Origin of the sequence: Comamonas sp. wu1-DMT (assembly GCF_040187805.1) — a bacterium.
GTDB lineage: Bacteria > Pseudomonadota > Gammaproteobacteria > Burkholderiales > Burkholderiaceae_C > Comamonas > Comamonas thiooxydans.
In genome coordinates this window covers 1-42,212 of the sequence record NZ_JBANEM010000033.1, presented here as the reverse complement: position 1 = coordinate 42,212, position 42,212 = coordinate 1, and the positions used below count along the sequence as shown (strand labels likewise).

Genomic DNA, 42,212 nt, shown 5'->3' with positions numbered 1-42,212 from the left:
CAACACCACGGGCGTGATGGTTGCGGTCGATGGGACTGAAATGCCTTTGGTCGAAGGCTACTGATCAAGCACCAGACGCAAAGACGGATATCGCCTTCTGCGGCCAAGATGGCTTCCTGGCCAGCAGTGATATCCGAGCCGCGAACCGGGATGGAGCTGTCCGCCCCGCCCTTGACGCCGAACTTGCCCGCATCGTTGCCCACGCTGGCATTGACCCCCACGGCCTGGCCTTCATAGTGGGTGCTGTTGTGCCGGTCCCCTGCGGTGCTAACCTGCTCCAGCGCCGTCTGGTTACTGGCGATGGCGGCGCTCTTGAAGTCGGGCTTGTGTACTTCGGGCCGGGCCCGACAAGCGTGGTTCGCTCCCCTACTCCTTCCTGAGCGAAGAGCACAGGACTGCTAGCGACCCAAAGCGGAATTTCACATAGGCATGCCAAGAATCGCCAAATGTGCTGCCAACGAATAGACTATTGACCGAAATATTGCATGCCAATACATGTCTTTCAGTTCTCATCGACGCAAGCTTTTAGACGAATCTGAACCCTTGAGTACCGGGTGTCCCATGCTCGCTCATGTGCTCTACATGTTGCAAACAAGCTGGGGGTAGATCGAGAGTACGTAATTGAGCTTGTGAAGCAGAAGACGGGCATCAGTCTTCATGCATTGAATAATGTCGAGCACCTCGTTGCGGCCTATGAAGAACTTGAAAGCCTTCGTCGGTCTGCGGGATAGTTTTGATGGAAGTAGCACTGCGACCCATGCAGTCGCAAGACTTGCTTCATCGCTAAAGCTCAAAACATGCGCGCACTAGATACGTAAACTGCAGGTAGCTGAGTCGGACTCATTCAATCCAAAAGCCTTCGCGGCCACCGAGGGCTAATAAGGGTCTACCCAATCGGGTCTTAGGCCAAGGGCAAATTCAGCGCGGACTTTTTCTAGTGATGTTTCGAGGCCAAGGTTAGCTTCGACCTCACCAACACAGCCCCAACAGTCGCCTCCGCAATCCTGCGACAAAGGGTCATTCTTTTGATTGAGTTCTCGTCCACAAATTTGGCAATTCATCCGTAGATCCTGCCACAAGGATAAAGGTCCGCTCATGGCCGTTCCCAGTCATACGCACCGGAGCAGCACCCTCCTCTGAGTAAATCGCGTGATGGCCGATGGATCCCCGATCCATACAGTCCACAAGCGCGTCTGCCACACGTTCCTGAGGCACTGGAAGGCCCACAACAACGCCTACCGTTGTGCGCTTCCCAGCACCCTTTTGACTTCCGAGCACAGGTCCGCTAACAAACTCGGCTTTGGGTCCGTGGTGAGAGTCACCCAACCACTTCTCTCGAATGGAGTCCTGCTGAGCGGTTCGTATCTGGGGGCCTCGGTGAACACCACCGAAACAAGCCCGCCTGTAGATGTGCAGTCTGTCCTTACCTGGTGAATGCTTCAAGGTTCGCGCCCACCAATCGATGGTTACACAACGACGGAGGCAGAGATATGCAAGGTCAACGGTTGACTTGCCGGAAAGTCCCTGTAGACCCAAAGCAGACAGCCAAATTACTAACGCGAAATTAAGGGGCCGGCGGTACGACGGTCCCAGTGAGCGTAGCGAACGGTTTAAACCGATTGTTAGACATTAGACAATGCGGACATAGCGTTACGTACCTCCTTATTTTTGTTGAGGCATGCACGCTTGATGAATGCATCAGAATTTTTAACTAGGCTGTTTTTGGGTACGCTTTTGGCTAAATCTGACATTTTTTGTTTTGATGTTTTTTGAAAGTCATAGCCATAGTCATTTAAGAATGCCATGAGTATGAAGTGAAAGCTGTTTAGTGCTTGCCAGCGAAGGCAACTTTGGTTTGCTGAAATTCCTGAAAAGTAAGTGATTAGATGTGTGAATTCTTTTTCTTCGACTTTTTTCCTAAACTCGGAGTAGCTCAACAATTTTTCACCGTTACTCATTTTGCTGACAAATTCTCGGAATTCATCACTAAAAAAATGATCCGTGTCTACTGACTGGTTGTAGCCGGTACCTTCGAATATTTCGATGTCGCTAAATATTTGTGGAAAGAGCTTTAAGTACTTAAGAAAGTCGAGGTCTTTCTTTGTGCTGACTGTGCTGTCAAGGTATATAAGCTCTAGGTCGATCTTTCGACAAAGTGAGAAAAATATTAAGAACCTATAGCAAAATGATAATAGGTAATACTTTTCTGAGATACTTTCTCCTTCTCTCTGATTGTGCCATGCCTCTGGTGCATTTCTAGAGAAGTTCCATAGTCGATGATTGAGTGATTCCGCAGAATTTAGCAGTGGTACTTTGTACGTTGAAATGGCTTCTCTTACTTTTTTGCGCTGATCGTATTTGTAGTCATTTTCTAGTTTGAACTTATAAAAATTACGCTCCCATATCGGCTTGGTTATGGCGCGTAAGAGAAGTGTGGCAATTGTGACTGCTGCCGCGATCAGTGCCGATTGAACTTTTGGGTCAGTTAATTCCATTTTATGGCTCTGATGTCTAACTTGATTTAGAAGACATGCGATGTGCATGTCTAGTTCAGCTAATACTGTATGAGTGTGCAAATCGACAGGCAGATTCGCTGTTGTAGTGTTTGGACACACCTAAAAATTTTGATCTCAGTCTTTGGAGGTGCCTGAAGATCAGAGTCCGAAAGACTGCTTCTGGCCGAAAGCGCCAGTTTGCGAGATGGGCAAGGACCGCAGCGACCGCATTGCCGACACCGCGCCCAAGGCACTGAGGGAGCAGATGCGAAGGCAAGTTGAGAAATTGCAATGAACGGCATCCATAGCCCCTCGATTATGCTAAAAAGTCGTTGAATTTCACGATTTAAAAGGCTACTTCATGGCGAATGGGTGTTGAGATTGCCTTCGGGACCATTTCCCCAAGTGACTAAATCCTTAATGCGTTGCCTGAACTGTTCTGTGAAATGCATTAACCCCAGTGGGCTGCCAAAACGACGCACCTCTTTAACTCTTGGCAGCATTTCGTCCCAGCAAGCCACAACTGGCTGGAAGTATTCCAAAAGGACGGGGTTGCTCAGGAGACCCTTGAGTAAGAAGCGTTCGTCGAACGCGTGCTTGTCTGTTTGAGTCATAGACCAATAAATGGTGGCGGAAAGTGCGGCCTTCCCGCAGATACTGACGAGTTGTTTGCGATCAAGATCGTGAGGCGTTATAGCTCTAGCGACTTTTCCGTCCAAGGCCTCGAAAATTTGAGGTATGTTGATCTCCAATCGAATTAAGGGATTCGGATGAGAGCCTTCAATATCTGATGTAGGCAGAAGTGGCAGACTTCCGTTGAAGCGAAAGAATAGCAACGACATTCCACAAACCATGAGGTACAGTAAACCGGATAAAACCTCAGTTCGCTTTTCGTCCTTGACGAATTGTGGACTACGGATGTGTCGCAGTAATTCGAACACATAAGAGTTGTTTGCTTCAAAGTCTGCAGCTAGTTCTGTGACATGAGAAACCAGTGCCTCTCTGCCCACAATGCGATTGTGCGCAGAGGCTTCGAAATCTTGGACGTCAATCGTTGAAGAACAGTTGCCTTGATCTGGCCCGAACTCTTTACGAATAACGCCATGCTCCTGCATGAGGTGACCAATTTCGTGAAAAAATACCCATGTTATTGCAGCGACAAACATATTCCTGACGAGCTCCTCCTCATTGAAGCATGTCGGAAGCTTAACCCTATCACCAAAAATGTCATAAAGTTTATCAACATCAGAATCTGCGGGAATTATTCTCAAAAACTTGCAAATTCCCTCAGCATCACGCCAAACCTGCCTCACTAGCTCGTAGTGAATTGTGATGCAATGTCGGGGAGGCTCACTTGCATCACTGAGCGTAGAAGCGTAAGCACCAAATTTTTTCCCCCCGTGCCAAGTAAGTGTCAACTGTCCACCTAGTTTGGCATATCTCCCATTATTCATATCTTTGGTGATATCACCCAAAACTTGGCTTGCTAATTCATATATCTCAATATCTTCCAAAGGAACCCTCCATATTTTTCTGTTTACCCTGCATAGGGATTTTTTGCCACTATTGTCGGTCAATTAGATCAAAAAATTAGCGTCGCGAGTTTTTTTTGTGACGTAGTTGTAGAAGAAAATCAACGCTTGACCGTTCTCCTGCTGCAGTCCAGCGCGTCATCGTCGGGCTGAGAACTGGATACATAGTCGGTGACTCTTCCTTAACACTATCTAGAGTGACAGTCTGCTTCTGGCCGTTCCCAGTCATACGCGCCGGAGCTGCACCCTCCTCTGAGACAATCGCGCGATGACCGATGAATCACCGATCCACACAGTCCACAAGCGCGTTTGCCACACGTTCCTGAGGCACTGGAAGGCCCATAACAACGCCTACCCCAAGCTGATCAAGATGCCGCCCGAAGAGCTGCGGCAGTTCAACATCGTCAACTCCTTCGGTAAGCCTGATGAACTCTGGGGCGTCCCAATAGAAGTCGACCCCAACACCACGGGCGTGATGATTGCGGTCGATGGGATGGAAATGCCTTTGGTTGAAGGCTACTGATCGAGCTCCAAACGCAAAAATCGCCCCGACACCAATCAAGGCATCGGGGCGATTTTAGGTTAGTTATGAATTTTTGTTTTTCTCATTCAAATTGGAAAGAGAAGCATTTATTTCATCTCCCGTAATGACTTCATCTGTCTCCTCATATCCATCCGGCTTGTTGTAGTCATACTCTATTTTGAATTTTCCGTCTGGGAAAAGCGTGAACGTCAATCCCCAGATTCGTTGACCTGTCGCTCTTTGTAAATCATCACGAATAAATAGTGCCGCCCCACCCTTATCAATTGATCTATCGGGCCAATCAATACTCGATGTTTGAATTTCGGAGTTAAATGTAAGGCTTGTTGTGACGCTTGCCATTTTATTAAAAATCTCGCATTGGCATATCGAAAAATCCCACGAGCGCCCATACACAAAATCGATACATCCTTTTGCTAGCTCTTGATATGCTTCTTCGATGGAGTTAAATTTTTTCATTGATCAAATCGAAATTCTTTGATGTCGTTGTTAATTTTTGCCATCACTATAAATTGACTGGGTCTACCATCACTTCCATGCAAATATCCCAAATCAATCTTCACGTCAATAGTTTTCCCTGCCAGTAGTTCGCCACGCAAAAAATTCTCCATTCTCTTCCATTCCCCTCGGTTGAGAGTGGATGCCTGTGGAACAATATTCAACCGATCACCGGCTCCGCCCAAGCTCGAAGCTATCAAGTGACCTCCATCATCGCCAATACAGCCGCTCTTACCTGCACAAACTTGTTGGCAAGGGTTGCGATCCATTTTGTTCAATGACAGCGTGCCTTCGACAGAGTTGACTCGTCCTGCTCCATCAGTGATATAGGTATGCCCATTGTCTAATACATAAGCGGTACGGGGCTGATGGTGAGGCTGCCAGCGGCCGACTGGTTGCGGCTGGCGTAGTTGCTGCTGTCCTGCAGGCTTTCGATATTGAGATTGCCACCCACATCGGCGATGACTTGCTTGCCGCTGAGAAAGCCGCTCTCGGCGCTCTTGCGGATGTGCTGTTCGCAGGATGTTTCTTCAACTGTGACGATGTTGACATCGCGTCCGGCTACCTTACCGTGAGCAGCGCCGTGAGAGTCTGCTACGGGAGATATTCAATCAGATATCTACCCTCAAGCTCCTTTTGCATTTTTTTTTGCAAGCATCACGCCCACATTTTTATGTCGAATTTCATCCTCTATTGAAGAGAATCCAGAGTCTGGAGGGTAATCATCATTGAATGTTTCTTGATATTCTTTATCCCACAAAAATAACTCATATTTTAGCCCACGAGAAATAGGCAAATCATCAATATCAATATGACCCATTTTTTGCAAGTCAGGACAAAATAACGGAGAGGATAAATATTCATTAAACAGTCTTAAATTTATCATAGCCATTATTCCCAAAAAACTCACAGGATTGGCTCGAACCACAAAACCATTCGAGTCAACCCCAGTCAGATATCTTGCACAACACGACTGACGTCGCTGCAGTAAATAACACTTTTAAATCGCTGGTCGACGCACACTCATGGATATTGAAAGTTGCGAATTCAATCGCTAAATCTGTAGAAATCCTTATTCAGCCATTTATCATCGTATGCAGCAAGCACTTTTTCATGGCCCCGACCTGTAGCGATCGCTGCTGGGTCATTGAAAAGCTCAAATTCTAAGGTTCTTTTAATATTTTCCCACCTCAAAACATGCATCAAATATGCCAATGGCTCATCGCTAATCATCTGCTTGAAGTACATTTTCAATAACAGCATTTCAAATTCGCCTTGATATTCTGGTGCCTGATCAATGATTGATAAACACTTACGATAGTGTGGCTCTGCAGTTTCAAATGAGAACTGCGTATCAAGCACATTTTCAGCTTGCACAAGCTCTACTTGAAAAGCATTGACTAATTCGTTTTCACCCATGCGCCTCCATGCGATGCCGCTACATGACCACTTTTTTTTAACAAGGCCAGCTAAGACGCAACATCCCTTTCAGGAAAAAAAGAATTAAATAACCCATTTCCAGAATCAACATGAATTCGTCCGCAGGAAGGACAAAGGTAAACCGTTTTTTTTTACCTCATCAATAAGTGCATAAAATGCATCACTATTGACATTTTCTAATTCATCTAGGCTATCGGCAATTTTCTCAATTCGAGACTCTGGAATAAGAGCCATCTCAAAGCTAGGCGTTCCATTAGAAAGATTCATTACATAGCCGCAGCGACATGAAAATTTAGGCATCGTTTAACTTCCTGTTGGTCGATTGAAACGAATAATCGATCCATCTGATTTTTGAAAAAATATTATCTGAATATTCCGAGCAGTTGGCTTACCCCATGTTCTTGCAGCGACTGTAGCCATGTCAGCATCAGCTATGCTTGTTTGAACAATAACTGCAGTCGCTTGACTGTTCTTTCCCTCAATTGCTCTAGCTATAGATGTAGGATTTGTGTTAGTAGGAGTGTAGACATCTACCTCTCCTATGCCCTTCACTGTTAGGTCTGCTGTGCGCTGCCCTTGAACGCCTAATTGAGAGGCAGTTGGCTGATGAACGACATCATATCCAAACTGCTCAGCTAAAGCTTTACCCGCTCTTAACTCATTGGCATCCGGCGTTGCACCGTTAAGAATCTTGATTTCTCCAGCAACCCTTCCCTCATTTGCCCTCTCATTGAAAATCGGTCCAATACCCGGCAACGGCTCTGCAGGACTGCCCGGAAGAATATTATCTCCAGGCTTCTGAGTAGCCAGTGGTTTGCCACCCACAACCCCGCTCTCTTTCGGCCCCTCCGCTGGATATTCCGTCGACGTCCCCCCTGGTATGGGGTTTGTGGTCTTGTCATTGCCCGTGTGGCTCGGCCCCGGCTTCGGTCCGTAGCCACCACCGTAGCCAGGTATTTGATCCGCCAAACTCGGTTGCTTTGCCTCAAACTCCTGGGTCAACTGTGCAGCCAACCATGCCGCAGCTGCCGCCGGCAGTAGGTTCATACACACGCTACTGCTCGCGCACGTGCGCAATAGCGCTTGGCCGGCTTGGTCCAACAGCCTCAATCCTCCCGCCCCGAGGCGCTGCCCCTGTTGAACAGCAGCATTAACGGTATTAATAACAAGTAGGTTGTTCTGCGCAGCCTCATTGAGCGCACCGGCTCCTGCTGCCGCGCCACCAGCGGCGCTGCCCGTACCAAAGGCTAGCAAGCCCGTCAACGCCGCCGCAGTGCTTGGCTCGACCCCTTGTCCAACCAGATAGCCAGCGACATGCGGTGCAGCAACACTAGTGAGCCCTGCGCCTGCCGCACCTGCCACTCCACCACCTAATCCGCCAAGTAGTGCATGGCCACCAGCGCGGCATGCACCATCCGGCCCCCAGCAACGCACCTCTTCTTCATTCTTGGCGTTGGCAAATCGGTCGTTGGCATATTCACCCCATGACTTGGCCGCCTGCTTGCCAAACTCCGCCGTGATCGCCACCTGCGCATCTATCTCGCGCTGCACCTTGTTCTGATCAAATATCCGCTCGATGCCCGTGGCGTCGCCCGTGCGCACGCTCTGGTCGCCGGCAATGCCCGAGATACCTGCCGTGGTGGTGCCTTGGGCACTGCCGCTGTCCTGGCCTACACCGGCTCCCACGCCCTTGACGCCGAACTTGCCCGCATCGTTGCCCACGCTGGCATTGACCCCCACGGCCTGGCCGTCATAGTGGGCGCTGTTGTGCAGGTCGCTGGCGGTGAGTGCCCCGCCGGTGCTGAAGCGGTTCTTGTCCTGCTCCACCGCTGTCTGGCTGCTGGCGATGACAGCGCCCTTGAGGTCGGTGTCGCCCTTGACGCTGACCTGGAAGCCGCCGTCCCCTGCCTGTATGCCGCTTTGCTCGGTGACGCCTTGGTAGTTGCTGTTGACCTTGCTCTTGCCGGCATTCAATCCGCCGCCAATGGGCACGCCTGCGGGGCTGATGGTGAGGCTGCCGCCCGCCGACTGGTTGCGGCTGGCGTAGCTGCTGCTGTCCTGCAGGCTTTCGATACTGAGATTGCCACCCACATCGGCCACGACCTGCTTGCCGCTGACCACGGCACCCTTGAGGCTGGAGTCGCCGCCGGACTCGAGTGTGACGCTGTTGCCTGCCTCTACGTGCGTGTTGGTGTGGGTGAGATCGTCACCAGCCTGATTGCCACAGCCTTTGCTGGCACTGACGGTAATGCCGGTCTGCTGCCCCACGCTCACGCCGATGCTGCCGGAGCTGGAGCTGCTGCTGCCGCTGAGGCTGGCCGTATTCTGAGCAGCCTGCAGACGGATATCGCCTTCTGCGGCCAAGGTGGCGTCCTGGCCGGTAGTGATATCCGAGCCGCGAACCAGGATGGAGCTGTCCGCCCCCGCCCCTTGGGCAACGATGTTGACATTGCCGCCGGCCTTGACGGTGCTGCCACGTGCGCTGTCGCTGGTTTGTGCCGTGTTGCTCTGGCTTTTGCTGGAGCCCAGGCTGATGGAGATGGAGGCGGCCTTGGTGGGGTCGCCGCCAGCCTGCGCCTGGGCTGCGCCCTGCAGTTCGCCCGCAGAGTTCTTGACGTTCAACGCCGTCGCTGCTGCAGCCAGGGCCTGCATGCGGCCGCTGCTGGTGTTGCGGGCGGCATCCGCCATGTTGTCGGCTGTCTGTATGGCGCTGATGACGGGGCTGCCGATGCTGACGCTCAAGCCGCTTTGCTTGAAGCGTTGCTCGGTGGCGGAGCTGCCGGTTTCGCGGGCCTCGACGATCTGAACCTCTTTGGCCACGACGTTGACATCACCGCCTGGGACCATGACATCGCTGCCGACTTGCTTGTAAGCATTGCCCGCAACGATGTTGACATCGCCGCCCACGCTGCCGACCGTAGATGCAGCGGCCGTGGTGCGGGTGCCCGTCTGATCGGCACTTTGCATGCGGCTGCCGATGGTGAAGCCAATGCCTCCGCCGCCGCCAAAGATGCCGCTCTTGGTTTCCTTGCGGTAGTGCTGTTCGCTGGAGGTTTCCTGGGCGGCGGCGATGGTGACGTCTCTGCCCGCCTGCAAGGTGGTTCCAGTGTCGGAGACCACATGGCTGCCGGTAACCGCGATATCGCGGCCGGCGTTGATAGAGACAGTATCTCCCCCCAGATTGCTTCCAACTGCCGTGGTGCTGTGCAGTTGCTCCCGCGTGGTGACGGTCTTGCTTGAGAGGAAGCCTTTGGTGGTGTGCTGATGCGCCTCGTCCAGACTCTGGCTTGCCTGGCCTGCACTGATCTGGATATCGTTGCCGGCTGACAGGCTCAAGGCCTTGCCTGCATCGATGGTGGCTGCCTTGGCATTGATATCCTGACCTGCGCTGAGGGTCACGCGGCCAGCGCCGGTGATCTGGGTGCCCACATCCAGGGTGCTCGACTGGCGCAAGTAGTTCTTGCTGTCCCAGTTGATATCCTGGCTGCTGCCGACCGCAACCGTGTCGAGGTTCAGATTGTTGCCAGCGGTGAGCACGGTGGTGCCGGTGCCCGCATTCTGTATCTGCGCAGCCGTGAGATTGAGGTTGTTGCCCGCACTGGCTACCAGCACGCCGGCCGGCCCGGATACATAGATGCCCGCGACACGATCGATCCCTGTCTGGGTAAAGCGGTTGCCGCCTGCCTGGTTTGCACTGCTTTGCGTGGTGGTTGTGAGGTTCAGGTCACGCCCTGCGGACACCGTGGCCGAGTCCACGCCCTTGATGATGCCTGCGAGATTGTCAAAGTCCTGCCGGGCTGCAAGCTTGACGTCGTTGCCGGACATCTGGCCGCCCAGATTCTGGATGTTCTCGGCCGTGATGCTCAAGGTGTTGCGGCCTGCAATGCTGCCGCTGTTGACGACATTGCCCGAGAGGTTCAGGTTCACATCCGAGCCTGCCAGCAAGGTGCCTGTGCCGTCCAGGTCGCCGGGCTTGACCCTTACATACACTTGCGGAACCAGAACGCTTTGCCTGGAGCCATCGGATAGCGTCACTTCCCTGGTGACCAGCCAGACGATGTCGCTGGTCAGTTGCGCCACCTGTGTCGCACTGAGCTCTATACCTGGGCGCAAGCCTTGCGCCTGGGCGAAGGTTGCGCCGTTTTGCAGCAAGTCTTTGTATTGCTCGTCATTGCTGGTGTAGTTGCCCAGGAACCGGCGGCCCGTGAGTTGCCCGATTTGCTGCTGCACCAGTTGCTGCTCATAGAACCCGTCGCCCAGTCGCTTTTGAACGGTGCCGGGGTCCATTTGCAGAGCCTGGAGCATGTAGTCCGAAGACAGCCAGTTTTTATATTGCGTGAACTTGGGGTCTGTCTCGACCAGGTATAGCGCGCCTGCTTCAGGGCGCTGGCGATACAGGGAAGTCCCAGGTATCTGGGTATTGGGCGGCGTGGTGCGAATATTGACCTGAGAGGACGCTGATTTGGCATTGGATGCATCCGCAGCCGTACTCTCGGGGGTCGCGGCTGCACCAACCTTGGCAGTGGCCTGCGCTTGAGCGCTGCCCCCTTGCGCCGCCACGCCCGCTACGGCATTGCTGGTGATCTGCCCCTGGGTCTGCGTTGCAGTGGCTGCACCGGCAGCCGGGCCTGCCTGCGTTCCCTGCACGGCTCCAGGAGCCACGGAATGATGGATGGCATCCACGGCACCCGCAGCAGATGCCTGTGCCTGCACCGCAGAAATGGCGCTGGCTCCCGGCGCTGCGCCGGTCGAGGGGTTCGCAGCGTGCTCCGTATATGTGTAGGAGGCCAGTGCCTGCGTCTTGATTGCGCCTGCAGGTGCATAGTCCGAGCCGCTGTACTTGCGGTTTGGAGTGCTGGAGCCGCCCTTCCATGTGCTGTAGACATAGCCTTGGTCGACGGATTTGACATCCACGGTCGTAGCTCGGTTGTCGAGTGAGCCGCCCGTCGCATTGATCGATCCACCCGCCAGGATGGCGCTGTCCTGATTCAGGAGCTTGCTGGATGGATTCGATCCGTTCCATTGCAGATTGCCGCCAGCCAGGATTTTTCCAGGAGAGGATTGCGTCACTTGCGCACTTTGCTCGGTGCGGCTGTAGTCGTAGAAGACAAACTCGCCAATCCAGCGATTGCGAATATCCTGGTAGAAGGCATCCAGCTTCGCGTCCAAGGCTGCATCCGCTGCATTGCGCGCGTCCAGCCGCGGCTTGTAGGCGTTGTATTCGTCTACGTGAGCCTGAGTGACCTGGACATACTGACCCCCGCTATCCCAGCTGTCGATGGTGTGATAGCCCACTGTGCAGCGTGCCAGAGCAGCGCAGGGATTGGTGCTGCTTAGAACAGGCGCAGGCCCGGTATAGGGCTGCACGCCAAAGTCGCTCCAGATTCGATGGTCGGCTGCGTAGTGCGCTCCTTTGACAAGTTCACCTCCTGTCCAGAACCCTATGGTGCGATCCCCGCTGTAGTGCATATACCCTTGGACCCGCTGGCCGTTGTCATCGACATAGCTGGGGTTGTAGTAAGGCGCATATTTCTCGAACGGATATCGCTCAGAAGGCAAGAGCAGGCCTTTGTAATACTGATCGAAGGCTGTGGTTTCACCGGTAGTGAATGAGCAGGTTTCTCCGCCCATGCTGCAACGCCAGTCATTGCCGCTGACCACGAAACTAATGTCCTTCGGGCCGGAGCCTCCAACATTGCCATTGGAGATCAGCAGAACGTCGCTGCCCTTGTAGCGCTGGCCGTTAGGTGCTTGAAATTCAACAATCTTTTGAGGCTGGCCATCGACCAATGTCCACTGCAAATGCTCATTGGTATTGCGAACCTGGTCATGTCCCAGCACCATGCTGCCGCCAGACTCCAGCGTGGCGCTGTTGTTGTTGAGCGTCTGCCCTGCGCCTGTGGCATGCCAATTTGAATCAAGCGCCTCACCCGTGAAGAGATTTCCTGCGCTATAGATCAGTGCGTTTTCTCGGTTGGTGATGTTTTGAACGCCCAGGTCCATGCGCTCTCGCGCAGCAATCGTGGCTGCTTGAGTGATGCCTGCAAGGGTTTCTTCCTGGTTGGTCAGCGCGCTGGCTGCAATCGCTACCCGGTCCCCATAGATGCGGCCGGTGCCAACGTTGTGGACATTGCCAGCCTGAATGCGGGTGTCGGCACCGTCGATCAGCCCGCGGTTGGCCAAGGTGCCGGAGATGGTGAGCTGCGTTGTTTGCCCACTCAGCAGCTCGCCCGTGGCCTGGTTGTCCAGGTTGCTGGCGTTGACGGTCAGGTTTTTTCCGGCCTGGACAGTGACAAGGTTTGTCAATGTGCCCGTGGTTTGCAGCTGCAAGTTGCCGCCAGCCTGCAAGGTGCCCTCCAGGGTATGGTCGCCTTGCAAATTCAGACTGACGTCACCGCGCGAGGCAATCTCTCCTGCGCCGCGCAGGCTGCCTGTGCGAAGGTCCACCTTGTGATCGGCAACGATTTGACCCGCGTTGTTGCTGATGTTCAGTGTGGGGGTGGCAGCCTGGTCGGCGGCAATCTTCAGTTGCTTGCCGGCACTGAGCTCGCCACGATCATTGATCAGTTGGCCGTCGCTCAGAATCGTCAAGTCCTGGCCTGCACGCACAGCCCCCTGGCTGTTGTCCAGCTTGGCAGCGGTGACGGAAATCGTGCTGGCTTCCAGGCCTAGCGCTTGTGCGCTCCCATCGCCGTTCAAAGCCAGGGTGTTCTGGTTATCGATAGCTCCGGCCTGAACCGTCAATGCCTGCCCTACCCGGATCAGCCCTGCCTGATTGGTCAGAGTGCCGCTACCGAGGTTGATACCTGCTGCTTGCACCGCAAGAATCTGGCTGCCCGAGTTGTCGATGCCTGTTGATTTCAGATTGAGCTGTGCACCGCTGTAGATCTGCGCCGCCTGCGCATTTTTCTCGGTGTTGTCGATCGCGCCGCTGCTCGTGATGTTCAGGTCGGTCTGGGCACTGATCAGACCGCCCTGGTTGTTCAAGGTGCCACTGTGAATGTCCAGTTGTGCGCCGGCGACCAAGCCCAGAGCACCTGCGCTGCTGCGGCTTGCCTGGTTGCTCAGCGATTGCTGGTGGGTGTCAATGCCGAGATTGCGACCTGCGGCCACCAGGCCTGCATCATTGTCCATCTGGCCGGTCGACAGGCTGGCGTCTCGTCCCGAGACGATCTTGCCTTGGCCGTTGTGCAGTTGATTGCCCGCGCCGTCCAGTGTGAGACGAATATCGTTTTCTGCCTGGATCAGGCCTGCTGCGTTCTTGACGGCATTCGTTGTGGTGTGAAGATTGAGGTCGCCTTGAACTGCAACCAAGGTGCCCTGGCTGTTGTCCCAAGCCGTGGCCGTTGCCGTCACGCTCTGCTGCCCTGCGACCATGCCGCCGGTGTTGTCGACATCTGCAGAGCTGGTGAGCGTGGTTGCCCCGTTGCCGATGATTTTTCCGCGTGTGTTGTGAAGTCCAGCCGTATCCACGCGAAGCTGGCCGGAGCCGGCATGGCCGATCATCCCATCCGTGTTGTCAAGCACCCCACCGGAGACCACAGCGAAGTCCTGCGCATTGGCAACAATGCGCCCCGCGCTATTGTTGATGGCACCAGCACTGCGAATGCCTGCAACGGGGTTGGCTGCTGCGGAAGCCGTATCCGTCTGCTGGATGACGCCTTCGGTATTGTCTATCTCGCCGACATCGATGCTGAGCTGCCCACCACTGAGTTGGGCCTTGGAGCTGTCGAGTTTTTGTCCGGCGGTGGTGGAAATACTCAGCAATCCGGGTGTGCTGATGCTGGCCTGAGCAGCTTGAATATCTCCCCTCGTCGCGCTCAGGGTTACGTCTGCACCGGTGCTTCCGGTGGTGCTGCCTTGAAGATCGAGGCTGGCGGCTTTCAGGTTCAATGTGCCCGTCGCCAGTGCCTGCCCATTGGTTTGCAGGCTGCCGGATGCCACTGCCGTCAATGCGCCGCTGCCACTCAGTTGTCCATTGGCAGCCATGCCGGCCGCCAGAACATTGCCAGCACCGCCGGCAAAGCTGTCTGCAGTGAGCGACAGATTTTTGGCCGCAGCAATGGTGCCTTGATTGCCAACCGCACCGGTCACATCCAAGGTCTGTTCACCAGCTGCGTACAGCGTTGCGCTGTTGTCCAGGCTGGTGGCCGTGGTTTTGAGATCCTTGGCTGCATAGAGGTTGCTGCTGTTGGTGATGGCTTGGGCATTGACCGTGAGGTTGCCGCCTTGGCTTTGAATGCCTGTGGCGCTTCCTGAGGTGCCTGTACGGGTGTTGCCCAGGCCTGCGCTTGTCAGCTGCAGGTCGCCATTGGAGGAGATCAGTCCATCGCTGTTGCTGACATTGCCGCTGCTGGCCAAAGACAAGGTTCCGTTGCCAAGGATCTGTCCACGGGTGTTGTCAAGGCTGGACGCCTGCAGTGCTCCGTGCCCTGAGCCGGCATGGCTGATCAGTCCATCTGTATTGTCCAGCGCACCAGATTGAAGCTTGAGATTTGCAGCATTGACAACAATGCGCCCGGCGTTGTTGTTCAGTGTGCCGCCCCTCAGATTGATGTCCAGATCAGCGCCCCCGGACTGCTCAATGCTTCCTTGATGGTTGTTTAACTGCCCAACCTGAATTTGCAATTGCTGGCCAGCCAGGCGGCCTGCGGTGTTGTCCAGCGTTTGGCCTGTAACCGTGCTGGCGGTAATGGACAGCTTGCCTGGCGTGCTGATTTGTGAGCCCGCCGTGACAATGCTGCCCTGGACGGCACTCAAATTCACATCTGCATTGGCACTGCCTGCCGTTGCACTTCCCAGATTGAGGCTGGCACCGCCGAGGTTGACATTGTTTGCAGCCAATGCCTGGCCGGCTGTCTGCAATCCACCCGAGGTGGTGAGGTTCAATGTCCCGGGATTGGCGAGTTTTCCGTCCGCAGCCATGCCTGCAGCCAGCACATTGCTGCCGGCGCCTGCAAACGAGGTGGCTGTCACGTTCAGGTCCTGGGCAGCGGCAATCGTCCCGCTGCTCGTGATTGCACCGCTCGCATTCAGCGTCTGCGCGCGTCCTGCGTAGAGGGTGCCGCTATTGCTCAGACTTGAAGTTGCCGCAATCAGGTTCCTGGCGGCCTGGATGCTCCCGCTGTTATCGAGTTGCTGAACGTTCAGGTGAACATCGCCTGCCTGGCTTTGAATGCCTTTGGCTGTACCTGCCGCAGGGGTGGCGCCATTGATCAATTGAGCACTGGTAATGTCGAGTTGCTCGACCGCAGAGATCAATCCATCTGTGTTGTCGAGCTTGCCCGTCTTGATGCTGAGCTGCCTTGCGCTGATCTGTCCAAGGGTGTTGTCCAGGCGCTGGCCGCTCGAGCCGTCGGCTCGGATCGCCAAAAGACCTGCGCTGCTGATGCGGGCGCCGCCCGTCTGGATGTCGCCGCTTTGAGCCGTCAGGCTCATATTGCCTGCTGTGCTTGCCGAGCTGCTCTGCCTGAGGTCCAGGCTTGCGGCATCAAGACTGACGTTGCCTGCTGCCAGAATTTGCCCGGCGCTCTGCAAATTTGCGGATGCAGTTGCAGTCAGGACACCGGCTCCGGCAAGCTTGCCATCAGCGGCCATTCCCGCGGCCAGCACATGGGTGGCTGCGCCATTGAAGCTGCCTGTTTTCACCGTCAGGTTCTGGGCTGCGCCAATCGTTGCGCTGCTGGTCATGCTGCCATCAACTGTCAGTGCCTGGCTGCCTGCCGAATACATGACTCCGCTGTTGTTCAGGGTCGAGGCATGTGTCTCAAGTGCCTGCGCCGCATGGACGCTGCCGCTGTTGCTCAAGGCCTGGGCTTGCACATACAGGGAGCCATCGCTCACAATGCGCGCACCATCCGCGACAGCCGGTTGATTGCTGCTTCGGGAGTCATTGAGGAGCTGGCCTTGGCTGCTCAAGTTGAAGCCTCCGCCACCGGCATGCAACAGCTGGCCTGCCGTGTTATCGATGTTCCGGGCAGCAATGCTCAGGTTAGCAGCCGCTGTTTGAATCACACCAGCTCTGTTGTCCAGACTCCCTTGCAAAGCGATTGTCTGGTCGCTGCCGCCGCTTTGGATGATCTGTCCACCGACATTGCTCAGAGCGTTGGCATGGATGCCGAGACTGGAGGCCTGCACTCGCGCGCCATCTGTCGTGAGTGTCCGGCCCGTTTGCAGATTCATTGTCTCGGTCGCCAGCAACTGGCTGCCTTGGGCCTGCAAATCACCTGTTGTGGCATGCAGTTGCAAGGTTTTGGCCTGCTGGCGAGACGAAGTCAGGTCAAGGCTTGCACCGCGCACCTGGACATTGCGGGTGGCCAGCGCCTGGCCTGAGGTCTGCAGCTGTGCATCTGCATGCACGCTTAGATTTCTATCCCCGAGCAACTGGCCATCCGTTTGCAAGCCAGCCGCCCAGACTGTTGCATCTCGTGCTTGAATCTGCGCTCCAGCCCCTGCAGCCTGAATGACTACATCGCCCAACGCCGCAACTGTTCCGCTGTGTGCCTGGCTCGCCTGCGAACTCAATTGGACATTGCCGCCGCCATAGATGGCACCGCTTTGCTCTACCGCACCACGCGTGTTCACGACAACATCGGAGCTAGTGGATTGGATGGAGCCGCTGTTGTTGAGCCAGCCTTCGCTGTTCAATGTGAGTGATCCACTGCTGGCCTGAAGCAAACCAGAATTGCGGACACCCAGTCCAGACTCGGTGCCTACGATAAAGATCTTGCCCGCATACATGCCGCCCAATTGAGCGACGTCCAGGGCAAACTGGGGCTTCGCAGGCTCTGCGCCTGTCGCACTGGGCTTGCTCTGCTGGACATTGCCATCGGCGGCAATCTGGTTGACGCCTGTGACGACCTTGAGGTCTTGAGCCCACAGCCCGGCGTTCAGCGAGATGGCTCTTGCAAGGATGTTGGCGTAATCTGCCTTGGTGGCATCAAGCCCATTGCCCTGGATGCTGATGAGACCGCCTTGCACGTTCAAGCCGTCAACCGCTCCATTGGCTCCGTACAGCGGTCTGCCCGTCGTCAGGGTCACGCCTGCTGCATTGATGAAGGACAGGCCATCGACCACCAGACCCGAAGGGTTGGCGATGATGACGTCGGCCCGCTGGCCTGCCACTTCCAGCGGTCCCATCAGGCGGGATTGGGCAGCTGAATTGACTTCGTTGACGATGACTCTGGCGCCGCCGTTGGCAAGCCACGGATTGCCTTGCACCCAGCCACCAATCTGGGTTTGCACATTGCTGCGGCTGTTGTTGAGGATGGCGCCTTTTTGCCCGATGTCGAACTGCTGATAGGTGTTGCGGCTGACGCCACCCGCAGAAGGGGTCAGGATGTTGACCGTGGGCGTGCCGTTGGCTGATTCCAGAACCGTGGGGCGCTGGCGATTGGGGGCCGAGGGATCGGCAATGATTTGCGCAAAACCGGCAGGAGCCCCCAGAGCCAGGGCCAGGGCCAGGGCCAGCATGCCTGCTGTTCTGGCTGCAGCAGAGAACGGGAAATCGCTGAGGAAGGATCTGGCAGTGCGCAAGCTGCCCGCCGACGAGGCACCTGAATCAGCAGCTCCTGTCTGCGTGCTGCCATTGCCGGCCTTGCCTTCGCTGGAAGCTGTTTCCTGCACCACCATCCGGATGCCACGCGCTTTGTTGAAGATAACGCGATGAAGATTCTTGTTCATGACGACGCCTCAGAAGCTGTAGGCCAGGCTCAGAGCCAGGTTGGTGTGGGAGGTTCGGAAGTGCTCCGGCTTTTTGACAGGCGTTGCCACAAAGACTTCATAGGAGAGCTTGCGCCAGGCCCCGCGCAGGCCGATGGCCGCGCCGGTCAATGACTGGCCCACCAGGTACTTCGCAGCAGGCCCGCTGACATGGCCGGTGTCCAGGCCCACAAAGGCCTCGGCATTGCCCGCAGCGCCCAGACTCAAGGGGGTGCTGAGTTCGTTGCGCCAGTACCAGCCACGCTCCGCCAGCAAGGTGCTTTCTCCATCGAAGCCCCGTACGGTGTAACGGCCGCCAATGCCAATGCGGTCCTGTGGCGTCAGCGGCGTCTTGTTCCACTGGCCATGCCAGTTGCTGCTGAATCTGAGTCTGGTGCCGCCCAGCTCGAAGGGCTTGGACAATGCCAGATCGGCAATGAAGAGCTTCATGCGCGAAGTGCCTTCACCAAAGGGCTCCTCTGGCGCGTGCAAGGCCGCAAAAGCACCTGTGCCTCGCTTGTAGGCCAGATTGGCATCCAGGATGGCATTGCCCAGATAGCTGCGCTGGTTCAGGCTCAGCTCAAAACCCGAGGTGCGCCTGCGCTGGACATCGATTTCCACATCGTCGATGTAGTTGTTGGAGGTCCGCTGGAACGCCTTGATGCCAACGGTTGTCTTCGAGGAGGCGTTGCGAAACACTACGCGACTTAGCTTGAGGTCCAGGTTGCTGGATTCGCCGCTGTAGGTGTAGTTTTGATAGGCACCGGCCACGCCTTGGTGGTACTTGTTATAGGAGCCGGACAGGGCTGCCAGCCAGTACCCCAAAGGCACGGAATACTGCGCTGCACGGGTCTCGGTGCCACGGTTGCCACCATTGCCGATACCACCGCCGAAGCTGAAATACATCAGATCATTCAGGCCCAGCGGGTTGTCCCAGGACACTGTGCCCGTGCCTTGGACTTTGCCTGTGGATTTGGTGCCGCCATTATCCAAGGCGACGTTAAAGCGCAGCGGGTTTATTTTTTGATAAGTAATCATCAAATCACTTTGGCCGGGCTCGACATCCGGGCCTTCGGCGGGAGTGATTTGAATATCGGCATCTGCCGTTGGAACACGCTTGAGGTTTTCCAAACCTTGTTCAATATCGCGCAGTTGCAGCAGCTCTCCAGGTTTGGACGGCAGCGCTGCAATCAGTGAAGTGTCTCCTGTGCTGTCCGGGGTAAATCGGATGGACCTGAGAACGCCAGGAATAAATACCACGGTCAGCACCCCGCTTTGGAGGTTTTGCGGAGCCACCATGACCCGGGAGGTCACGTAGCCATGCTCAAGCACTGCCTGCTGCAGCCGAGCCAGGATGACTTCGACACCCTTGGCCCCAACGCAAGGCCTGGCACCCAGATCAATACCCGCTGCCGCCTTGAGCCACGGCACTTGATCAAGTTTTTCTCCAGTCAATTCAAGGGAGTGCAGCGCAAAGCAGGGAATCTCGCTGGTTGGCATCTCCAGCTCAATTGCCTTGGTCCGCGGCTGCAAGGTATCGGCATTGGGAGCCATGCGCTCACGCAGTTCCCGTTCACGCTCTTGCTGTCGTTGCAACTGCTGCTGTTCAATGGCTGAACCGGACAGTTGCGCCATGGCAGGAGCTGCAAAGCTCAGTACGACAACAAATAGTGAGGTCAATTGAAAACGCTTGCCAGGCGTTGTCTCCCTCATAAAAGACCAATTTATTTCTTGTGTCATTATTTCTCGCATGAAAGCAGCCACGTTTATGGCTGATGACCAGCATAAAAAATCACAACAGCAGCATATTTAACGAATAAAAAGTTCTCTGCAGAGAATTACCTCCAAGGCAGTAGAAAGAGATTTCACTGTTTCCGCGATCAGACCATGTGCGAAATTTATTTTCGCCCCTGTAACTTTTTGAGTTGATCGAGACGTAGCTTCGCCAAGGGAGAAATCCAGATTTATCCACCTGCTGCCAAATTCCTTGAAAGCCAGGGTTTCGGACTGAAACACGCAGCTGCCTCGATTCCCGCCCATGCCAACGATGTCATGCCAGTCAATGCACTCTTGAATAAATATGAAAACGGGGTATTAACCGCCTCCCGGTTATCAAGCAAGCAAAAATAAGAAGGCGCTCTCGGCGATCAACGACGGAATATGAAGGTGGACTCAAGAAAGCATCAGACGATTGACAACATGCTAATCAAAGCAGTCAATGACAGGGATAAGAAAATTCTTATTTTTCGGAGCCGTAAACTCAGCAATACCGTTCATACGCTACGAAAAACTGAATGCCAGGTTTGATGCATCCGTGCTTATCGTCCTGATCTGCCGACATCTGGGTAATGCAAGCCCGCAATATTGCGGGATTTCTTGAGCATCAGAAGTCATGGCCCGCTTGCCACCAACGGCGTGACGTACAGCCAGTTCATACAGCCAGGGCATGCAGCAGCACATGATTGACCATGAAGTCACTTTAAGCTTTAGGCTTGAATGCATGACTTCTCAATCCCCACCGCGGACCAAATCCTCTTTACTCATGCTGCGGGTGCCGCCGATGGCGCTGGTCGCTGTGTTTGCCGTGGCAATGTGGCTTCTGCCCGATATCCTGCCGGTCAGATTCACTGCGTCATGGATGGCGGCCCTCGTGCTCGCCGCCTTGGGCGGAGCGTTCTGCCTCGCCGGTGTTCGGGCATTTCAGCGTGCCCGGACCACGGTGAACCCCATCAACCCGGCAGCATCGACGGCGCTGGTGGTCAGCGGGATCTATCGGGTGACACGCAATCCGATGTATCTGGGCTTTACGCTTTTATTGCTGGCACTCGCCATGTATTTGGGCAAGCTATCAGGCTTGCTGCTTGTGCCGCTGTTCATGGCCTATCTTCAGCACTTCCAGATACAAGCAGAGGAAAGAGCGCTGCAGGCGAAATTTGGTGATTTGTTCGTGGCCTATTGTCGGCAGGTACGACGCTGGCTATAGAAGGGTTTGAGCCGGCCCGGGCCACGCGGGCTGGTATTGACTGCGCATCCGGCACCATGCACCGCTGCCTTGCAAGCAGATAGACAAGCTCAGGCAAGCTCCCTGGCTGTATCGATGATGGCGCGGCCCAAAACTCCATTCAGGCCGGTCATCCAGAGATTGCAGGGCGTCCATGCTTGCCACGGACAGTTCAGCGGAGCACATAGGCCACTTGCCCACCGGACTCTTTGCGCTCGATCACCAGCAAGTGACTTGATCGAGCGGCAGAGGCTTGCTGCAGCCGGGTTTTTACGTCCAATCGTCTCTGACTTCGTAAATGACCCAGGCCACCAGCAAGACGACCAGCTGCAGACCAATCAGTTGAATCATGAGAGTAGACATCGCCGCTCTCCTTGAGTGCATCGATGCAGTCATGGTCCCACTTCGGATGCTCGCCAGCAAATGAAGACAGCTTGCACTTCGCGGGCTTTAGCAGCTACACATTGGGCTGCTCTATCGGATCGCCCGGCAGCTCTGCAGGCGGCTGATCATTGGGCGGATCAATCGGATCCGGCTTGGGCTCCGGTTCTTTGAGCGGGTTCTTCTGAAGAGTCATGGCGGCCATCTCCTTGCAATGATGAAGCCGGTGCCGAACAGATTGGCGAATGGGTCACAGACACAATGGGCAGCAGGACCATAGATCTCTGACGAGCTGCGGGCAGCATCCGGATGAGACTCAGGATATCTCGAAGATGTCGCCATCCGACAATGCCGCGCTCTCATGGTAGATGTCATAGAGGTACTGAGGCAGCTCCTCATGAGTGATCTCGGGAGGAACGACCAGATCCACCGGGCCAAGCTTTCCATCGAGTCCCACCGCAAAGCAGCGCCATCCCGAGTTGCTGCGCTCTATGGCCAGGATGTCGCCAAACACATTGAACCGGTACTTTTCCATTTTTGCTCCACTGTTGAGCCTTGCATGCTAGCCGCATCTGCTCGCCAGTCTTGGACAGCCTGTGGCACCTGAATTGCCGAACCTGCGCATCAAGAGCCATCAGCCCGAAGCCTTGTCAGAGCCGATGGAAACGGGGCATCGCGGCTTTTCCTGGCGTTCGCCTCATCCTGCTTATGCACCAAAGCTGACGTTTTACTTATTGGATAGGGCTTCAAGGTTATTAAAAAGAGTACTGTGGAGCTCGGCGATCAATCTTGATTCGTCATCCAGGACTGGAGGTCTATATGCCAGATAGCCGTATTCCCCCGCCAATCCAGAAGTTCTGGGAAACCACCAAGGAGCTGTTCTCCATGGACAAGGATTTCCCTGCGCCGCCCCAGCTAGACCCGCAAGAGCCCACAGACATGGAAAAAAAGCAGGAGGAAGAGAGACTGCTGCGCATGCGCCACAACTACCGACACTGGTAGCCCTGTCTCTTGAATCCAGCCTTGCGATTGGTTTTCAACCACCTCTACAGGTGGTTTTTTGTTGCCTTGAGATACAAAAGCATGAGCACTTGGACCGGATCAAGCCTAGGCCGCAGAGGAAATGCAGCGATAAGATGAATCGAGAACCGTGAAGCTGGAGACGAAACTCACAGCAGTATCAAATGGATCACCAAGGAGCCCCATGAAAAACAAAGTTGTGCTCATCACCGGAGGCAGCCGAGGCATTGGCGCAGCCACCGCCCTGCAGGCAGCAGCGGCAGGCTGGGATGTACTGCTCAGCTTCAATACAGACCAGGCGGCAGCCGATGCGGTTGTCTCGCAAATCACGGAAATGGGCAGGCACGCCATGGCCATTCAGGCTGATATGGGCTGCGAAGAGCAGATTCGCCGTCTTTTTGCCGTGGCAGATGTACAGTTCGGGCGCCTGGACGCCCTGGTCAACAACGCAGGTATTGTGGACACGGCACAGACGCTGGCCGAGTTCAGTTTGCAGCGCCTTGAGCGAATGTTTCGCATCAACACCATAGGCGCTTTTCTTTGCGCTCGCGAAGCGGTGCATCGCATGAGCACTGCCAATGGCGGCCATGGTGGAGCCATCGTGAATGTGTCCAGCATTGCTGCAAGACTTGGCGCGCCACGCCAGTATGTCGACTACGCGGCATCCAAGGGTGCTGTGGATGTGATGACTCTGGGGCTGGCCAAGGAAGTGGCTGCGGAAGGCATCCGTGTCAACGCTGTCCGTCCCGGCCTCATTGAAACGGATATTCATGCCAGCGGGGGACAGCCGGACCGGGTTCGGCGCCTGGCCGCCGGCGTTCCCATGAAGCGCGGAGGAACGGCTCTGGAGGTTGCCAATGCAATCGTATGGCTCATCTCGGACGAGTCGCCATACACCACAGGTAGCCTGATCGAGATTTCGGGCGGCAACCTCTAACCGGGCACAGCCGCCCAACCACGGCCAGCCCTTTCGGCCAGCCCTCTGGTAGTCACGCCAGGTGACACGGCGCTTTGCGTCAGCCCGGACGTGTTGGCTTGCCGCCCCCTGACCTGGCAAACGGCGGCGTTATCTGTTTCTCAGCCTTCGCTCGAGCGCGCCAGTCGAGGCCCGTCATTCAGCGATGGCCGTGACCATGACCGCCACCCGGGCGATGGCCTCCATGCGGTGGACGGTGATTTCCATGCCCTCCGTGGCCTGGATGCGGCCTGTGGTTCGGTGGGCGATGCGCGTGATGATGGTGGTAGTAGCCAGGCCCATATGCAGGCCGCCCGTAGTAGTACGAGCCGCCATAAGGCTGATAGATGTAGGTATCGCTATACCCGTAGCTGTATCCAGGGCCTGCCGCGTAGCAGCCCGACAAAAGCAAGACGAGCGCAGAGACTCCAAACAGTTTCTTCATGTGCGAAGTTTAGACGGACCGAATTCGCGCGGTTTTTCAATGTGTAAGCCCGGCTTTGTGCAAACAACTGCCGGCATCTTGAGGGATTTTCTTCTGACATGCCCCACAACGTCCGCCAGCTGGCGTAGGCGCACCGGTTGCATCCGGGGAACGCACGCAAATGGCCAAATGGCCGCTTGACGGCAAGCCGGCCTGCTTTTTCAGCTTCTGCCTGGGCGCCTCGGCTGTGTGGGATGGCAACTGCGCCCTCTCCCCGTTCCGGCCAAGGCACTGCGCAATGGGGTCGCCCGACCAGACATGCATGCCCGGCTGCCGGGTTGCAGCACTGCGGCACTGCGTGATGGTTGACGCGTGACGCTGCGCTAATAGCCCCAGCTTTGGCCTCCCGGATAGGTGCGCCCGCCACTCAATCCGGAGCCTGGCCACGGCCACAGGCTGCCTTGATTTTCATGGCCCTCGTTTCCGCGGTCACGAAAGTGATCCCGGTCCCAGTCGTTTTCAAAGTCGATCGAGCGATCCCGCTGTTGAATATCGTTGTTTCTAAGATCCTGATCCGCATTCTTCTCAACCTTCTGGGAGCCTGGATCCATTCCTTGCCCATTGACCGGCCTCTGCATCACGCATCCGGTCAATATCAAGGCGAACGCAGTCAGTGCAACTAGCTCTTTCATGGCAGCCCTTTCTACAAGTGGCACTGACAGCCTATTCCTGCCGACAGATACCCATGTAAAGCGATGTTCTTCGGCTCGGCGGCAGGCTCGCGCATGGGAGCCTCTGCATCGAACAGGTCCCGCATCGACCTGCCCCTGCGTTCAGACTCGTAACATTCGAGCAGCACAAAGATGCTGTAAGCACTGCTCTCCCGGCTCCTGAAGAGCGCTGGTGAAAGGGTTGCACAACTACTGTTTTGCCACAGCAGGCCTGCCGCCAGACCGGGTCACCACAACCAATGAGATACCGCCCAATATGGCGGCGCCAGCCAGAGTCAGCCGCATGGTCCAGGGCTCTCCCAACAGGGAGACGGCACCGATGGCGGCCAGCAAGGGAACGCTCAGCTGTATGGATGCAGCAGCCCCCGCCTTCAGCTGGGGTAGCGCCGCATACCATGCGACGTAGCCCAACCCGGAAGTCAGCATTCCTGAGCACAGCGCATACATCAATCCTGCAGTGCTCAGTGAGGCCTGCCCCTGCACCATCACGAGCATCAGCAGCGAAAGCGGCACCGTCCGTATGAAATTTCCTGCCGTCACGCCAACCGGATCGGTTGCGCCCTTGCCAAGCAAGGAATACAGCCCCCAGGCAACCCCTGCCAGGAGCATGAGCAAAGCCGCCCCCAGGGGCGGTGCCGAGAGTCCGGGTCGCAGCAACACCACCAGGCCGCCGAAAGCCAGCGCCAATCCGCCCCATTGCCGGGGTGCGAGTGTCTCGCCGCGACAAAGGCCCACGCCCACCATGGTCGCCTGCACCGCGCCGAAAAGCAGCAAGGCACCGACACCGGCCGACAGACTCCCGTAGGCAAAGGAAAACAACGCCGCATAAGCGAACAACAAGCCCGCCGACGTCCAGTTGCCAACGCCAGTAGAGGGAGCGCGTTTCAGGCTCACGACCAGCGCCAGCATTGCCGCACCCGAAGCCAGGCGCACTGCCGTAAAGCTCGCAGCATCAATGGAGTGGGATTGGAGCGCAAGGCGGCACAGCAGCGAGTTGCCGGCAAAGGCCAGCATCGCCAGACCAGTCAACACAGTGGTGTGAAACAAGGGCATCACAACCTCGTAGATGGACTAACCCCGGTATTTTTCCATGTCATCCGTCCGTGACCAAGCAACTGCTGTCTTGATGGAGATAGCCCCGCCTTGCTGCCAGCGCCAGCCCTGTACCGGAGGATCGGAGATTCAGCCCGGCAGACCGGAAGAAAGCGGCTGGACGCAGCAGGCGCCATCAGCTTCACGAGATGTCTTGAAGAGCCAAGCCCCGGTTGCCAAAACAGCTGGCCTGACGTCTGGATTCAGGATTCAAGCCACACCACGACCTCTGTGCATCAATTGCACACTTAGGGGCACTTTCTGTGGCCCGGAGAACGAGGGAGGTGAAATTTCCGCGACAGCTACAGTCACCATAATTCCTCAAACTTGACACACATCATGAAAGAGGAAGGGTTGGATGGAGTTCCTAGGCAATCAAAGCGCCCAGCTGAGGATGATGAAAGGCCAGATCATGGCGCAAGAAGCACTTCTCATTGCCCTGATCGAAACGCTGGATGACAACAAGAAAAGCAATCTGCAACACAACTTCAGCCAGCGCGCCGAAGAGATCAAGGCGGAGGTCTTGAACTCGATGGCGACGGATGAGCTCTACGAGCGCCTGCTGGAGCACCTCGACAGATATTCGAAGACCGTCAATTTGCGCCCTTGACTTGTTGCGCAACAAAGACCTGCCCGCCATGACGCGGGCTTTTTCTTTGGTGGCTTGCATGATGCCGGCTGGGTGGATCACGGCGCCAAATCATCTTCCCAGGCCCGATGGCAGCCGACGATTCCAAGGACAGGAGTTCAAACACCGACATCGCCTGAGCGGACTTGCCGGTTGGCTCACATTCGAATCCGGGTGACGTGGACCAGACACAAGGCATGGCAAGGACTTGTGAGATCACACGCCAGGATGTATGAATGCTGGCTGCTGGTTGTCGCTTTGCAATCCAGGAACAGGCAATGCTGCTCCGTTTCGATCTTTGATCGAGGAGGCTCTGGTCAGATGTTCTCGAACAATGACTTCATCTTGGTTCTGACGCCGTCGCTGGCGATACTGGTTCTGGCTGCCATATTGATCGTTGCCTGGCTTGTCCAGCGATCACAGCGCTTTCTGCTTTGGCAAGCTTGCGCCTATTCACTCACAGCACTGCCTCTCGGGGCGCAAAGCCTGCTCCCTCTCGAAGAACTCAACCGCTACGCCCTGCTCATCGGCAGCTTCTACCTGCTGAGTGCGTGGTGTCTTGCCAGAAGCTGGGCAGAGCGCTGGCGTGTATCCACCCAACCGCATGCAGCATTGCTCATCGCCATAGTCACCCTGGCTGCGCTTTACCAATTCAGCCGGGTCGAGCCGAACGTCTGGGCTCGGGTGAGCTCTTTCAGTGTCGGTTCCGGTCTTGTTTTACTGCTGCCTATATTGCAGATCCGCTCAAGGAGGAACTCATTCGACTGGCTCGATCAATCGCTGCTCTGGCTGAGCGTCCTCTTCACCGCCTACACCTTCACTCGACCCGTCTTGATCTGGCTGCTGGGATATTCCGATCTCCGTTCCCTGCCAAGCTCGCCCTATTGGATCCTGACGCTGCTGAGCATTCTGAACTTCTCGCTGCTCTTCACCGTGGTGATGACCGCGATTGCCGTGAAGGAAACGGTTGGCAAGCTGCGCAAGGAACGTGACTTTGATGCTTTGACGCAGATACTGAATCGCCGCTCCTTTCAGGAATATGCCCAGGAACGTCTTGCCGACCTGAGGCTCTATCCCATGGCAGTGCTGGCCTGCGATATAGATCACTTCAAACGCATCAACGACGCCTGGGGACACGAGCGCGGCGACAAGGTGCTGCAGCTTGTCTCGGCGATCCTGCAAAGCAATATGCGAGAACACGACCTTGTTGCCCGGTTTGGCGGTGAAGAGTTTGTGATTTTGCTGACGAACATTGCACTGAAGGATGCCGAAGCCATTGCCAGGCAAGTCCAGCGCGACATCGGCTCAAGCAATGACATTCTTCCATCCGGCACCAGAATGACCATGAGCTTTGGGCTTTCATCGATCACCCAGGCTTTTCAATTTGAGCGGGCCCTTAAGGAGGCGGATCAGCTCCTCTACCAGGCAAAGAATGCCGGGCGTGATCGGGTACATGTGTCTGGAGTGGACTATCCGGATATACCGATCGAAAGCCCCCGGCAGTCGGACAAAATTGCGGCTTGATCCGCCGCGGCGATTCATGACCCCCCGAAATAAGGGGTTCTCACTTGGCCCTCGGCCATCGCCACATGCCGCAGCCTGCCGAGCAGCAAAGAGAATGGGCGCGGTCCGCATCGCTCTCCAGCCCTTTCCAGACAGCCGCGTATTCCATTTGAGTCAACCGCCGGTGCCGGTAGCTGCCGGCCAGAAGCAGTCCTTCGTTCAGGCATGCACAATGCACGCAACCAGATTCGGCTTATTCAGAGACAAAGCATGTACACAAGCAAATGGAGGCCTGCCGCATCCATAAAAGTCAAAGCGCTTGGACTTCACTGGCGAGAAGGCAAGTTGCTGGCTGTCGAGGTATTGGATGACCAGGGCCACCTGAAAGGTGTTCGCCCCCTGGGAGGCAGTATCGAATTCGGCGAGCACTGGCAATCAGCGCTGATACGTGAGTTCAAGGAGGAGCTGGGCGTCGACGCTGAAATAGTGGGCACTCCACTCGTGATGGAGAACATCTATACCCATGAAGGGGAACCCGGCCACGAAGTGCTGTTCATTTGCGAGGTACTGTTCAGCATAGCGAATTTTGAAAACCAAAGCAGTATTGAGTTTCATGAAGACAGTGGAACGCAATGCACCGCCAGATGGTTTGATTTGGCCGAACTCGACCTGCCTGAAGGGCCAGCACTCTTCCCTGTGGGTCTGAAGAAAGCTCTTCAGGGCAAGCATCATTGCCAGGCAGATACTGCCACTCGCAGCCCTGTTTGCGCTGAAGCGCATTGCACTGTCGCTGAATGACTGAAATAGGCCATGCTCTAGCTCTGCTGCGGTCAAGAATTCTCCCTTGAAGGAATGCTCCAGCATGGAAGTCAACACATCACATATTCGCAGATATTCAACTGCCGATCTGGGCAGCGCATTTCAGCTTCTGGCAACCAATGGATGGTCTCACCGTATCCCGGACCGCCAATTTCTTGAGCGCCTTGTCTCAGCATCTCAACGAGTGGTCGTGGCCGTCTCTCAGGACCGGGTGGTCGGGTTTGCGCGCGCAATCACTGACGGACTGTCCAATGGCTATCTATCGATGGTTGTGGTGGCTCTGGAATGGAGAGGCAAGGGAATGGGTAGAAGCCTGGTCGAAGAGATTGTGAGCGACGACGAAGGCATCACCTGGATGCTGCGAGCCTCTCGCTCTCAAGCGCCCGCGTTTTTTTTCGAAACTTGGATTTACGCCTTCTGGCGATGCGATGGAGCGGGCCCGCAAACGCATAGGCTAGCAATACCGCCAATGCCCGGTGTGGGTGCCTGCAAGCGGCTGCCTTCGGCATCAGCAGCAGACAACCGATAAACAGGATTTGCAGGCCGCCGGATTCACATCTGGGATGTGCGCGCGGCTACCCGTCATCAGCCCCGCTGACAGCAGGTACTCGAGAAACACATCACGCTTCCCGGTGGTCGGCCGCCCCAGACTTCCAGTATCCCTTTGCGCTCACGCCGTGCCTGGGCAGCTCTCGCTCTTGAAAGTAATGATGCTTCAGGCTACGGATGGCCGCAGACTCTCCCGCAATCCAGATGTAGCCAGGCCCTGTCGGCAAGGGGCGGTGCAGCAGTGCCTGACACAGGCTCAGGCCGGGTTCCGGCTGGGCATTGATCCATTGGACGCGCAGCTTGGCCAGGCTGTCGATAGGCTGATGCTCACTTGGCGACAGCACCTCCGCATAGACCTTGGCATTGATGTCGGCGGGCAAACGGCTGGCAATGCTCTGGATGCCGGGCAAAGCGGTTGCATCGCCTGCCAGCATGACCCATTGCACATTGCCGGGGAGCAGGAAACCGCCGCTGCGAGGCCCCGCGATTCCGATGTGTTCGCCAATCAAAGCCCGAGATGCCCACTCAGAGGCCGGACCGGAGCCGGATCCTGTTCCATGCAGAACAAAGTCCAGATCCAGCGTTCCGGCCTTGAAGTCGACACTTCGTATCGTGTAGGCTCGCCCTTCCCCGGTGGGAAGAAAGACTTTGACCCAGGCGGCTGGTTCATCGACTCCCGGCACTTGAAGAAATGCTGCGATCTCGTCACCGCCCACCGTGATTCGCCGCATATGTGGAGTGATGGAATGAACTGCCTGCACGACTCCCACGGCTCTTGCTGTGCGCGGCTTGTGGTCGATTTCATGCATGGCGCACTCCTTGGGGCAAGAAGCTCAGCAGCCGCACTGCGACCAGCAGGGATGGGGCGACAAAGATGCCGAACCATGCCCGAGACAGCAAGGCCGCCACAGACTGCGTCCCGATGATCGGGAATCCGATGAACACTGCCTGTGTGACTGGCAGCAGCTTGATTAATGCATTGACGGCGGGCGGCTGACAGGCCGCTGCTGCCAACGCTTCATGAGAACGAATGGACATCGATCACTCCAAATATGAGCATTTGCTCGATATGTGAAAGAATATGAGCCATTGCTCGCATTGAAAACTCGCGTTCGGACAGACCTATGCCGCCCCTGCCTCAACCACGACGAATCCCTCGCCAGAACCGCTCACGGGCCTTGGTCGATGCAATTCTTGAAGCTACGGCTCGCGTTTTAAGCGAGCGCGGCTATGCAGGAACCAATACCAATCTGGTTGCCGAACGCGCCGGGGTCAGCGTCGGCTCCGTCTACCAGTACTTTCCCAACAAGGATTCCCTGATCACGGCCCTGCATGAACGGCACGCGGTAGAAATGCACGCGGCCATGGAAACCGTCCTGGCGGGCACCACGTCGCCAGGCTTGCTGGAGCGGCTGGCAGCTATCGTGCATGCATGGCTGGCGGCGCATCAGGTTGCTCCCGAGCTGCACCAGGTGCTGGAGAAAGAGTTTCCGTTCTTTGATGCACCATCGGATCAGAGCGAGGCCGATCAAAGCATTCATTGCCGCATTCGTCAGCTGCTGGAGGAGCACCGGGATGAAGTCGTCCAGGAAGACCTGAATCTCGCCACCTGGATTGTGTTGCGGACCATGGAGTCATTGATTCATGCCGCTGTCATTCCTCCCGGAACGCCCCACCCGATCCAGAAGACCGAGCAGGCCATCGTGGAGATACTGATTGGCTATCTCTGTGGCGGCTCGCGGCGCACCGCATGAAGGTTGGGCTTTAGGGACTACTGGTCTTGGCTGGCTTCAGTGCATGGTACTCACGGGAGCAGCCAAGGCTATGGCATGAAAATAGTTTGATGAAATCGGAAACTCCATTGCGCCCAAGCAAGGCCTGTCCAGTGGTCATTCGGAACCGAGGCGCCATCGAAATATTGGCATTTGAGCACCCGCTGGCAGGTCTGCAAATTGTCAAAGGCACGATTGAACCGGGCGAGAACTCCAGAGAAGCGGCATTGCGCGAATTGCGCGAAGAAAGTGGACTTGAAGCATCTGAAGTCTTGCTGGATCTGGGAGTATGGGCATCTGGCTACGAGGACCAGATCTGGGCGTTCCATCTGTGTGCTGTGGAAGGTTCACCCGAATCCTGGACATATCGGACCGGCGATGATGGCGGTCATGACTTCAAGTTCTTCTGGCATCCGCTTGCACAGCCGCCAGATGAGCGATGGCACCAGGTGTTTCAAGGTGCGCTGAAATACATCGCAAGCAAGTTATCCGCGTGACGTAGTCCGCTGCTCTGAGGTGGATTTTTCCCGCAGTCGGCCTCATTGCAGACTGCGAGACAAGGCATCGGATGGAAGCCGGATGAGGCAATTTCCTGCCTGGCTTGCGTCCGATGCTACGCGAGGCAAGCTCGCTCGGGTCTTGCAGCAGGCTGTAAAGCGACGCTCTTCGATTGCACCATCCCCAAGATCAAAATCGGCGCCTGTGCCCGATGAATACCTTCAGTCTCCTGTAGCCCAGCACGATGCCGGTCAGTGCCAGAGCCAACGTACCAATGCTCAGCAAAACGAGAATGGCATCACGCGGCCAGGCGTGGCGCAGCATCCACGGCAGGTCCCAACTGTGCAGGAAATTGAACAGCCACCGCCCTGTACGCTGGCTTTGGTCCAGGCTCAGCACAACATCACCAGAGTACGGGCTGATGTATACGATGGTGTTTCCCGGATCTTCAAATTGCATCCGGAGCACGGGCAGATCACGCGCCGCTGCTGAATACATCGAGGCCTCACCCCGACGGTAATAGTAGGCGTCGTACTCGTTCAGTAACGTGGTCGAGCGAATGGCAAAAGGGAACAGCTTCTGCGCCGCCTGCTCTAGTTTCGAACGGTCAAGTTCCCGCTCTACCTGGGGCGCAGCAAGGCTTGCGGACACGATGCGGGTCTGCCCCACTCCATTGAAGGCCAGCAGATAGGGCTGCCCATCCAGTACTTTCCATTCGACCTCGCGCGTGTCAAACCCCTCGGCGCTGAGCAGTGTCAGCGCTTCGTGCGTGGTGAGCCTGAAGGGATTGCTTCCTGGACTTGCATGCTGGTAGGCATGCAGATCGGGACGAGGTCCTTGCGGGCTGAAGATCCCCAGCGGATTCATGGACATCAGGCCGCTGAAGATCCAGCAGATCATCATCGCACCAAATACGAGGCCGGTGATGTGATGCCAGCGCATCTGGAACTCCCGATACGGCGTCTTGGCTCCGGATTTGTAGCGACCGTTGAAGCGCCATCGCCAGATGCCCACCAAGGCACCGGCAATGGCGGAGACGGTTCCCAATGCCGAGAGCCCGATGACCAGCCAGCTCCACACAGGGTCTTTGGAGCCTTCACGCACCATATACACCCAGTGAAGCCAGGCACCCACGTAGTTCCAGTAGCGTTGATGGCGCGGTACATCCATGACCACCTCGGCAGTGGTCGACGAGATGTACAACAGGCTTGATGCGGAGTCGTCCATCAGGACCTTGATGAGAGGCCTATGGGGATCGAGCGAGGCGGAATGTGTCCAGCGGTCGTCTTGCGTGCGACCTTGCAGCGCCCCATTTGCTCCGGACAGGAAGGCCTTGGCGCTGCGCAAGGCCGCTGCGTCGTCGGGCGGCTGCGCAACAACGCCCGTGCCTGCATCAACCACCCGCAGCGTGCCGTCCGCCTCCTTGAGCCGGTAGCTGGGGCGGCCCGCAATGGTGGTGAGCACGATCTGCTGCACCTTGTCAGCAGACTGGCTTTGCTTCAGAGCTGTCTCAACAGGCAGGTAGCTCTGGCCAGTGCTCAGGGAAGGCAATGCCTGCAGGCGCTCGGTCGGCAGCAGTTTGGGGTAGCCGACAAAGAGCATCACCACCCCGCTGAAGAGCCAGAGCGCCATCAGCACACATGCAGCCACCCCGGTCCATCGATGCACCAGAAACACAAGCCGTTTGGCATGAGCAGAAGTCCACATCGGTGGCCCGCTCAGAAACGATGGTTCAGTGTCAGCTCAACACGTCGCCCCTCCCCGACGAACCACTGCGTGTTGGTGTAGTAGGAGGTCGTGAAGTAGTGCTTGTCGAAGATGTTGAAGCCGCGCAGCGTGAACGTGGTGGCCTTGGTAGCCTTCCATTGCAGCGCCAGGTCTGCCGTGATGTAGGCAGGCAGTTTCAAGGTATTCGCATTGTCTGCATAGCGCTTGCCCACATGGCGAAGGCCGCCGGACAGCGTCCAGTCAGGCACGACCTTCCAGCTCACCCAGACATTGGCGACACGCTCCGGCACGTCGGTGGGAATATTGCCATTGCGTGAAACAGCGATGCCGCCCACGGACTCGCTGAAATCCTCATAGCGAGCCTTGAGCAGCGCAAAGTTGGCATCAATCTGCACGGCCTTGCTGACTTGTATCGACAGGGTGCCCTCGATGCCCTTGGAGGAGCGTTCACCAACCTGTATACGCTGAGCGGGGTTTGCAGGGTCTCGTGTCAATAAGTTGTTTTTGGTGATGGAGTACGCTGCAAGCGTCCAGTCCCCCTTGCCTTCCCAGAAGGATTGCTTGATACCGACCTCAAACTGTTTGCCACTCGATACGTCGAAGGCGGAATTAGCCGCCGACAACATCAGCAGGCCGCTCACTGGATCTGCGGCCTTGGATGCCTGCGCATACAGCGACAGTTGAGGACTTAGCTTGTAGACCGAGCCAAGTCGCCAACCGGTGTTGGAGTAGCTGCGTTTGAAAGCCTGATTGCCCGCCACCAGGTCCTGGCGCGATAGATCCGCATGGTCGAAGCGCGTGCCCGCCACGACAGACCAGCGATCCGTCAGTTCAAGGCGGTCTTCCGCAAACAGCGCATATTGCTCGGCCTTGTTTTGATAGCGGGGAATGAAGGGTACCGAGCTGCTGTAGTAGCCCGGGACGGGGTTATAGGGGTCTACCGGACCGGAGCTGCCGGTGTAGGTGTTATTGGTGTGCTGAAACGATGCTCGGTTCACGTCGAAGCCCACGGAGAGCTGGTTTGGACGTCCGAGCAAGCTGTCGTTGAAGGTCACGTCCGTGGTGTTGCCTGTCTGCGTCTGGTCGTGACCGATCTCGGTGTTGTCCGATCGGTCGATCAATCCCGTAGTGGCGTTGTACCGATACGCTTCAGCATTGCGCCAATAGCGGTCGCTGCCAATGTGATAGAGCTTGCTTCGTACGACGATATTGCTGCCGGGTGCCCACTGGGCAGCCAGTTCGGTCCAGCGATCCTTGAACTGGATGCGGCTGTCGGCAACGTTGTAGTTGCGCTCTCGGAGCGCCGGGTCTTGTACTCCGTTGATCAGCGGTGTACCGAAGTAGCGCATGGGCTTTTGCCGGCCTTGTGCGTGCGAGAGTTGCAGATTGAGGTCAGGTGTCACATCCCAGCGCAGAGCGCCGGAGATCGTCCGATTGCTGGAATCGCCACGATCCACCCAGCCATCCGATTGGTCGCCACTGACATCGAGTCGGTAGGACCATTGCTCATTGATCGCGCCTGCGCTGCCAAAGGCCAATGCACGTTTGCCTCTGATTCCCACCGTGGCCTGGACTTCATTTTGAACAGGTCCGCGCGTGGGCTTTTTGGGGATCACATTGACCACGCCACCAATAGCGCCGTCACCGTAGATCACGGATGCGGGTCCGCGCAGCACTTCTATGCGGTCGATCGACCAGGTGTCGAAGGGAAAACTCACGCCGACTCCCCCGTATTGGCGCGTACCGTCGTATAGACGCATGACCGAGGTGGAGTCTGTAAAACCTCGTACCGAGAGCGCGCTGCCACTGTTGCCCGGATGTCCCAGGCTGGTGATGCCGGTAGATCGCGTGATTGCGTCAACCAGAGAAGTGTCGCCGCGAGCTTCCAGTTGCTCGCGCGTGGTCACCTCGACACTGGCCGGAGTGTCGCGTGCATTGAGGTCGAGCCGGCTGCCGGTGCCCACTGGGCGCTCCAAAGGAGTGTCCCCCGATGAACGTACGGTAACGGTGTCCAGGGTGACGTCGGTTTGCGCCCAACTGGCAGAGCTCGCTACTGCAAGAGGAACAGCCAATGACAGATGGGCCACAGCCAGGGCCACGCTGTTGCGTTGAAAAAAGGCGAGCGAAAGAGAACTCGCGCTGCCATTGGGCATCGCGCCATAAAAGGGATGGGTCATGAATTATCTGCGTGCAAGTGAGATCGGCCGTGCAGGACTGGGCCCGACGGCGATAGGCTGTATCCGCCATCGATTGGCGGCACAGTGGACTTACACGAGCGTTGGCGGCCCTCGCGGGGGCAGAGGTGCCCCCACCAGCGCTGCAATGCGCGCTGAAACTACTGGCTGTAGCGCCAAGCCGAGCGGCTGTGGCTGCTCAAGATGCGGTGATGAATAGCTCGGCGGTGTCGTGATGGTCAGACACAAGGGACAGTCCAACGAATGATGAAGCCCCGGCGCGGCCTGGCCGTCCTCATCAAGCATGATCACCTGCATGCTGCCATTTGAGGTACAGACCACCTCGATGGCTTTTGGATGCACTATGGGCGAAGCCATTGCAATACTCAACGTCAGCATGAACCACGCCAGAACCAGGCGGGTCAGTGACAGGGAGTTACGCAGCGCTTGCATGGTTGCGCATTATGAGGCCTCCGACGAAGGCCCAGACTTGTCGATTTATCGCTGCTTCGCGCTATCGAGGAGATGCAGCCGTGTGTGGCCGCGTCCCCGAGAGGGCTAGCAACAGAAAAATCGCAGTTTTGAGCGATGGTGACCGTTGCAAAGCTTCTGCTCCTTCAAGCAGTCGACCATGCCCGGATGCCGGAGGCAGACATTCATGGGCTGAGCTTTACAGGGCGAACACGCTTGCGTGCCCGTGACAGGCACGCAAGCGTGCTGCACTGCCTGAAAGGATGCCGAACTCAGCGCACCTTCTCGGTGCCGGTCACTTCACGGAAGAAATCATCGATTGCATCGACCATTTGCGACAGACCCGGCTCCTCGATCGGATAGTGCCCCGCGTTCTCCAGCATGATGGTCCGAACCGGTACCTTGCCGATTCGGCCGATTACCGGCTCGCTTAGCTCCAGAGGAGTCCAGCGATCATCGGCTGGCTGCGTCAGCAAGACAGGGCAGACATTGAAGTCAGCTGGTTCGACTTCGGGCACATGCGACATGTAGGAATCAAGGAATGCGATGGACACGGCATTTGCAGCGGAGGTTTTATCGCGCATGAAAACTTTCATGGCCGCATCGCTGTTGCACAGCGCGCTCATTTTTCCTGCCTGGCTCATCGGCATCTTCATCTTTGCCAATGGCGTATTGGCCAACTTGCTCATGAGCGGAGCTCCTACGCGGCTGACAATCAGATTTTTCGCTGTCTCGTCCCGCACCCGCCGGTCCCGGTTATCAAGAAACGTCATTCCTGCGATACCCTTGACCTTGCGGTTTCGGGACGCGACGTTATAGGTGAGCATGCCGCCGGCAGAGAGGCCATACAAAACGATGGGGCGACTGTCACGCGCCAGTTCTCTGTCAATCAGGTCGCTACCGCATTGGACCCAATCGTCGTAAGTGACGACGTGGCCCTCCCCTACTTCGGTCAAACCGTAGCCAGGCATATCCGCAGCGATGGTTTCGTAACCTCGTTGAGCCAGCGGGCGACCGAGAATCGTCATCATCTGACGACCATTTGTCCCGACTCCGTGCATCAGAATAACCTTTACCGAGGCGTTCGGATTGCGGTACGCATCGATGTGAATTCGATCACCGTGCCAGTCCCAGAAAGACTCGGAGGGCTCCTCGCTCAAGGGGATCCGATAGCGCTCAGGAAGGAAAGACTGGATTTCTCGCCAGATGGGTTGGTCGGCGTACATGCTCATGGAAGTCTCCGTGATCGATACGCGCTGCGGATTGCGTCGCGTTGTTTTCACTTTAGGAGTTGCGACCCCTTTGCAGAAGGTTGAATCGGGCCAACTGCTTTATGCTTCAGGCCAATAGTCTGGGGAAGATTCATGCAGTTCTGGGATTTCACGCGCAGTCCGGCAAGTGTTCAGTTGCTGCTCGAAGCAGGAGCAAAGCGCGGTCTGAGAGCGCGGGACCTGCTCCAGGGCTCCGGTTTAACCCAGGAACGGCTGGCTGACGCAGAGATCAGCATCGATCCAGCACAAGAAGTAGCCGTCATTCGAAACCTGCTCACTCTCATCCCAAACGAGCCAGGCCTTGGGCTGCTTGTCGGCATGCGCTACCACGCTACGGCCTATGGAATTCTTGGCCTTGGAATGCTTAGTGCGGCAAGCGGTCTGGATGCCCTCCTGCTTGCGCACCGTTTCCTCTCCTTGACCTTTGCGCTCGCAATGCTGGAGCATGAGCGCTCAGACGGGATGCATCGGCTGAAATTCGTTGCATCGCCTGCGCTTGAGCCGGCATTGCGCGAGTTTGCAGTGCAACGCGCCGTAGGCGCGACCTGCCGTCTAATGCTTGATGTCCTGGGGGCAGACACGCAACTGGAAGCTCTCAGCCTCAGCATGAAACGGTCGCCGCATATGCCGTACGCAATCGGCGGCGTGCGGATCGAGTGGGGATCGCAAAGCAACGAACTACGCGTAACACAGGCAACTATGGCTCAAGCCCTGCCTCAAGCCAGTGCGGCAACGTATGCCATGTGTGTCCGCATGTGCGAAGACCTCATGACCAAACGTCGCACATCGCTTTCTACTGGAACGCTACTTCGAGAAATGCTGGCGGCACAACCTGATGGATCGTCGGCAAACCTGCAGCAAGTTGCCGGCTGGCTTCACGTAAGCGAGAGATCGCTCAAACGCCGGCTTCATGACGAAGGTCTCTCGTTTCGGAAACTACACGAAGAGGTTCGCAGAGCACGAGCCGACAAGCTGCTGATTGGCTCCGAGCTATCCGTTGCAGAAATTGCCGCGAGGCTTGGCTACAGTGATGTGTCCGCGTTCTCGCAAGCATATAAACGCTGGACGGGTTTTTCCCCCACGAATGCAACCGAGCAAATGCGCGGCCAAGAAATCTCAAGTAGCAAGCATTGATAGCCGGCCTTCCGAGATAGCAATAGCAAAGTGGCTGGCGGCTTGGGTTTGCAGATTCAACTGCTCAATGCAACAAAATGACCAGTTGAATCCGCAGTCAAAACAGACGCTCCTCTTGGAAACAAGGCAGCAGAAGAAGTGGTGTGAAAAATTGACGATGAACGTTCACGAGATAGAAACCAAACGATTGCGTCTTCGGCAATGGCAAGATTCTGACTACCCCATCTTTGCGCGCATGAATGCCGACGCGGAGACTATGCGCTTTTTCCCCGCCACACTTTCGGTGGAGCAGAGCAATGCCATGGCGCAATACTGTCGCGACCTCATCGAGCAGCAAGGTTGGGGAGTTTGGGCAGTGGAGGAAAAAGCTACCGCAACATTCATTGGCTTCACCGGCTTGCATAGACCGACCGATGAGCTGCCATTTTCCCCATGCATCGAAGTAGCCTGGCGGCTTGTGAAAACGGCATGGGGAAATGGCTTTGCAACAGAAGGGGCAGATGCGGCACTCTCCTTTGCATTTGCACAGTTAGCAGTGCCCGAAATCGTTTCCTTTACAACGTTGGATAACGCCCCGTCCGAGCGCGTTATGCAACGACTTGGCATGAGGCGAGACGCTCAAACGTTCGAGCATCCCTCTCTTCCTTCAGGGCACCCTTTGCGCGAGCATGTCCTATATCGGGCCTACCCAGGCACACGAACCTTAGCGCTCATGTAGCGAAGGCCCAGACCAAAAGGCAGCGACTGACTGCTTGGGGCTGTGAACCGGTTGGTTGCTGCCGGCCGGAGGCACTAGCGTGAACCACTGCGCTATTCTTGAGCTGATGAAAAGCTGTCGTGACGCCGCCCCCACTTTCATCAAGACTCTCCCGGTCAGACCTCTACAACCCGAGTTCATCAACCTGATTGACGAGGCGCGTGACAGTCTAGTGCAGGAGCTCGGGGCAGTCCTCGACAGTCTGTATCTGTACGGCAGCGTGCCCAGAGCGATGGCCCAACCCGGAAAGTCGGACTTGGATTTGACGTTGGTGCTGTCGAGGCCGCTTTCCACACCAGAGGCTGAATCTCTTGAGCGCGTCCGTTCCAATCTGGAAGCTGGTCATCCTGAAGTCACCAAGATCGATTTGGATATAGGTGTACTTGAGGATGTGCTGAACCCTGCCAATTTGCATAGCTGGGGCTACTGGCTCAAGCATGAGTGCCGCTGTATTTATGGTTCAGATCTGGCACTTCGGTTTCAGGCATTTCAGCCCTCACCCGCAATTGCGAAAGCAGTCAATGGAGACTATGTCCAGATTCTCCGTGACTACACGACCCGTATCTCTCAAGCACATGACGAAGACGCAACGAGACGGCTGAAAAAAGAGGCTGCAAAAAAGCTGGTTCGCGCAACCAACGTTCTGCGCCTTGAGGCAGACCGTCTATGGCCTGAATCTCTGGAAGAATACGCTAGGTTTTTTTCGGTCCGGTTTCCCGAAATGGCTGAACAAATGGAGTTCTTTCTTGAACATGCCAGAACGCCCTCGGCAACGAACGACGTTTTCAATCAGAGGCTGGTGTTCTTTGTCGATTGGATGCAAGGGCTCCAGTGCTCATCCGCATCTGCTTAGATGCGGAACAGCGACGGCGGCAACCGGCCAGCAGCCGACTTTGAGATCCTGTGTAATACGGTGATGCAGATCTCCAAGATAGACGGAGGCAGAGAAATTTATGTTGAAGTCTCTAGCCTAGATGACAATTCTTTTTTGAAAATTTGAGAATAAAAATTAGTATGAGATCGAGCTTAAGAGCCAAGGCTATTGCTATCTGCGATGAGAAAATCATGAAGAAAGGGGAAACTGTAGGCCTTTCGTTTTACGCTTTCTTCGCCAATAAAAATGATGATCCAGACCTGCTGATGGAGGCGGCTGAATGGTGGATCAAGCAACACAAGCTTGATCACTTTGAAAAAGCGACAAAGATTCGCCGCATGATTTCTTCTGGCGAATAGCTTCTCACTCATATGACCCGAAATGGGAAGACCCGGTATGGGTCGAACAGAGACAGCGGCTCCCGGCCACAAGCAGTCCACGTGTTTCAAGCAGAATGTGCTCTCGCCGTTGGACTGCCAGAAATTGGAGACAGCAGTGAGAACACCCTACTGCCCTAGCGCCGTGAATCAGATATCTATCCGACCAATGAGCATTGGGGACTACGACAGCGTCACCGCAATGATGAAGAAAACAGATGGGGTTACTTTTCGGGATGCCGATTCACGGGAAGCTACTCAGCGCTACCTGTTGCGCAACCCGGGTTTGAGCTTCGTTGCGTTAGAAGGCGAGCATATCGTTGGGTGCATCATGTCAGGCCACGATGGCCGTCGCGGCTACTTGCAGCACCTTGTCGTCCTGCCTACACACCGAAAGCGCGGCATTGCTTCCCGCTTGGTGGAGCTGTGCCTGGACGGACTTGAAAGACTCGGCATTCATAAGAGTCACATTGATGTTCTCCAAGAGAACCATTCTGCCCACGCTTATTGGGAAGGCAGAGGATGGAAGCTGAGGACGGACATTCGCCGGTATTCTTTCGTACGCTCTGGCAGTGATAACGCCTAGGGTCAAGCAGCAGACATCCTCGAACGTCTGCAATGGGTCGATTCACAGTCAACGACTTGCAGGTTCACTGCACGCGTGTTTCATAAGCTCTCATGACAACCATTCTTCGCGCTATTGCATCGCTGACCGTTCTGCTTTTTTCATCCTCGGGCTTTGCCCAGACGTTGAGTTTGACCTTTGATGATGGACTGAACCCCGACAGGCAGGCCCATGCGCAGGTCTGGAATCAGCAGATCATCACCAGCCTCAAAGACTCTGGCATCACAGCGATGGTGTTCGCCTCGCTGATTCGCATAGGCGGTGATCGAGGAATGGGGCTCGTCATGGATTGGGCCAAGGCAGGTCATGCGGTAGGCAACCATACGGCGACACACCGCAGTCTTGCATCCGCCGAGACGACACTGGACGAATTCATTGCGGACGTGAAAAAGGCCGATGCAGCTCTGCGTCACATTCCGACTTGGGTGCCGATGCTTCGCTTTCCTTACCTGAAAGAAGGTGACACGGAGGAAAAGCGTGACGGCATCCGGTCCTGGATGAAATCAAATGGCTATAGACCCGCTCCAGTCTCCATCGATGCCAGCGATTGGTACTACAACCAGATCTACTCCTCGCTTCTACGATCTGGTTCACACGACAAGGCTGACCGGGTCAAGATGGCCTACATTGAACACCTGCTTGACCGGGCTGCTTACTATGAAGGCCTGGCCAAGCAGGTACTTGGTCGAAGCCCTGCGCATGTGATGCTGCTGCACACCAATGAGATCAATGCGGCAGCCTTGCCTGATATCGTTTCGGCTTTTCGCAAGCAAGGCTGGACGTTCGTATCAGCAACAACCGCATTCAAAGATCCCATCTACTCTTCGCAGCCAGACACATTGCCTGCTGGCGAAAGCGTCATATGGGCAAGCGCGAAAGCTCGCGGCATTTCAGGCCTGCGCTATCCCGCCGAGGACTCGGTCTATGAAGAACCCAAGCTCCGCCTGGAGTCACTAGTACCCTAGCAGTCCTCTTAGGGTCGTTCCGAGACGGTCGCCTGCCGGTCAGAAGCAGTCATCACGGCGCTTCGCAGCGCGGGCTATCGAAACACACCAATCGCTTCCACAAGATTCTTCACCTGCCATTGCATGCTGCTGGAAGCCTGCGCCCCTTGGGTCACCAACTGCGCGTTCTGCTGCGTCAGATAGTCCATGTCCGCCACCGACTTCCCTACCTGGCTGATCTCCTCGCTTTGTTCGCGCGTGGCCTTGCTGATCTCGGC

General features: G+C 56.1%; 36 protein-coding genes and 2 pseudogenes. 16 read left to right on the top strand and 22 right to left on the bottom strand.

Features of this window, described 5'->3' with window-relative positions; genetic code table 11:
- The 3 genes from V8Z78_RS25900 to V8Z78_RS25890 all read right to left on the bottom strand — a co-directional run.
- On the bottom strand, window positions 1-221 hold a 221-nt coding region (locus V8Z78_RS25900), incomplete at its 3' end, for a hypothetical protein (RefSeq protein ID WP_349732442.1).
- A 1,401-nt stretch (window positions 222-1,622) separates the two neighbouring features.
- Entirely contained in the window at window positions 1,623-2,495 is an 873-nt protein-coding gene (locus V8Z78_RS25895) for a hypothetical protein (RefSeq protein ID WP_349732441.1), read from the bottom strand.
- A 359-nt stretch (window positions 2,496-2,854) separates the two neighbouring features.
- Window positions 2,855-4,009: a hypothetical protein gene (locus V8Z78_RS25890; protein ID WP_349732440.1), complete on the bottom strand. Its 1,155-nt coding sequence runs from the start codon at window positions 4,007-4,009 to the stop codon at window positions 2,855-2,857.
- A gap of 286 nt (window positions 4,010-4,295) precedes the next feature.
- Between V8Z78_RS25890 and V8Z78_RS25885 the strand changes: the two genes are divergently transcribed.
- On the top strand, window positions 4,296-4,550 hold the full coding sequence (locus V8Z78_RS25885) for a hypothetical protein (RefSeq protein ID WP_349732439.1): 255 nt from the start codon (window positions 4,296-4,298) through the stop codon (window positions 4,548-4,550).
- A 63-nt stretch (window positions 4,551-4,613) separates the two neighbouring features.
- On the opposite strand, the gene V8Z78_RS25880 is transcribed toward V8Z78_RS25885, so the two are convergent.
- From V8Z78_RS25880 to V8Z78_RS25845, 8 genes and pseudogenes are all read right to left on the bottom strand, one after another.
- Window positions 4,614-5,027, bottom strand: a complete 414-nt coding sequence (locus V8Z78_RS25880; RefSeq protein WP_349732438.1) for a hypothetical protein — start codon at window positions 5,025-5,027, stop codon at window positions 4,614-4,616.
- Window positions 5,024-5,392 (bottom strand): DNA/RNA non-specific endonuclease, encoded by a 369-nt coding sequence (locus tag V8Z78_RS25875; RefSeq protein WP_502878877.1) that lies wholly within the window; start codon window positions 5,390-5,392, stop codon window positions 5,024-5,026. The genes V8Z78_RS25880 and V8Z78_RS25875 overlap by 4 nt, the downstream gene beginning before the upstream one ends.
- A 35-nt stretch (window positions 5,393-5,427) precedes the next feature.
- A pseudogene (locus tag V8Z78_RS25870) lies at window positions 5,428-5,547 on the bottom strand (hemagglutinin repeat-containing protein); the annotation flags it as partial.
- A 144-nt stretch (window positions 5,548-5,691) separates the two neighbouring features.
- Entirely contained in the window at window positions 5,692-5,976 is a 285-nt protein-coding gene (locus V8Z78_RS25865) for an immunity protein CdiI family protein (RefSeq protein WP_349732437.1), read from the bottom strand.
- A gap of 137 nt (window positions 5,977-6,113) precedes the next feature.
- Entirely contained in the window at window positions 6,114-6,485 is a 372-nt protein-coding gene (locus V8Z78_RS25860) for a hypothetical protein (RefSeq protein ID WP_349732436.1), read from the bottom strand.
- A gap of 105 nt (window positions 6,486-6,590) precedes the next feature.
- Window positions 6,591-6,806 carry a hypothetical protein gene (locus V8Z78_RS25855; RefSeq protein WP_349732435.1) on the bottom strand — a complete coding sequence of 72 codons (216 nt, stop codon included), beginning with the start codon at window positions 6,804-6,806 and terminating at the stop codon, window positions 6,591-6,593.
- A gap of 3 nt (window positions 6,807-6,809) precedes the next feature.
- The gene (locus V8Z78_RS25850; RefSeq protein ID WP_349732434.1) at window positions 6,810-18,188 is read right to left on the bottom strand and encodes a hemagglutinin repeat-containing protein; all 11,379 of its coding nucleotides are present in this window, start codon (window positions 18,186-18,188) and stop codon (window positions 6,810-6,812) included.
- A gap of 9 nt (window positions 18,189-18,197) precedes the next feature.
- Window positions 18,198-19,841 (bottom strand): ShlB/FhaC/HecB family hemolysin secretion/activation protein, encoded by a 1,644-nt coding sequence (locus V8Z78_RS25845; protein WP_349732433.1) that lies wholly within the window; start codon window positions 19,839-19,841, stop codon window positions 18,198-18,200.
- Window positions 19,842-20,664: 823 nt separating this feature from the next.
- On the opposite strand from V8Z78_RS25845, the gene V8Z78_RS25840 reads away from it, so the two are divergent.
- Window positions 20,665-21,189: a methyltransferase family protein gene (locus V8Z78_RS25840; RefSeq protein ID WP_349732432.1), complete on the top strand. Its 525-nt coding sequence runs from the start codon at window positions 20,665-20,667 to the stop codon at window positions 21,187-21,189.
- A gap of 715 nt (window positions 21,190-21,904) precedes the next feature.
- Here V8Z78_RS25840 and V8Z78_RS25835 read toward each other — a convergent pair.
- Window positions 21,905-22,123 carry a DUF7661 family protein gene (locus V8Z78_RS25835; protein WP_003064031.1) on the bottom strand — a complete coding sequence of 73 codons (219 nt, stop codon included), beginning with the start codon at window positions 22,121-22,123 and terminating at the stop codon, window positions 21,905-21,907.
- 284 nt (window positions 22,124-22,407) lie between these two features.
- Between V8Z78_RS25835 and V8Z78_RS25830 the strand changes: the two genes are divergently transcribed.
- Together V8Z78_RS25830 and V8Z78_RS25825 are read left to right on the top strand one after the other, a co-directional pair.
- A complete protein-coding gene (locus tag V8Z78_RS25830; RefSeq protein ID WP_012838487.1) occupies window positions 22,408-22,590 on the top strand; it encodes a hypothetical protein in 183 nt (60 codons plus the stop codon).
- A gap of 202 nt (window positions 22,591-22,792) precedes the next feature.
- Entirely contained in the window at window positions 22,793-23,545 is a 753-nt protein-coding gene (locus tag V8Z78_RS25825) for an SDR family oxidoreductase (protein WP_349732431.1), read from the top strand.
- Window positions 23,546-23,719: 174 nt separating this feature from the next.
- On the opposite strand, the gene V8Z78_RS25820 is transcribed toward V8Z78_RS25825, so the two are convergent.
- From V8Z78_RS25820 to V8Z78_RS25810, 3 genes are all read right to left on the bottom strand, one after another.
- The gene (locus V8Z78_RS25820; RefSeq protein ID WP_100086394.1) at window positions 23,720-23,899 is read right to left on the bottom strand and encodes a hypothetical protein; all 180 of its coding nucleotides are present in this window, start codon (window positions 23,897-23,899) and stop codon (window positions 23,720-23,722) included.
- A gap of 471 nt (window positions 23,900-24,370) precedes the next feature.
- Window positions 24,371-24,679: a hypothetical protein gene (locus tag V8Z78_RS25815; protein ID WP_012838489.1), complete on the bottom strand. Its 309-nt coding sequence runs from the start codon at window positions 24,677-24,679 to the stop codon at window positions 24,371-24,373.
- A 228-nt stretch (window positions 24,680-24,907) separates the two neighbouring features.
- Complete coding sequence (locus V8Z78_RS25810; RefSeq protein WP_349732430.1) at window positions 24,908-25,771, bottom strand: DMT family transporter; 864 nt, start codon at window positions 25,769-25,771, stop codon at window positions 24,908-24,910.
- Between the two features lie 397 nt (window positions 25,772-26,168).
- Between V8Z78_RS25810 and V8Z78_RS25805 the strand changes: the two genes are divergently transcribed.
- From V8Z78_RS25805 to V8Z78_RS25790, 4 genes are all read left to right on the top strand, one after another.
- Window positions 26,169-26,420 carry a hypothetical protein gene (locus tag V8Z78_RS25805; RefSeq protein WP_034359117.1) on the top strand — a complete coding sequence of 84 codons (252 nt, stop codon included), beginning with the start codon at window positions 26,169-26,171 and terminating at the stop codon, window positions 26,418-26,420.
- A gap of 339 nt (window positions 26,421-26,759) precedes the next feature.
- Window positions 26,760-27,962, top strand: coding sequence for a GGDEF domain-containing protein (locus tag V8Z78_RS25800; RefSeq protein ID WP_179626206.1), 1,203 nt, complete (start codon window positions 26,760-26,762; stop codon window positions 27,960-27,962).
- A gap of 249 nt (window positions 27,963-28,211) precedes the next feature.
- Window positions 28,212-28,739: an NUDIX hydrolase gene (locus V8Z78_RS25795; RefSeq protein ID WP_003064057.1), complete on the top strand. Its 528-nt coding sequence runs from the start codon at window positions 28,212-28,214 to the stop codon at window positions 28,737-28,739.
- A gap of 64 nt (window positions 28,740-28,803) precedes the next feature.
- A complete protein-coding gene (locus tag V8Z78_RS25790; RefSeq protein ID WP_502878876.1) occupies window positions 28,804-29,289 on the top strand; it encodes a GNAT family N-acetyltransferase in 486 nt (161 codons plus the stop codon).
- Between the two features lie 91 nt (window positions 29,290-29,380).
- Here the strand turns inward: V8Z78_RS25790 and V8Z78_RS25785 are convergent, their stop codons facing one another.
- Entirely contained in the window at window positions 29,381-30,118 is a 738-nt protein-coding gene (locus V8Z78_RS25785; RefSeq protein ID WP_349732429.1) for a siderophore-interacting protein, read from the bottom strand.
- Window positions 30,111-30,347 (bottom strand): hypothetical protein, encoded by a 237-nt coding sequence (locus V8Z78_RS25780; protein WP_003064066.1) that lies wholly within the window; start codon window positions 30,345-30,347, stop codon window positions 30,111-30,113. The genes V8Z78_RS25785 and V8Z78_RS25780 overlap by 8 nt, the downstream gene beginning before the upstream one ends.
- Window positions 30,348-30,433: 86 nt before the next feature.
- Between V8Z78_RS25780 and V8Z78_RS25775 the strand changes: the two genes are divergently transcribed.
- Both V8Z78_RS25775 and V8Z78_RS25770 read left to right on the top strand, forming a co-directional pair.
- Complete coding sequence (locus V8Z78_RS25775; RefSeq protein ID WP_179626208.1) at window positions 30,434-31,063, top strand: TetR/AcrR family transcriptional regulator; 630 nt, start codon at window positions 30,434-30,436, stop codon at window positions 31,061-31,063.
- A gap of 89 nt (window positions 31,064-31,152) precedes the next feature.
- Window positions 31,153-31,578, top strand: coding sequence for an NUDIX hydrolase (locus tag V8Z78_RS25770; RefSeq protein ID WP_349732428.1), 426 nt, complete (start codon window positions 31,153-31,155; stop codon window positions 31,576-31,578).
- Window positions 31,579-31,768: 190 nt separating this feature from the next.
- Here the strand turns inward: V8Z78_RS25770 and V8Z78_RS25765 are convergent, their stop codons facing one another.
- The 4 genes from V8Z78_RS25765 to V8Z78_RS25750 form a co-directional block, all read right to left on the bottom strand.
- Window positions 31,769-33,286: a PepSY domain-containing protein gene (locus V8Z78_RS25765; protein ID WP_349732427.1), complete on the bottom strand. Its 1,518-nt coding sequence runs from the start codon at window positions 33,284-33,286 to the stop codon at window positions 31,769-31,771.
- A gap of 11 nt (window positions 33,287-33,297) precedes the next feature.
- Window positions 33,298-35,484 carry a TonB-dependent receptor gene (locus V8Z78_RS25760; RefSeq protein WP_349732426.1) on the bottom strand — a complete coding sequence of 729 codons (2,187 nt, stop codon included), beginning with the start codon at window positions 35,482-35,484 and terminating at the stop codon, window positions 33,298-33,300.
- A gap of 90 nt (window positions 35,485-35,574) precedes the next feature.
- Entirely contained in the window at window positions 35,575-35,934 is a 360-nt protein-coding gene (locus V8Z78_RS25755; RefSeq protein ID WP_034361806.1) for a DUF2946 family protein, read from the bottom strand.
- 290 nt (window positions 35,935-36,224) lie between these two features.
- Window positions 36,225-37,184 carry an alpha/beta hydrolase gene (locus tag V8Z78_RS25750; protein ID WP_080771303.1) on the bottom strand — a complete coding sequence of 320 codons (960 nt, stop codon included), beginning with the start codon at window positions 37,182-37,184 and terminating at the stop codon, window positions 36,225-36,227.
- Between the two features lie 132 nt (window positions 37,185-37,316).
- Between V8Z78_RS25750 and V8Z78_RS25745 the strand changes: the two genes are divergently transcribed.
- The 6 genes from V8Z78_RS25745 (at window position 37,317) to V8Z78_RS25720 (ending at window position 41,955) form a co-directional block, all read left to right on the top strand.
- Complete coding sequence (locus V8Z78_RS25745) at window positions 37,317-38,357, top strand: AraC family transcriptional regulator (RefSeq protein WP_057092371.1); 1,041 nt, start codon at window positions 37,317-37,319, stop codon at window positions 38,355-38,357.
- Window positions 38,358-38,424: 67 nt separating this feature from the next.
- Window positions 38,425-39,075 carry a GNAT family N-acetyltransferase gene (locus tag V8Z78_RS25740; RefSeq protein WP_349732425.1) on the top strand — a complete coding sequence of 217 codons (651 nt, stop codon included), beginning with the start codon at window positions 38,425-38,427 and terminating at the stop codon, window positions 39,073-39,075.
- A 79-nt stretch (window positions 39,076-39,154) separates the two neighbouring features.
- Window positions 39,155-39,967 (top strand): nucleotidyltransferase domain-containing protein, encoded by an 813-nt coding sequence (locus V8Z78_RS25735; protein WP_349732424.1) that lies wholly within the window; start codon window positions 39,155-39,157, stop codon window positions 39,965-39,967.
- A 212-nt stretch (window positions 39,968-40,179) separates the two neighbouring features.
- Window positions 40,180-40,347 carry a DUF6500 family protein gene (locus tag V8Z78_RS25730; RefSeq protein WP_231879666.1) on the top strand — a complete coding sequence of 56 codons (168 nt, stop codon included), beginning with the start codon at window positions 40,180-40,182 and terminating at the stop codon, window positions 40,345-40,347.
- Window positions 40,348-40,369: 22 nt separating this feature from the next.
- Window positions 40,370-40,951, top strand: a complete 582-nt coding sequence (locus V8Z78_RS25725; protein WP_349732423.1) for a GNAT family N-acetyltransferase — start codon at window positions 40,370-40,372, stop codon at window positions 40,949-40,951.
- 92 nt (window positions 40,952-41,043) lie between these two features.
- Complete coding sequence (locus V8Z78_RS25720; protein ID WP_349732422.1) at window positions 41,044-41,955, top strand: polysaccharide deacetylase family protein; 912 nt, start codon at window positions 41,044-41,046, stop codon at window positions 41,953-41,955.
- Between the two features lie 74 nt (window positions 41,956-42,029).
- Here the strand turns inward: V8Z78_RS25720 and V8Z78_RS25715 are convergent.
- Window positions 42,030-42,212 (bottom strand): annotated as a pseudogene (locus V8Z78_RS25715) (hypothetical protein); the annotation flags it as partial.

Excerpts from the sequence above, each read along its gene's own strand:
- V8Z78_RS25740 (WP_349732425.1), top strand. The coding sequence starts at position 38,425 with ATGCAACAAAATGACCAGTTGAATCCGCAGTCAAAACAGACGCTCCTC.
- V8Z78_RS25885 (WP_349732439.1), top strand. The coding sequence starts at position 4,296 with ATGACCGATGAATCACCGATCCACACAGTCCACAAGCGCGTTTGCCAC.
- V8Z78_RS25840 (WP_349732432.1), top strand. The coding sequence starts at position 20,665 with ATGATTGACCATGAAGTCACTTTAAGCTTTAGGCTTGAATGCATGACT.
- V8Z78_RS25745 (WP_057092371.1), top strand. The coding sequence starts at position 37,317 with ATGCAGTTCTGGGATTTCACGCGCAGTCCGGCAAGTGTTCAGTTGCTG.
- V8Z78_RS25785 (WP_349732429.1), bottom strand. The coding sequence starts at position 30,118 with ATGCATGAAATCGACCACAAGCCGCGCACAGCAAGAGCCGTGGGAGTC.
- V8Z78_RS25780 (WP_003064066.1), bottom strand. The coding sequence starts at position 30,347 with ATGTCCATTCGTTCTCATGAAGCGTTGGCAGCAGCGGCCTGTCAGCCG.
- V8Z78_RS25760 (WP_349732426.1), bottom strand. The coding sequence starts at position 35,484 with ATGACCCATCCCTTTTATGGCGCGATGCCCAATGGCAGCGCGAGTTCT.
- V8Z78_RS25800 (WP_179626206.1), top strand. The coding sequence starts at position 26,760 with ATGTTCTCGAACAATGACTTCATCTTGGTTCTGACGCCGTCGCTGGCG.
- V8Z78_RS25815 (WP_012838489.1), bottom strand. The coding sequence starts at position 24,679 with ATGAAAGAGCTAGTTGCACTGACTGCGTTCGCCTTGATATTGACCGGA.
- V8Z78_RS25820 (WP_100086394.1), bottom strand. The coding sequence starts at position 23,899 with ATGGCGGCTCGTACTACTACGGGCGGCCTGCATATGGGCCTGGCTACT.
- V8Z78_RS25825 (WP_349732431.1), top strand. The coding sequence starts at position 22,793 with ATGAAAAACAAAGTTGTGCTCATCACCGGAGGCAGCCGAGGCATTGGC.
- V8Z78_RS25770 (WP_349732428.1), top strand. The coding sequence starts at position 31,153 with ATGAAATCGGAAACTCCATTGCGCCCAAGCAAGGCCTGTCCAGTGGTC.
- V8Z78_RS25845 (WP_349732433.1), bottom strand. The coding sequence starts at position 19,841 with ATGGCGCAACTGTCCGGTTCAGCCATTGAACAGCAGCAGTTGCAACGA.
- V8Z78_RS25895 (WP_349732441.1), bottom strand. The coding sequence starts at position 2,495 with ATGGAATTAACTGACCCAAAAGTTCAATCGGCACTGATCGCGGCAGCA.
- V8Z78_RS25795 (WP_003064057.1), top strand. The coding sequence starts at position 28,212 with ATGTACACAAGCAAATGGAGGCCTGCCGCATCCATAAAAGTCAAAGCG.
- V8Z78_RS25755 (WP_034361806.1), bottom strand. The coding sequence starts at position 35,934 with ATGCAAGCGCTGCGTAACTCCCTGTCACTGACCCGCCTGGTTCTGGCG.
- V8Z78_RS25765 (WP_349732427.1), bottom strand. The coding sequence starts at position 33,286 with ATGTGGACTTCTGCTCATGCCAAACGGCTTGTGTTTCTGGTGCATCGA.
- V8Z78_RS25790 (WP_502878876.1), top strand. The coding sequence starts at position 28,804 with ATGGAAGTCAACACATCACATATTCGCAGATATTCAACTGCCGATCTG.
- V8Z78_RS25725 (WP_349732423.1), top strand. The coding sequence starts at position 40,370 with ATGGGAAGACCCGGTATGGGTCGAACAGAGACAGCGGCTCCCGGCCAC.
- V8Z78_RS25835 (WP_003064031.1), bottom strand. The coding sequence starts at position 22,123 with ATGGAAAAGTACCGGTTCAATGTGTTTGGCGACATCCTGGCCATAGAG.
- V8Z78_RS25775 (WP_179626208.1), top strand. The coding sequence starts at position 30,434 with ATGCCGCCCCTGCCTCAACCACGACGAATCCCTCGCCAGAACCGCTCA.
- V8Z78_RS25730 (WP_231879666.1), top strand. The coding sequence starts at position 40,180 with ATGAAGAAAGGGGAAACTGTAGGCCTTTCGTTTTACGCTTTCTTCGCC.
- V8Z78_RS25850 (WP_349732434.1), bottom strand. The coding sequence starts at position 18,188 with ATGAACAAGAATCTTCATCGCGTTATCTTCAACAAAGCGCGTGGCATC.
- V8Z78_RS25860 (WP_349732436.1), bottom strand. The coding sequence starts at position 6,485 with ATGGGTGAAAACGAATTAGTCAATGCTTTTCAAGTAGAGCTTGTGCAA.
- V8Z78_RS25720 (WP_349732422.1), top strand. The coding sequence starts at position 41,044 with ATGACAACCATTCTTCGCGCTATTGCATCGCTGACCGTTCTGCTTTTT.
- V8Z78_RS25880 (WP_349732438.1), bottom strand. The coding sequence starts at position 5,027 with ATGAAAAAATTTAACTCCATCGAAGAAGCATATCAAGAGCTAGCAAAA.
- V8Z78_RS25830 (WP_012838487.1), top strand. The coding sequence starts at position 22,408 with ATGCCAGATAGCCGTATTCCCCCGCCAATCCAGAAGTTCTGGGAAACC.
- V8Z78_RS25855 (WP_349732435.1), bottom strand. The coding sequence starts at position 6,806 with ATGCCTAAATTTTCATGTCGCTGCGGCTATGTAATGAATCTTTCTAAT.
- V8Z78_RS25805 (WP_034359117.1), top strand. The coding sequence starts at position 26,169 with ATGGAGTTCCTAGGCAATCAAAGCGCCCAGCTGAGGATGATGAAAGGC.
- V8Z78_RS25750 (WP_080771303.1), bottom strand. The coding sequence starts at position 37,184 with ATGAGCATGTACGCCGACCAACCCATCTGGCGAGAAATCCAGTCTTTC.
- V8Z78_RS25810 (WP_349732430.1), bottom strand. The coding sequence starts at position 25,771 with ATGCCCTTGTTTCACACCACTGTGTTGACTGGTCTGGCGATGCTGGCC.